A 57,671-nucleotide genomic window follows, 5' to 3' on the forward strand; every position below is an offset into this window, starting at 1 on the left:
CAGAGCACGGCGAAAACCCGGACCCGGAGACACAGTTGGCCGAACTTTTCGACGGCCTGCACGTCGATGACGATACGGCAGCCCGTGCGGCTTTCGGACGTGTCGCCCACCGGCTGGGGATCGCCGGAGGGCAGAAGCCCGCAGCATCGCACCGCGCACGCATCGTTACATGGAGCCAGCGTATCGCCGCGGTGCTCGTCATTCCGCTGCTGTGCGCCGTCTGGCTGCTCTACGCCGACCGCCAGCCCGGAGTCGAATGGCTCGAACAGCAGGTTCCCTACGGCGAAACCGCCGAACTGGCGCTTCCCGACGGCACGCTCCTGCACCTGAACTCCGGCAGCCGCATCACCTACCCGTCGGCATTTACAGGCAAAGAGCGCCGCATCTTCGTCGAAGGCGAAATATTCGCCGACGTGGCGAAAAATCCCCGCAAGCCCTTCATCATCCAATCGGGCGAAGTCGGCATCCGCGTCCTGGGGACCAAATTCAACTTCAAATCCTATACGAACACCGATTGCGTCGAGGTGTTGCTGGTAGAAGGGTCCGTCCAGTTCGACATCAACACCAAAGCGCGCAAGCAGCAGTTGGTGATGAAACCGGGCGACATGGTGCAGTACGACCGCGCCTCGGGCGACATCGACCTTACGTCGTTCCGCCCCGGCTACTTCAAGTCCTTCGCCGAAAACAGGGCCATCCACTTCTTCAACCTGCGCATGCGCGACATTGCGGCCGACCTCGAACGCCTGTTCGGCACGCAGATCGTCATTCTCGATGAAACACTTGCCCAGGCGCGCTATTTCGCCTATTTCACCAACAACGAAAATCTGGACCAGATACTATCCGCTATCAATTCCAATCATAAGATGCAAGTCCTGCGTCGCGACGGAGTCATCTACCTCTCGTCAAACTGATCCCGCTGAATTCTTCCCAAAACCAACCGAACGCAAAACCGAAACGCCTATGAATAATTAACGACAATTTCCTTCATCAGCTTCCTTTTCTGTTTCTTTTCTGTGACCCGCCCGGATGCCACCGACCCCGGCATGCCCGCACCTAAACTAGAACCTTAAATAAACCTATCATGGGAAACGACTACAATCGTCGGGGAACTCGCTTTGCGAGACTCCTCTACCTGGTTATTCTCTGTATGTTACTCAGCCCTGCGGCAGCCCTTGCGCAGGAAAAGGGAATCAACCTCGAGTTGAAGAACGTGACCGTTCAGGAGGCCGTAGCCACGCTGAACCGTACGGAAAACTACTCCATCATCATCAGTTCGGACGAAGTGGACCTCGGCAAACGCATCTCCGTTTCGGCCAAAAACGCAACCATCCGCGAAGTCCTCGACCAGGTATTCGCCGGGCAGGAGGTAACCTGCACCATCGACGGACGCCGCATCTCCGTCACCAAGAAACAACCCGCGGCTCCCGCTAAAACGGCTGCGGCCGCAAACACCCTGCACGGACGGGTGACCGATGTCAAAGGACAGCCGATCATCGCCGCGACAGTCGCTGTCGAAGGGACTTCGAAAGGCACGCTGACGGGTATAGACGGCGATTTTGAACTGAAGGATGTAAAACTCCCGGCCAAAATCAACGTCTCCTACCTGGGTTATATCTCCCAGACCGTAGAGATCAAGGCGGGAGGTGGAAACGCCCCGCTCGAAATCGTCCTGAAAGAGTCGGATAACCTGATGGACGAAGTGGTGGTCGTGGGCTACGGTACGCAGCGCAGGGCCAACCTCTCGGGCGCCGTAGCTACCATCAGCGGCAAAGACCTCAACGCCCGCCCGGTGGTTTCGGCCGCCAACGCCCTGCAGGGCGCCGACCCCTCGGTCAACATCACCTTCGGCACGGGTTCGCCCGAATCGGCTTACAGCATCAACATCCGCGGTTCGGTGTCGCTCAACACCGGGTCGCCGCTCGTGCTGGCCGACGGTGTGGAGGTGAGCCTCAGCCAGATCAATCCCAACGACATCGAATCGGTATCGGTCCTCAAGGACGCTTCGTCGTGCGCCATCTACGGCGCCAAGGCTTCGGCCGGCGTAGTACTCATCACCACCAAGGCGGGTAAGAAAGGCGAACGCGCGCGCGTCTCCTACAACGGACGCTTCGGATGGGCCAAAAACACCACCTCGACCGACTTCATCACCACCGGCTACGACCACGTACGCATCGTCAACCAGTTCATGAACGATTCGTCGGACGGCACGATGAACATTTTCCGCTACACCGAGGAGAACGGCGGACTGCAGAAACTCTACGACCGCCGCAACGACCGTACGGAGCACCCGGACCGTCCATGGGTCGAAGTGGGCGACGACGGCAAGTACTACTATTACGGCAATTTCGACTGGTACGGCTATTTCTATAACCGCGTGCGCACGCAGCAGGAGCACAACCTCTCGCTCTCGGGCGGCACGGACAAGGTGACCTATTACGCCAGCGGCCGTATCTACCAGCAGTACGGCATGTTCAACATCAACAAGGACAAGTACACCGACTACGCCTTCCGCACGAAGGTATCGGCCCAGATGACCCCGTGGCTGAAATACTCGAACAACATCAGCTTCGACACCTCCGGGTACAAATACGGCGGCCACTCGGATTACGAGGGCACGATCAACGCCCTGCAGTCGAACATCTGCGCCGCGTTCGTCCCGTTCAACCCCGACGGTACGATCGTACAGTATGTCAACCAGTTGGGCAAGAACTCCCCGATCGGCGCAGGCCGCGGCGGACAGATGAGCGCCGACCGTTCGAAGAACTCGAAGGAGAACCGCTACCTGACGCTCTCGAACCAGTTCGACATCACGATCCTCAAAAAGCTCGTCGTCACGGCGGCCTACGACTACCGCCAGCGCGACCGGCTCTACAAATACCGCAACAACACGTTCGAATATTCGCGCCAGCAGGGTGTTATGGAGACCTTCACTTCGGGTTCGGTCGAGAACTCCTACCGCGAGGTGCACTACGGGTACAAAGGCCATAACGTCAACATCTACGGCACGTATGAAAATACGTGGGGCGGCCATCATTTCAAAGCTACCGCCGGCGGCCAGTACGAGGACTACCGCTCCACGTCGCTCGACGTGAAGCAAACCGGCCTGTCGAGCGACAACATCGACTCGTTCACCGTGGCAACGGGTCCCATTACCCTCTCGCAGTCGATCTCGGCCTATCGCACGCTGGGTTTCTTCGGCCGCGTGAACTACGACTACGACGGCAAATACATCTTCGAGGCGAGCGCCCGCGGCGACGGCTCGTCGCGCTTCGAGCCGGACCACCGCTGGGGCTTCTTCCCCTCGGCTTCGGCTGCGTGGCGTATCAGCGAGGAGTCGTTCTTCGAACCCGTGCGCGACGTGATGAACAACCTCAAGCTGCGTCTCTCGGTGGGCAGCCTGGGCAACCAGCAGGTAGCCAACTACGCCTACATCGAACAGATCAGTACCGACAACCAGATGTCCTACACCTTCGACGGACTGGAGAAAGGCTATTACGCCAACGTCTCCGACCCCTTGTCGTCGGGACTGACGTGGGAGACCGTGACCACCTATGACGTGGGTCTCGACGTGGGCCTGCTGAACGGCCGCCTCAACCTCACGGGCGATTACTACATCCGCGACACGAAGGACATGCTTACCACTTCGCTCACCCTGCCCGACGTTTTCGGCGCCAAAACCCCGAAAGCCAACTGCGCCAACCTGCGCACCAAAGGCTGGGAGATCACCCTGGGCTGGCAGGACGAATTCCAGTTGGCGGGAAGCGCCTTCTCGTACAACGTTTCGGCTTCGATCGGCGACTACATCACCAAAATCACCAAATACAACAACCCCGACCGGCTGATCTCGGACCACTACGTGGGCAAGACGCTGGGTGAAATCTGGGGTTACCATGTCGACGGACTGTTCAAAACCGACCGCGAAGCGGCCGAGTACCAGGCCACGATCGACGACAAGGCGGTCAACAACCGCGTCTACCAGTGTAAGGGTCCGGCCGGCAACCGCCTGCGCGCCGGCGACGTGCGCTTTGCCGACCTCGACGGCGACAACGTCATCTCCGAAGGTTCGGGCACGGTGGACGATCCGGGCGACAAGCGCATCATAGGCAACTCGCTGCCGCGTTACAGCTACTCGTTCCGCTTGGGCTTCAACTGGATGGGCTTCGACGTGTCGGCCTTCTTCCAGGGCATCGGACGCCGCGACTGGTATCCGGCAGCCGGACAGGCATCCTACGACTTCTGGGGCCCCTATGCCTTCCCGCCCACCTCGTTCATCCACAAGGATTTCTATTCGAACTGCTGGTCGGAAGACAACCGCAACGCCTACTTCCCCCGTCCGCGTGGTTACAACGCCTATTCGGGCGGTTCGCTGGGCGAGAAAAACGACCGCTACATCCAGAATCTCGCCTACCTACGCCTGAAAAACCTCACGATCGGTTACACCGTGCCGCAGAAACTCACGCGCAAAATCGGCATCGACCGCGCCCGTGTCTACTTCTCGGGCGAGAACCTCTGCTACTGGTCGCCGCTGAAACGATACAACAAGACCATCGACCCCGAACTGGCAGGATCGTCGAGCACCAACCAAAAGGATTCGGGAACGGGCTATGCCTACCCCAGGACCCTCTCGGTAGGCGTCGACATCAACTTCTAACGCATAAAGAGAACGACAGATGAAAACACTGTACAAAATACTGGTGACGATGCTGCTGGGAGCGGCATGCGCCGGCTGCGATTTGACCCTCATCCCCGAAGATACGGTCACCCCGCAGACCTTCTTCAAGTCCGAAGTAGACCTACGCCTATGGACCAACCAGTTCTACACGATGCTCGACTCGCCCGACAGCGCCGCCGGACTCAATGCCGACGACATGGTGGACAAGAGCATGGGCGACGTGATTTCGGGAACCCGCATGGCCTCCGACGAGTCCGGCTGGACCTGGACCGCCCTGCGCAAGGTCAACTATTACCTGCAAAACTCGCACAACTGCACCGACGAGGCGGCCCGCACGAAATACGACGGTGTGGCCTACTTCTTCCGCGCCTACTTCTACTACGTGAAAGTGCGGCGTTACGGCGACGTACCCTGGTACGACAAAGTGATCGGCTCCGAGGAGGAGGACCTGCTGAAAAAGCCCCGCGAGGACCGCGGAATCATCATGGACCATGTGATGTCGGACCTCGACAACGCCATCGCCATGCTGCCGCGCGACAAGGAGGTGGCACGCGTGACCCGCTGGTCGGCGCTGGCCTTCAAGTCCCGGGCGGCGCTTTACGAAGGCACATGGCGCAAATACCGCAACCTGCCCGACGCCGAGAAATACCTCGAGCAGGCGGCCGACGCCGCAGCGACCTTCATCGCCGAGAGCGGTTATTCGATCTACAAAGAGGGCACGGAACCTTACCGCGACCTTTTCTGCAGCGACAACGCCAAGTCGTCCGAGGTCATCCTGGCCCGCCTCTACAACTTCGAAGGGCTGAACCTCGCGCATAGTCTGCAGTTCAACATCCGCAACGGCGCGCAGGGCTTCACCCGCCGCTTCATGAACCATTACCTGATGGCCGACGGCTCGCGCTTCACCGAAAAACAGGGATATGAAACGATGTTCTACACCGAAGAGACCGAAGGGCGCGATCCGCGTATGGTGCAGACCGTGCTCTGCCCGGGCTATGTAGCCAAAGGCGAAAGTTCGGCCACGCCCAACGACATGACGGCGATGACGGGCTACGAGCCGATCAAGTTCGTATCGACGGCGGCCCACAGCGGCGCTTCGAAAGGCACGTCCGACTGGGCGCTGTTCCGCACGGCGGAGGTTTACCTCAACTACGCCGAAGCCAAAGCCGAACTGGGCACGCTGACGCAGGACGACCTGACCATCTCGATCGACAAAATCCGCGACCGCATCGGAATGGACGGACTCGACATGGCGGCAGCCAACGCCGATCCCGATCCGTTCCTCCTGGCCTGCTACCCCAACGTCACCAAAAGCGCCAACACGGGCGTGATCCTCGAAATCCGCCGGGAACGCACCGTCGAAATGGTCATGGAAGGCCAGCGCATGTGGGACATGTTCCGCTGGAAAGAAGGTGCGCAGATGGTCAACGAAACGACACCCTACTACGGCATCTACTTCCCCGGCCCGGGCCTTTACGACATGGACGGCGACGGCAGGAACGATCTGGAACTCTACGCCACACAGCAGACCAGCGTACCGGCCGACGGACTGACGGTGCTGAAGATCGGATCGGACATCGTCCTTTCCGACGCGGCTAACAACCGCGGTTACGTCGTAGCCTGGAGCGCCCTGAAATACACCTGGACCGAGGAACGCGACTACCTGTGGCCGATTCCGGCCGACCAGCGCGTACTGACGGGCGGCCTGCTGACCCAGAACCCCGGATGGACCGACAGCACCAATTTCGACTGATGCTTTTTGCAACCCGATAAAACTCAATGGCAATGAAACGAACCATGATAACAACGCTTCTGGCATCGGTCCTCCTCTTCGCGGGCGGATGCAGCGATAATTTCGACGACTCCGCCCTGTGGAAAGGCGTCGACGAGATCTACAACCAACTCACCGAGCTCGAAAAGCAGACCGACGAAATAAACCGGCAGATCCAACTGCTTTCGGCAGTCGTCAACGGCGGGGTCGTCACCTCGATCACGCAGGACGCCGAAGGCAACAACGTCGTGCGGTTCAAGGGACCGGACAACGTCGAGCACAGCGTCACCGTCGCGACGAAGGACGACGTGACGACCGCACCGATCCTCGGCACGAAGGAAGAAGGCGGCGTACTCTACTGGACGACCACCGCCGGCGGCAAGACCGACTTTCTGAAAGATACCGACGGGGCGAAAATCCCCGTCGCCGGACGTACGCCCGAAGTGGCCGTCGACAAGGAGGGCTACTGGACCGTCAACGGCAAACGCCTGACCGACGCAGCGGGCAATCCGCTGAAGGCCGAAGGCAAGGAGACATCGCTCATCACGGGCGTCACGCGCGATGCGAACGGCAACGCAGTCTTCACGCTGGGCGACGGCACGACGGTATCGGCCCCGGTTTTCGACGCCTTCAATATCGTTTTCAAGGTCGGCGACACCGTTCTCGGTGACGAATACGTGGTCGAGGACACCTCGCAGCCGCTCACGATCGGCTACGAACTTACGGGCGAGAAAGCCGGCGAGACCATCCTGAAGATCATGCGCGCCGAAAAGCTCACGGCCGTGGCCGACACCGCTGCCGGAACCATCACCGTCACCTTCGGCAATGCGTTCGAGGAGGGCAGCTTCACCGTGATGCTCTGCGACACGGAGGAGAACGTCCTGATCCGCGTCGTGCGCCTCGCAGCCAAAAGCGCCAAACCCGAATACTACGGCATCAAGACCGCCGAAGACCTGCGCAAATTCGCCGAGGCCGTCAACTCCTCGCGCAGCTACGACCGTTACCGCGACGAAAGCGGCGACGTGGTGCTGCTGAGCGATGTCGACATGGCCGGCACGACGGAGTGGACGCCGATCGGCACGGCCGAGAATCCCTTTACGGGCATATTCAACGGCAAGAATTTCGCGATCAAAAACATAAGCTGGACGGCCGACGCCGCAAAATCGACCGCACACGGACTGTTCGGCGTGCTGGAAAAAGCGACCGTCAAAAACCTCACAGTAGGCAATACGGGCGACAAGATAACGGTAACAGGGACCGCCGGGGCCGGGACGGCCATAGCGGGCGTAGCGGCATTCGCCACCGAATCGGTTATCGAAAGCGTAACCAACAACGTTTCGATCTCGTTCGAGGCCGAAGACCCTGCCGGAACGCTCGTCATGCTTGCAGGCATCGCCGGGCAAATGTCCGGGACGACCATCGGCGGTACGTCCGCCGCAGTGAAATGCGCCAACAACGGCGACATCACCACGGGCCCCATCGCCAACACCGGAAACGGCGGCACAGGCATGCAGGTGGGAGGCATCTGCGCCTACATCAAGTCTGCCGAGAACAACCTCATCGGCTATTGCACCAACAACGGACGCGTGAACGCGCCTTCGGGACGCGGGGGCGGCCTGGCGGGAACCTTCGAGAAGGGAACCATCGCCAACTCGCTGAACAACGGACTCATCGAAGACGACGCTGCCGGGCAGTACGCCGGACAGAAAAACCAATACGGCATCAAGCGCATGGGCGGCCTGGTCGGCGGTTCGACTTCGACTGGCTGCGTCATCGAGAACTGCAACAACCTCGGCAACGTAATCACCCACCTGGGATGCCGCACAGGCGGTTTCTCGGGCCATAACCTCGGCACGATCCAGAACTGCAAGAACACCGGGGCCATCATCGGCAACGTGACCGTCGACGGCGCGAACTACCACGGTCCCGGCTGGGCCTGCGGCTACAACCAGAGCGCTTCGCTCATCAAAGGGTGCATCGGAAACGGCTTCGTCGGCGACTACGACACCTACAAGGACGCTCCGAAGACAGCTCCGGCGGCGATGCACGCCACAGCCGTCTGCCACAAACAGTCGAACTACAACACCGAGGAAAATACCGTGGACTGGTCGCTTCCGGCCTACTACGACTGGGAACTCAAACAGACGATCCAGCTCCATCCTGGCGTGAAATACACCTACTACGAGTTCACCAACCTGCCGCGCAAGATGCACGTGCTGGAACTCGACCTGACGAACGACGCCGTGGAGATCGCAACCTCGATTTCCAACGACCTCGTGCCCAACCCCAACGGCAACAACAACAGCAACAACGGCAAGAACATCCGCGAGACCCTCTCGGAGAACTGCACCCGCAAGCGCGCCGAAGGGCAGGAGATCATCGCCGGCATCAACACCGGGTTCTTCAATTCGCACGACGGATTCCCGCGCGGCCTGCACATCGAGGACGGCCGCCCCGATTTCGTGAATAACAAGACCGTGCGCACGTCGCTGACCAACCACCAGAACTGCTTCACCTTCTTCAAAGACCGCACGGTAAGTTGCGGCAAGAAGGTCTTCACGGGCAAGATCGAGGTCGACGGCGTCGAGTACGAATACCACTCGATCAACGACACGATCCTGCGCCGGGGCAACGTATCGCAGGAGGCCAACCTCTACACGGCGCGCTACAAGAAGACGCCGCACCCCGGTATTCCCTCGCTGACCAACACGCTGCTCAAAAAAGCGCTCTACGTCGTAGCGAAGAACACCTCGGGCAACCCCATGACGGTCAACGACGGCTGGTTCGAAGCCACCGTGACCCAGATCGCCGACGGACGCACGACGGAACTCGCCGAAGCGCCCTACCTCACGACCCTCGACCAGTGGGCCGTGCAGCTCACGGGAGCCGCCGCCGAAGCCTTCGCCGGAAAACTCTCCGTAGGCTCGACGCTCCGCATCCGCGCCGACGTGGCGGTGGACGGCGTTTCGACCCCCATCCTCGCGCAGAATTCGACGATGTACCACCTCCTGGACAACGGCGTGGATAAAAACCTCGCCTCGTCGGTTTACGATCCGATGACCTACGTGGGCGTCGACCAGCCCGGAACGAAAGTCTACTTCTTCGTCATCGACGGCCGCCAGAGTTGGGTTTCGATGGGCGTGAAGTTCTACGAAATGGTCCGCATCGCCCAGAAGTTCGGCTGCTGGAACGTAACCCGTTTCGACGGCGGAGGTTCGACGACCATGTGGCTCTACACCGACGGCGAGGGCAAGGTGGTCAACAAACCTTCCGACTCGAAAGGCGAGCGCAGTTGCATGAACTACATGCACGTGCGGATCAAAAAGTAACCCTTAAACAGAGAGAACAATGAGAAATATCCTGAACATCATAGTGCTTATGGCCGGCTTCGTCCTCCTCTGGGGGTGCGACGAATACGACGACGGGCAACTACGCAAGAACATCGACGCCATCGAGGGAGAACTCACGGCGGCCGAACAGCGCATCGCGGAACTCAACGACCAGATGAGCTCGCTCACAGCGCTCGTCAACAGCAGCTTCATCTCCTACCTCAAGCAGGACGACAAAGGCAACTACGTCGTTTGCTACCGCGACCACGGCGGCGAGACCAAGACCATTACCCTCGCCACGCAGGGCGACGTAGTGACCGCCCCGATCGTCGGGGCCGGGGAATTCACCGACGGGAAACTCTACTGGCGCACGACCGCCGACAACGGCGAAACGTACCAGTGGCTGCTCGATGGGTCGGGCGAGATGATGCCCGTAGGCGGCGTACCTCCCACGATGGGCATCGACGCCGAAGGATTCTGGACGGTCAACGGCGAGCGTTTCGTCGGCAAAGACGGCAAACCCGTACTGGCCAACGACACGAGCAACACGCTGTTCCAGTCGGTCGAGACCGACGAGGAAAGCGGCATGGTCCGTTTCACGCTCGCCGACGGCAGCACGTTCGAAATTCCGGTTTTCGAAGCGCTGAACATCAGCTTCGACGCCGCCCCCGTAACGGCCATCGCCGACCGGGCAACGCCGGCCTACATCAAATACGCCATAGCGGGCAGCGAAGCCGAGAACGCCCATATCGACTACTTCACGGCTTACAACGTAACGGTGGAGATCGACAAATACACCCGTACGATCTCCGTCCGGCTGGACGAAGGCGCCGAAGAGGGCAACACGGTGATCCTGGTTACGGCCGGGGGCAACACCGTACTTAAACCCCTCTTTTTTACCTATGGAACGGCCCAGATCGAGCCCCCGACGTGGGACCCGCAGTTCGGGACTGGAACGGAAGTCGCCCTCGAAGGCGAATTTACCGAATTCGATATCAAAGTGTCGGCCAACATCGAATACGACGTTGCAATCGCCGAGGAGTGCCAATCGTGGCTCAAACCCACCCCCACGACGCGCGCCCCGATGATTACGACGACGCATTCGTTTGTTGCCGACTATTATGAAAACGACAGCGGCGCCGACCGCAAGGGTTCGATCACCTTCTCGAACCGCCCCTACGGCGTAACCGTCACGCTCGCCGTGCGCCAGTCGCCCGTCATTCCCGACGTGCCGACCGACCCGGGTATCTCCACGGGCGCCGACCTGGTGGCCTTCGCCAAGGCGGTCAACGCAGGCGGCAGCACGAGCCGCTGGCAGAACGCCTCGGGCGAAGTGGTGCTGCTGAACGATGTCGACCTGACGGGACTCACCGAGTGGACTCCGATCGGATCGGGCAAAGCCACCGGAACGCCCTCCTACAACACGCTGGTCAACCCCTTCACGGGTGTATTCAACGGCCAGGGCTTCACGATCAAGGGTATCCAGTGGACCTTCGACGCCGAAGACGAAACGACCCACCTGCACGGCCTGTTCGGCGCGCTGAAGGGCGCCACGGTCAAGAACCTCAAACTGGGCGCCGCAGGCGACCAGATATCCGTCACGGGCGCAAGTTCCAACGTCGTGGCCGTAGGTGCGCTGGCAGGTTATGCCGAGGGTTCGACGATCTCGAACGTCACCAACAACGTTTCGGTGATCCTCACGGGCGACAATCCCGATGCGACGCTGATGATGCTCGCCGGCATCGCCGCCTGTGCGAAGTCGACGACTATCGGCGGTGAAACGAAGGACCTCGCCGTCGTCAACAACGGCGACGTGAAGACCGGCCGCATCTCCAACACGGCCAACGGCGGTACGGGCATGAACGTAGGCGGCATCTGCGCCTTCACGCTCGGCGGAGGCATCAAGCTCGACTACTGCACCAACAACGGCGCAGTGAGCGCCCCGACGGGACGCGGCGGCGGTCTGGTAGGCACGCTGGGCGGTCCGACGAGCGAAGAGAACGGCACTGCAGTCAGCAACTCGACCAACAACGGCACGGTGCAGGACGACGCCGTGGGCCAGTATGGCGGCAGCCGGGATTACTACAACAACAAGCGCATGGGCGGCCTGGTGGGCGGTACGGTGACCAACAACAACATCCGCATCGAATACTGCACCAACAACGGCAACGTCTTCTCGCAACTGGGATGCCGCACGGGCGGTTTCGTGGGCCACAACCAAGCCACGATCGTAGGCTGCGTGAACAAGGGAATCATCCTGGCCAACATCACCCTCGACGCCGGCGCTCCGCAGCACGGTCCCGGCTGGGCCTGCGGTTACAGCGCCAAGGGGCTCGTCACGCAGTGCGCCAAGGGCGGCCGCGTCGGCGAATGGGACACCTGGAAGGACAACCCGAGCGGCGCTCCCGAAGCCACGAACGACAACGCCCTGTGTTACCGCAACAGCGAATATTTCGATCCGTCGCAGAACTACTAACGCTAAACAAAGACATCCATGAAACGATTCCTATATTTCCTGCTCCTGACGGCGATCGCCTTCGCCGCAGGATGCAGCGACTACGACGATTCGCAGCTCAGCGGCCGTATCGACGGCTTCAAGGAGCGCATCGCGAAGCTCCAGGGCCGCATCGCCTCGCTCAACAGCCAACTGGCGGACCTGAGCGAACTGACCTCGGGCAACGTCATCACTGCGATGGCACAGGATTCCGAAGGCAACTACGTCATTACCTACAAGGACAACAAGAACGAAGAGAAGAGCGTCGTGCTGGCCACGACCGACCAAATGCTCAACGTTCCGCTGCTGGGCGTCGAACTCGACGCGGAGAGCGGCCTCTATTACTGGACCGTAACCGTCGACGGCGAGACCTCGCCGCTGTCCGGCAACGACGGGGAGCAGGTTCCCGTGAGCGGCCACACCCCCGTGGTGTCGGTCGACGCACAGGGCTTCTGGACGGTCAACGGCGAACGGCTGAACGACGCCTCGGGACGCCCGATCGAAGCCAACGACGGCGAAAGCTGCCTGTTCAAAAGCATCGAACGCGACGCCAACGGCAACCTGTCGCTGACGCTCGGCAACGGGGAAGTCGTAACGCTGCCCATCCAACAGGTGCTGAACCTCACGCTCTCGACGGCGATCAACACCACGGTGGTCGATATTTCAGCTCCGATGACGGTCAAATACACGCTTCACGGCGAACACGCCGCCGACGCGCTGGTCGGCATCGCGGCGGCCGAGGGTCTCGAAGCTGCGCTCGACAAGCAGGAACAGCAGATTGCAGTCACCTTCCCGGCTGGCTTCCGCGAGGGACACCTGATCGTGGTGGCCTACGACATGCTGGAGCACACGGTGCTGCGTCCGGTCTTCTTCACCAAGGCGACGAGCGACCGCATCGAAATCGGCACGGCTGCCGAACTGGTGCAGTTCGCCGCCGATGTCAACGCCGGCACGGGCGCACAACTGATGACCGCCGTGCTGACCGGCGATATCGATATGACGGACATCGCTTCGTGGACGCCGATCGGCAACGGCACGTTCGCCGCCACGACCGCCGTATCCACGCCCTCCGGGGCCGTCTTCGAAGGCACGTTCGACGGACAGGGCCATACGCTGCGCAACTTCAGGATGGCCGCAACGCTCACGGGCGACAACCAGACCTACGGCCTGTTCGGCGTACTGAAAGGCGCAACGGTCCGCAACCTCGTACTGGGCGCCGAAACAGGCGACACGGGGTCGTTCACAGTTTCGGGCAACGGCGTCACCTCGACAGGCGTCATCGCCGGGGCCAGCATCGAATCGACGATCGAAGACTGCACCAGTTACCTTCCGATGGAGTGCCTGGGCAACGGAACTTCGGGCAAACTGATGACCATGGGTCTCGTGGGCTTCGTCTACGGAGCGGGCACGAGCGAGGAGACCGTCACACAGCTCATCGGGCTGAAGAACTACGGCACGCTCAAGGCCGTGCCGGGAGCCGCCAACGCCAACGGGTTCACTTCGACGCAGGTGGGCTGTATCGCAGGACTTTCGAACACCTCGCGCACGTCGACCTTCCAAAACAAGATCACGCGCTGCGTGAACTACGGCGACATGGAGACCTCGACGGGCCGCGCCTCGGGCATCATCGCCGCGGCAAACACCTTTACGGTGGTTTCCGAATGCGACAACCACGGCGACATGCTTAATACCTATGCCGAATCGGGCGGCGGACGCCTGGGCAACATCACCTGCATCCTCGGCACGGCGTCGAAAGTCGACGGCTGTACGAACTACGGCGATGTCGTGGCCACGAACGCCAAGACCCACGCCGGAGGACTGGTCTGCCTGACCAACTCCGCCGACAGCGAGGTCCTCAACTCGGCCAACTACGGCAACGTGATCACCGACCTTGCGACCTACCGCGGAACGCTCGTGGCCAATATCAACAACGGCGCGAAACTGGACAACAACACAGCAGGCGGCGGTGTAGGATCGTACAACGGCGGAAACTACGTGATGGCCGACATCGACGAGACGAACTTCATGGACTACATCGGCCTGATCAAGACCGGCAATGAATCGAAGGTGACCAACACCAAATACGGTGGCGACATCTCCTCGGCCAAGGGCATCCGCACGGCCGACGACCTCGTGGCATTCGCCGCGGCGGTCAATGCCGGGACCTCGATTGAAGAATGGCAGAACGAGGACGGCGAGGTGTGCCTGCTGACCAACATCGACATGGCGGCGGTCACGGAGTGGACCCCGATCGGCAAGGCGGCCTTCACGTGGGGCAGCAACAAGCTCGCCCTCACGGGAACGCCCTTTGCCGGGCACTTCAACGGACAGGGCTACCGCATCCGCAACCTCAGGATGGTCGCCGCGGGCAGCGAGGAAGGACAGGCATACGGATTCTTCGGGGCGCTGGCCCCGGGGGCCGTGGTCGAGAACTTCTCGTTCGACTCGGGGTGTTCGCTGACCGTAACGGCCTCGGCGCGCTGCGCGGCGGGTCTGGTGGCCGGTGTCGTTTACGATGCTACGGTGCGCGACATCACCGGCTCGGCCCCGATGCTCTTCCAGGGCGCCGCCAGAGCAAGCGTTCCGATGTACATGGGCCTCATAGGCTTCGCCTTCGCCGAAACGGCGGGCGTCGTGATCGACAGCGTGAACAACAACGGCGAAATCACGGCGGAGAACCGGACTCCGAACCTCGAGGCCGGCGGCAACGCCTGCCATGCCGCGGGCATCGTCGCCTTCGCCACCAACGAGGCGTCGTCGCAGCAGAAGGTCATCATCTCCGACTGCATCAACTACGGCGCGATGACCTCGGCGCTGGCCCGGACTTCGGGCATCGTCGCTGCGGCCAACCGCTACACCCAACTGACCAACTGCGTCAACCACGGCGATCAACTGAACACCTTCCCCAAGCAGGGCGGAGGCCGCCAGGGTCAGATCACCTGCATCACGGGCACGGGATCGTCGATGATCGGCTGCACGAACTACGGCGACCTCACCTCGACCACCGGAGGCCGCACGGCAGGCATCGTCTCGCTGTCGAACACCGCGACGTTCGAGAACTGCGCCAACTACGGCACGATCCTCAGCGACGACGCCAACCGCGGCGTATTCTGGGCCTACAACAACGGCGCAGCAGCATGGACCAACTGCACCGCAGGCGGCAAGGTGGGCACATACAACAACGGTACGCCCGTCTTCGATTCCTATTCCGAAGCCGACCAGGCCAACTACCTGGGCAAGCAGGGCGCGACCAAATCGACGCTGACGAACATCGTCTACCAACTCGGCAACTCGGGCGGCGGCGATCCGGGCGGCGAAGCCCAACTGCGCATCCTCTTCATCGGCAACAGTTTCACCAAGGACGCCGTGGAGCACCTGCCGGGCCTGCTGAAAGCCGCAGGCATCGACAAGGTGAAAATGACGCACATGTACTACGGGGGCCGCACGGTTCCCGAGTACAACAACGGATTCGCCACCGTGAGCGACTACCGCTGCTATGAGTGCGCCCCGGGAGCCGCCGGATGGACCGAACTGATGAACAAGACGATCAAGGAGGTCGCCGCATCGGACGAGTGGGACATCGTGACCATCCAGGAGCACACGGGCAAGGTCAACGCCTGGTCGTGGACCCCGACCGAAAAGGAGGCTTTGCAGGGACTGATCAACAACGTGAAATCGACGCAGACCGGAGCCATGCCCAAATTCTGCTACATCCTGTCGCAGGCCTACGGCGACCCCGCAATCGTCAGTTATTCACAGCAGACGGTGATCGTCAACAATTTCGCCTCGTCGCAGGCCGACATGTACGCCGCAATCGTCGCACAGGGCAAAAAGGTGATGGCCGAAGTCACGTTCGACGATCTGATCGCCACCGGGACCGTCCTGCAGAACCTGCGTTCGTCGAAACTCCAGAACGCAATGGACATGACCCGCGACGGGTATCACATGGACTACGGCATCGCACGCTACGCCGCTTCGTGCGCCGTCTTCGAAAAACTGATCTCCCCGGCATTCGACGGCGTGACGCTCGACGGCAACCCGTTCCGCTACACGATTTCGAACACCACTGCGGGCAGTTACTCGACACCCGTCACCGACGCCAACGCCCCGCTCGCCCTGCAAGCGGCGCGCTACGCCCTCGCAACGCCCTATGCCGTGACTGACATGTCGGACATCGACCAGGAGAAGCCCGACAACGGCATCGAGGACACGGAATTCGACGACGACAAGAATAAAGAATAAACCCCGACCGAAATGAAAAAACTACATATCCTGCTCTTCGGCGCGGCGCTGCTCTTCAGCAGTTGCACCCGGGAGCCAGAAATCACCGAACCGGCCCCGCCGCCCGCCTCGTCGGGACTCGTCATCAAAGCCGCCTGCACCCCGGCGACCCGCACCGACATCAACGAGGGTAAAAGCACCTGGGAAGCCGGCGACCGCATTACGGTCGTCTACGACGGTGCGGCCTACGCCTACACGGCCGCCGAAACCGGCGCCACGACCACCTTCACCAGCGACGCAGGCATCGCCTCGTACGATGCGTCGAAACCGCTGACGGCCTACTACCCCGCCACGACCGCCGAAGGCATCGTCAGCGTGGAGGCCGGGCGCACAATCGCCTTCCAGGGCACGGAGCAGGCCAACACGGCCTGCGCACCGCTGGTCGGCACGCCGCTCGAAAACAATCTTTCGGAAGGGGCGCTACACGTCTCATTCCGCAACATCTTCTCGGTCATCGAACTGCGCATCGACGCCGGCGACCTGGAAAGCCCGGCACGGTCGATTACGGTGGAACCCGCCTCGGAGGAGGGATTCGAAGGTTACCTGACCTTCACCGGCACGGTCGACCCCGCAACGCTCGCCCTCACCCCGGCCCCCGACGGAACCGGCACGAAGCTGACGCTGGATTTTCCCGAGGGAGCCGACCTGACCAAGCCTCAGACGATCAAATTCCCCGTCGGACGTTTCACCTCGCCGGCGGGTCTGAAACTGACGCTTTCGACAGCCGACGGCAAAAGCTACACGAAGAACGTCTACAAATCGGGCGTACGCACCTATAACGAAACCGACGGCACGTTCGCGGCCCGCCACCTGGCCAAGGCGCTTTACGCCTTCGCACCTCCGGGAGGCATCTGGACGGCTGACGACCTCGTCGAATTCGCCGCAGCGGTCAACGCAGGCGAAACCCTCGCCCCGTGGCAGAACGACGAAGGCGTCGTGGTGCTGCTCGACGATATCGACATGACAGGCACGACGGCATGGACCCCGATCGGCGATGCGACCTTCGCACTGGCGAGCAACGCCATCTCGATCAGTTCGGGACGCCCCTTCACGGGCTTTTTCGACGGACAGGACCATGCGATCTGCAACTTCAAAATGGTGTGCGACAACGCCACGGCCAACCGTGCGTGGGGGCTGTTCGGCGCACTGGGTCCCGGAGCCGTCGTCGAGAACCTGATCTTCGACGCCTCCTGCTCGCTGGAGGTCAAGGCTTCGAAGGGTACGGACTGCGGCATCCTGGCCGGACTGGTCTACGACGCTACCGTACGCAACGTCACCAACAACGCCCCGATGTCGTTCGACGGCTCGGCAGGCAACGTCCGCATGACAATGGGCATGGTGGGCCTCGCCTTTGCCAACGAAGGGGTCAGGATCGACCGTCTGGTCAACGAAGCCGACCTCACGGGCGAAAGCGGCGGCAACACCGGCAACGGCGCAACGGGCGTGCAGATCGGCGGCATCTGCGGATTCAGCACCAACCACGCCAGTTCGGCAAATCCCGTGGTCTTCACCGACTGCGTCAACCGCGGCAACCTCTCGACCAAAGCGGCCCGCGCCTCGGGAATCGTCGCCGCGGCCAACCGCTACACCCACCTCACGGCGTGCACCAACTACGGACATAACGTCAACGCATTCGCCACATCGGGCAATGCACGTATCGGCAACATCACCTGCATCACGGGGACCGGCGCCAAGTTCACCAAGGTCGTGAACCACGGCGACGTGATCTGCCAAACGAACGGCGCGGCAGGCAGTATCGTCTGCCTCGTGAACCACGACGACAACGAGTTCGTCGGATGCGAAAACTACGGCCGCGTCATCTCCGACCGCGACAACAACAACTACAAGGGAACCTTCTTCGGGCAGTGCAACAAGGCCGCCCTGTTCCGCAACTGCATCGCGCAGGGAGACGTGGGCACGTACAACAACGGCAGCTACGTCATGGCAGGCGTCAATGCCGACAACTACATGGATTACCTCGGTGCGCACAGCGCAGCGGCGGTCAACGTCACGCGGGAGAACATCCTCTACTACCCCGCCGGATCGAACACTCCCGCCGAAGCGACTTTCAGTGCAGCCCCGGGATCGGTCGAACTCAACGCCATGGGGACCAACGCCGCCGTGGTGAGTCTCTCGGCCGCCGACTACGACTGGACCGTGAGCACGGGCGGCGACACGTGGGTAAAGGTCACCGACCTGAACGACATGCCCCTCGCGTCCGGCACGAAAAGCCCCTACGTACAGCAAATCCGCATCTCGGCCGACGTGAATCCGCAGACCGAACCGCGGCCCGCAACGGTCACCTTCACCTCCACGGACCAGACGCAGACGGCAACCGTCTCCGTCACACAGGAGGGTGCAGGTCCGGCCTTCCCCGGCCAATGGGTGCTTTCGGCCTCGACCGTCGGGCAGTACAACACCGCATGGACCTCGTCCAACATGCTCCCGGCGACCTCGGGCAGTTCGGCCTATATCTCCGTCGTACGCGGCGAAGCCAACGCCGGACGCGAGTTCACCCGCACGGTCAGCTCTTACAAACCCACCGTTTCAACGATGGTCGAGGGCGATTACTGGCTCTACACGATGCCCGTAAAGCAGTTGCCGGCAGGCACGGCGATCGAGTTCAACGCCACGATGGCGGGCGAGGCCAATTCGCCGAAATACTTCATCGTGGAGTACCTCGACGGAGGCACGTGGAAGAGCGTCGAAGAGGACCTGCTCACCGCCCCCGAAGACCCCTCGATCCGCTACACCTACAAATGCTCGGGCGTCAGCTCCGGAACCAACTACCAGCACGCCAATGTCATGCAGACGATCCGCTTTACGCAGCCCGTCACCGGAGCCGTACAGATCCGCTGCCGCGCGGTGGGACGCTACACCTGTACCGGCGGGGCGCAGAACATCGCGGCGAGCAACTCGGCGAGCCTGCTGCCGCCCTACGGATTCACGGCCTCCTACGTGCAGAACCTCGGTACGGCAGTCCCGGGAGACACGAAAAAGGTGTTATGCCTGGGCAACTCGTTCTCCTATTACAGCAATCCGGTCTGGATGCTCAAGGAGATCGCCTGGAACGAAGGCCATTACCTCAACATCAAGGGCCATTTCAAAGGTTCGCAGAATTTCGGCCAGCAACTGGGGCTTTCGTTCTCGACGGACGCCATCGACATCGGAGACTACGATTACGCCTTCATCCAGGACCAGAGCCAGAACCCCGCGACCTACGGACGCGACGGCACGGCCTCGATAGCGGCCAACTGTACGGCGCTGGCCGACCGGATCCGCGCAAAATCGGCGTCGTGCAAAGTGATCCTCGAACAGACCTGGACCTTCTCGGCCAGCAGTTACGGCGGGTTCACCGACTTCCAAACCTTCGAGAACTACAACGCCGCAGGCGCACGCGCCATGGCCCAGGCCGCCGGGACGTGGCTTTCGCCGATCGGCGTGGCGTTCAGGACCGTACGCGAAGGAACGTCGGGCATCAACCTCTACTACACCGACAACAAGCACCAGTCGGCCTACGGCGCCTACCTGAAGGCCTGCGTCAACTACCTCGTACTCTACGGCACGGCGTTCGGCAACGCGCCCGCGGACTGCGGCATCGAGCCGTCGAAAGCCGCCTACCTCCGCCAGGTCGCCGAACAGGTCGTACTGGGCCACGAAAACGAATATTTGATCCAGCGGTAAAGGAATTATTTCGTACCTTCGCATACGCAAACCGCACGATCAACCCGAAAAAACACATACCATGAAAAAACTGCTGTTACTGCTGCTCTTCGCCGGCATCCTCAACACGGGGAGCGTCTTCGGATGGGGACGCGAAGGGCACGAGACGATCGCCAAGATCGCCGAGCGCAACCTGACGAAAAAGGCCAAGAAACGCATCGAGAAGTATCTCGGAGGTCACTCGATCGTCTACTTCGCCAAATGGATGGACGAGTACCGCCACACGCCCGAGTACAAGTTCACCAACAACTGGCACACGGCGCCGGTCGACGCCTCCCTGCGCTACGAGGATTCGATGCTCACGAAGGGCGGCAACGCCATCTACGGACTGGAACTGGCCATCGAGAACCTCAAAAACTACCGCAACCTCACCGACTCGGCCGTGGAGGTCAACCTCAAGTACGTCATCCACCTGGTAGGCGACATGCACTGCCCGGCACACATCAAGTACACGACGCACAACATGAAATACGACGTGATGTTCGAAGACAAGTACCACAAGCCGCACAAATTCTACGTCCACAGCGTTTGGGACAACGAGATCATCACCACGGCGCGCATCTGGTCGGTCAGCGAATGGGCCGACGAATTGGACCGCCTCCCCAAGGCCGAAAAACAGGCCATTGCCGCGGGTACGCCCCGCGACTGGCTCCACGAGAGCGCCGTCGGATGCGAAGTGCAGTTCGAGTGGGCAAAGCCCGACCAGCAACTGGGACAGGACTTCCTGAACAAGGCCGTTCCGCTGGTCGAGCGCCAGATTCGCAATGCCGGATACCGTCTGGCCCGTGTGCTGAACTGTCTATTCGGATAAAAACTCCGGCTTCCGGACCCCGATGCCGCGCCACAGAGCGCGGCATCGCTGTTTCGGGGCGGGAAAAACGATTTGCCCGAACCGAATAAAAAGGCTATCTTTGCGACGGCCTGCGTACGACGCACACACAGGCGGAACGAATGACCATAGAGCTGATCGTCATAGGAAAAACCGACTCGAAAGAGATCGCCGCGCTGGTGGAACTGTATGCCCGGCGCGTGAATTTCTATTGCCGGTTTGCGGTCACTACCCTGCCCGACGTGCGCAACACCAAAAGCATGACCGTCAAACAGCAGCGCACGGCCGAGGGCGAAGCCATCCTGCGCCAGCTTACCGACGGCGACTACGTGACGCTGCTCGACGAGCGGGGCGAGGAGTACCGCTCGGTGGAGTTTGCGCTCTGGCTCCAAAAGCGCCTCAACAGCGGCGTGAAACGCCTCGTGCTGGTTATCGGCGGCCCTTACGGTTTCTCGGACGAGGTTTACAGGCGTGCCGACAGCAAACTGTCGCTCTCGCGCATGACCTTCTCGCACCAGATCGTGCGGGCCATTTTCGCCGAGCAGATTTACCGGGCCTTCACCATCCTCAACAACGAACCCTACCACCACGAATAGCCGATGGAACAGCGCCCCGCCATAGCCGTCCTGACCTCCAACATCCTCGTAGGCGTGGGGCTGCGCGCCATCCTCGAGAAAGCGGCCCCGGCGGCCGACGTGGAGTTGTTCGGCGATTTCCGCGATTTCACAGAGGCCAATCCGGAGCGGTTCTTCCACTATTTCGTCACGGCGCAGTTTTTCGCGGCGCACAACGCCTTTTTCCGCGCCCGGAACCACAAAACCATCGTACTCACCAACGGACAGTCGCCCGCCGGAATGCACAGCATCGACGTGCAGGCCGACGAAGAGCGTTTCGTACGCTCGCTCATGCAGTTGCAGCACAGCGTCCGCCGTCCGGAGCACGCCCTGCCCGCACAGCCGCAGGCGGCACAACCGCTCACGGAGCGCGAAACGGAGGTGCTGGCGCTCATCGCCGGCGGGCTGATCAACAAACAGATCGCCGACCGGCTCGGCATCGGGCTGACGACAGTCATCTCCCACCGCCGCAACATCATGGAGAAACTCGGCATCCGCACGGCCGCCGGGCTGGTGGTCTACGCTCTCGCGGCGGGTTACGTCGATCCCGACGGGATGTGACGCATCCTCATAAATAAGGATTGCACCGACCGAAATAAAACCGTTACTTTGTACTTTCGATAACCGCACCCGACAAATGCACTATAAATCGCTCGCCATACCCCTGCTGCTGCTGGCCTCCGCCGCCACGGCCCGTACTGCGGGCGGTAACGGCCCGGCCCCGGACACGGAGGCGGCCGACACGGTGATCGTGGTGGACAAAGTGCAGGTGACGGCCATCAAGCAGGGCCTCGTACTGCGCTCACAGCCCGTCGCAGCGTCGATCATCGGCAGCCGCGCCATCGAGCGCTGCGGCATCGGCGCGGTCAAGAACCTTTCGCAGACAGTTCCCAACTTCCACGCCCCGGATTACGGTTCGCGCATGACCTCGTCGATCTACGTGCGCGGACTCGGGGCGCGCATCGACCAGCCGGTCATCGGGCTCAACATCGACAACGTTCCCGTGCTGAACAAGGATAATTTCGACACGGAACTGGCCGATGCCGAGCGCATCGAAGTATTGCGCGGCCCCCAGTCGACGCTCTATGGACGCAACACGATGGGCGGCGTGGTCAATGTCTACACCCGCTCGCCGCTCACCTACGAAGGCGTGCGGCTCACGGCCGAATACGGCAGCGGGGATTCCTACCGTTTCCGCGCCTCGTCCTATTACAAACTCACTCCCGACCTGGGCATGGCCGTGACGGGCTATTATACCCACACGGGCGGCTTCTTCGACAACGACTACACGGGCGAAAAATGCGACTGGGAACGCCTCGGCGGCGGACGCTGGAAAATCCAGTGGCGCAACAGCAAGGGACTTCGCATCGACAACACCCTCTCGTTCTCGGTGCTCGACCAGGGCGGCTATCCCTATGCTTACGTCGGCGAAGAGATCGTACGCGACGGCAAAACCGTTATCCGCCACGGCCAGATCAGCTACAACGACCCCAGTTCATACCGTCGCACGAACATCAGCGACGGCCTCACGGTGCGCTACGACGCCGAAAAATACTCCGTTTCGTCGATCACCTCATACCAGTACTCCGACGACGAGATGCTCCTCGACCAGGACTTCACCCCCGACTCCTATTTCACCCTCCGGCAGGCACGGCGCGAACACGCCGTCACCGAAGATCTCGTTTTCCGCTCGCGGGACGGACGGCGCTACGGCTGGCTGTTCGGAGCCTTCGGGTTCTACCGCCACGGGACGATGGACGCCCCGGTCAACTTCAAACAGACGGGCATCGACGAACTGATCCTCAAGAACGCAAACGAGAACGACAAAACCTACCGCTACGCCTGGGGCCGGGCCGACGGAACGGGCAGCGGGGAGTTGTTCCTGGGCAGCGATTTCCGCATGCCCTCGGCCGGGGGAGCCCTCTACCACGAGTCGAACTACACGGCCGGACACTGGCGGTTCACCGCCGGACTGCGTTTCGACTTCGAACACGCCCGCCTCAGCTACCGCAACTACACGAGCACCTGCTACACGAAGACCCTTATCAAGGACGGGACCGTCTACGAACGGCCGGTAGAGATCGACAACCGACGCACGCTGAAACAGAATTTCTCGGAGTTCCTGCCCAAATTCTCCGTCATGTACGCCTTCGACGAGATACGCAACCTCTATATTACGGTAGCCAAGGGGTATAAATCGGGCGGATTCAACACCCAGATATTCTCCGACGTGTTGCAGCAGGAGCTGATGAACCAAATGGGCATCGGCGAGGTCTACGATGTCCGCAACGGCGTAACCTACAAACCCGAATACAGTTGGAACTACGAGGCGGGCGGACACTTCTCCTGCATGGACGGCGCCGTAAGGGGCGATTTCGCGGTATTCTACATCGACGTGCGCGACCAGCAGCTCACGGTCTTTCCCCCGGGACAGACCACGGGCCGCATGATGACCAATGCGGGCCGCACGCGCAGTCTCGGAGTCGAAGCGGCCTTACAGGTCTCGCCGTGGCGGACGCTCGACATCAACGCGGCATACGGTTACACCGATGCCCGGTTCGTCCGCTACGAAACCACCGTGAAGAACGACACAGGCGATCCCGTGCGCGTCAGCTACAAGGACAACCGCATCCCCTACGCCCCGCAGCACACCTTCTCGGCCGGTGCGGCATGGACTGTGCCCACGGGCGTTAAATGGCTCGGCGACCTGGTCCTGCAGGCCGGAGTCAGTTGCACAGGACGTATCTGGTGGAACGAGGAGAACTCCCTCTCGCAGCCGTTCTACGCCCTTGCGAACGCCTCCGTTAGGTTCGAACACAAAAACTATTCGCTCGACATCTGGGGCCGCAACCTCGGGGGAACGAACTACGACGTATTCTATTTCAAGTCGATCGGCAACGAGTTCGTCCAGCGCGGACGGCCCCGCACGTTCGGCATCACCCTGAATATAAACATCTAACAATACAAACGCATGAAAAAATTCCTCTTCCTGCTGTTGGCCGCCGCCGTTTTCACGGCCTGCGATAACGACGACGACAACTTCACGCCCGACACCGGGTCGTACGACTGCCTGCTGGTGGTAACCGACGCCTCGACGGGCGACGAGACCAACCGGGCGTCGAACGTCGTATGCAGCCTCGACGAGCAGTCTGACAAAAGCGTCTCGCTGACGATGAAAGACGTGAAATTCACCGACAATCCGCGCGAACCGGTGAAAACCATCGTCTTCCCGAAACTCGCCTGCCGCAACGACGGCGGAACGACCTACTTCGAACATGCAGGAACAATCGTTCCCGAGATCGGCGGCGCCCCCTACGAGGACTACGTGATCTCGAACTTCGAATGCCGGCTGACCAACAACGCCTCGACGTTCTACCTGACGTTCACCTGCGTCAATGCAACCTACCGACTGAATCATACCGCCGCTTTCAACGGCACAATCATTCAATAAATCAACGTTATGAAACCCGAATACAAACCTTTCGTAGACGAATTGATCGAACTCTGCATCAAAGAGGACATCGGCGACGGCGACCACACGTCGCTCTCGTGCATCCCTGCCGGAGAACACGGGCGCATGCGCCTGCTGTGCAAGCAGGAGGGCACGATCGCCGGCATCGAAATCGCACAACTCGTGTTGCAGCGTCTCGACCCGGAGATGAAATTCGAACAGATCCTCAGCGACGGCGACCGCGTGAAGCCCGGCGACGTGGCTTTCTACGTCTCGGGAAGCCTCCGGTCGCTGTTGCAGGCCGAACGCATCTTGCTGAACATCATGCAGCGCATGAGCGGCGTAGCGACCCAGACGGCCGTTTACGTCAAGCAGTTGGAAGGCCTCCACACCCGCGTCCTCGACACGCGCAAGACCACGCCCGGCATGCGCGTACTGGACAAGATGGCCGTGAAGATCGGCGGCGGCGAGAACCACCGCATGGGCCTGTTCGACATGATCCTGCTGAAGGATAACCACATCGACTTCGCAGGCGGCATCCGTCCGGCGATCACCGGCGTCAGAGAATACCTCAAAGCCAAAGGCAAGAACCTCCCGATCGAATGCGAAGTCCGCTCGCTGGAAGACATCGACGAGGTGTTCGCGGCAGGCGGCGTCGACCGCATCATGTTCGACAACTTCACGCCCGAAATGACCCGCAAAGCGGTCGAGAAGGTCGCCGGACGCTGTGAAACCGAATCGAGCGGCGGCATCACGCTGGAGACGATGCGCGACTACGCCCAGTGCGGCGTCGACTTCATCTCGGTAGGCGCACTGACGCATCAGATCAAGTCGCTCGACATGTCGCTGAAAGCCTGCGAATAAAGTAGAGTCGCACCCCGAACCAGGCCCCTCCCGAGGGAGGGGTTTGGGGTGGGATCAGGCCAGCGAACGCAGCCACAGGCCGTCACAACGACCTGCCCCGTTAAACAGACGCTCCATGAAACGAACACCGGTTCAAATAACAGCTCCCCTATCACGCCTGCTCCATACGCCCTTGGCACTGCTCGTGTGGCGCATCGTACTGCTTTATGCGGTGCTGATGCTCTGCCGTGCGGCGTTTTACATCTACAATGCCGCCGAACTCGGGCCCCTGGCCTGGAGCGAACTGGGGCAACTCCTGGCCGGATCGCTGAAATTCGACACCGCGTCAGTCGTCTACGCCGACGGTGTGTTCATCCTGCTGTCACTCATGCCCCTGCACCTGCGCGAACGGCGCTGGTACAGGGCAATGCTCTTCTGGTACTATGTAGTGGTCAACTCCCTGCTGGTCACGGCGACGAACCTGGCCGACACGGTCTATTTCCGCTACACGCAGAAGCGTTTCACGGCCGACGAAATCTTCTTTGCCGACAACGACAATTCGGCACAGTTGGTCGGGAAGTTCATGGCCGAGAACTGGTATCTCGTGCTCCTGTGGATCGCCCTCACGGCCCTGCTGGCATGGGGCTACCGTCGTAAAGTCCGCGAAGAGAGCCTCTTCAGCCGCGGCTGGGCCTACTACGCCGGCGGCACGGTCGTTTTCGCACTGGCCGCCGCCCTGAGCATCGCCGGGATGCGCGGCGGCATGACCCGCATGACCCGTCCGATCACCCTTTCCAACGCCACGCTCTACACAGCCGACAGCGGCAAGGCCAACCTCATCCTGAGCAACCCGTTCTGCATTCTGCGCACTGTAGGAAGCGCGGGGAGTGTCAAATACAAAAAATATTTCCCCCCGGAGGAATTGCCGCAGCACTTTACGCCCGTGCACCAGCCTGCCGACAGCGCGGCTGTCGACCTCTCGGGCCGCAACGTGATGGTCTTCATCATGGAGAGCATGTCGGCCGAACACTCGGCCTATCTCTGCCCGGAAGTCTATGCCGACCGCGCGGTGAAAGGCTTCACGCCGTTTCTCGATTCGCTGATGCAGAACGGACTGGTGTTCAAGCAAATGTATGCAAACGGCACACGCTCGATCCAGGCCATGCCTTCGGTGCTGGGAAGCATCCCGTCGTTCCGCACCCCTTTCGTGCTGATGCCGCAGTCGTTGGGCGAAAGCCGTCAACTGCCTGCGATGCTTGCGGACAAAGGCTATTCGACGGCCTTCTTCTGCGGCTCGGAACGCGGTTCGATGGGCTTCGGAGCCTATGCCCGTTCGGCGGGCGTCGAGCGGCTCGTGAGCCGCGAGGACTACGAGGCCAGGCACGGCACAGGCGATTTCGACGGCTACTGGGGTATCTGGGACGAAGAGTTCCTGCAATTCACCGGGGAAGAGCTGGCGGAAACCCCCGAACCGTTCTTCGCAGCGCTGTTCACCCTCTCGTCGCACCATCCGTTCGTCGTGCCCGAAAAATACGCCTCGACGCTGCCCGACGGCTACACCCGAATCCACAAAGGGGTGGCCTACGACGACCAGGCGTTCCGCCTCTTCTTCGAGCGCTTCGGCGGCGAAGAGTGGTTCCGCCGCACGGTTTTCGTCTTCGTGGCCGACCACGTATCGAGCGAGAAGTTCGCCGAAGAGACGCGCTCCTACCCCGGCAACATGCACATCATCGGTTTCATCTACACCCCCGACGGAGCCCTCCGGGGAGAAGTCGAGGAGGTCACGCAGCAACTCGACATCATGCCCACCGTACTGGGTCTCACGGGCAACCGCAAGCCCTATTTCGCCTTCGGCCGCGACGTATTGAACGAGCCGGAGCGCCCCCGGTGGTCGGTGTCGTACGACGGACAGTTCCGCGCCCTCACGGGGGATGCGGTCCTGCGTTTCGACGACGCGGGCAGCACCGTCACGCCGCGCCTTGCCGGAAATCCCGCGCCTGCGGAAGCGTCGCTGCTGTCCGATTTCCAGGCCCTTGTCCAGCAGTATTACACCCATATCGAACGCAAGAGTTACACCCCCAATGATTGAATTCAAACCCGTGCGCCTCGAAGACCGGGCGGTCATCGAGCGCTATACCATGCCTTCGGGCATCTGTAACTGCGACCTCGCCTTTGCCAACATGTACTGCTGGCAGGCCGTGTTCCACAGCGCGTGGGCCGAGATCGGCGGATTCCTCGTGATCCGCTTCCAGATCGACGGCGGCGAGCGTATCGGCTACATGCAGCCTGTCGGCGAGGGCAATTTCGGCCCGATCATCCCCGTCCTGCGCGAGGATGCGCATGCCCACGGACAAAGACTGCGGATCATCGGCCTGACGGACGAAGGGCGCGACACGATCCGCCGGGTCCACCCCTGCCACTTCGCATTCGAGTCGGACCGTGCGCTGGAAGACTATGTCTACAACGCCGACGACCTGCGCAACCTCACCGGGCGCCGTTACCAGCCCAAACGCAACCACATCAACCGCTTCACGGCCGAATACCCCGACTACCGCTACGAAGAGCTCACACCCGAACGTTTCGGGGAGTGCATGGCCCTCGAACGCGAGTGGCGCAGGGGCCACGACGGCCACACGTCGGAGTTGTGCGCCGAACAGCGCGCCATGCAGCGGGCCTTCGAGCATTTCGACGAACTGGGCCTGATCGGCGGATGTATCTACGTCGGCGACCGGCTTGCGGCCTTCACCTACGGTTCGGCTGTCAACGACCATACTTTCGACACCCATGTCGAAAAAGCCGACACGGAGTTCGACGGCGCCTTCACGATCATCAACAAACTCTTCGCCCAGCACCTTCCCGAGCGTTTCACGCTGATCAACCGCGAAGAGGACCTCGGGCTGGACGGACTGCGGCAGGCCAAACTCTCCTACCACCCCGCTTTCCTGCAGCATAAATTCGCGGCAATCTGCATGCACCCCGACGAAATCGCCTGCAAGGAGTTGTGGACGAAGGCTTTCGGCGACGACGAACAGTTTGCCGATTCGTTCATCATGCGCTACTATTCGCGCAATAGGATGCTGACGGCCGAGGTCGAAGGACACATGGCGGCGATGCTCCACCTCCTGCCGTTCCAGACGGAACTGGGCCGCACGACCTATATTTACGGCGTAGCGACGGACCCCGCATTCCAGTGCCGCGGGCTGGCCTCGCAACTGATGCGCGAGGCGATGGAACGGATCGCGGAGCAAGGCGACGACGCGGCGCTGCTGATCCCGACGCCCGACAAGGAGTGGCTGCGGGATTTCTACGGCCGATTCGGATTCGAAGGCGACATTCCGGCGGAGTTCGTCTCCCCGGACCGCTTCGATTTCGGTACGGGCGACACGGCGACCGACCGGGCGATGGTCTGGCGGCGAAACCCGGAAGGACTGCTGCCGGAAAAACTGACTGCCGTCTACGACAAACAATAACACAAAAGAGCCGGACTTTTCAGAAAGTCCGGCTCTTTTTACGACCGCACATCACTTCACCCGGCGGCCTCCGACGAAAACAGCCCTGACGGTTATGTCGTCGTCAAAAAGGATGACATCCGCATCCTTCCCCGCTTCGAGCGTTCCTTTCCGGTCCGAAATGCCCATGATACGGGCCGGGGTTTCGGAGGCCATGCGCACGGCATCCTCCAGCGGAACACCCGCTTCCCGGACCATCGTCCGAATCAGCCGGTCGGCCGTGGCAATGCTTCCCGCCAGCGCGCTCCGGTCCGCCAATTTGCACACCCCGTCCTCGACGATCACCCGCGGATCGAAAGGTTTCCCGCCCTCGGGCATCGCTCCCGCGGCCATCGAATCGGTCACCAGCGCAACCCGTTCCGCACCCTTGAATTTGTAGGCCATACGCAGCAAGGCCGGAGGAACATGGATTCCGTCGGCAATCACCTCCACGGTCATTTCGTCCGTCAGATAGATGCCTTCGACTGTCCCTTCGCGTTTGTATTCGCCCTCACGGTGAACCCCGGTCATGGCGTTGTAGAAATGCGTGGCATGTGTAAATCCCGCCGCACAGGCGGCTTTCACCTCCCCATAATCCGCCGTCGTATGGGCCAGCGCGACCAGCACGCCCCGCGAAACGGCACAGCGGGCGAAATCGTACGCCCCGGGGAGTTCGGAAGCAGCGCTCCAGCGTTTGATGCACGGCGCGGCGTCCAACATGGCTTCATATTCGGCCGGATCGGGATTCGAAATATATTCCGGTGGTTGTCCGCCCTTCATCGCCGGATTCAGGTAATTGCCTTCGAGGTGAAGCCCCAGCACCGCAGCCCCGTTGCCGGGATGCCGCTGCACCTGCCCGCAGGCGCGCACCGCCCGGCGGAATGTATCGGGCGAAAAGACTGCCAAGGTGGCATACAGCGCCGTCGTTCCATATTGGGCATGCGCCTCAGCCACCGTCCGGAACGCTTCGGGCGTAGCCTCCAGAAAGTCGGCCCCGCCACCGCCGTGCACGTGCAGATCGATGCAGCCCGGTGCAACGCAGAGCCCCTGCGCATCGACAGGTTCGGTCCCTGCGGCAACGCCGCCGTCAGGGCATACCGCGGCAATACGCCCTGCACGGATCACCAGCGAAGCCCCCGCAAGCCAGCCCGCAGGGGTCAGCACGCGGCCGTTTACAATCGTATATGCGTTATCATCCATGCCGTTACGAATAAAAAACCGGGACTGTCGCCCCGGTTATCCTTTATCGGCGCATCCGCCGGAGAAAACATTCGATCGTATTCTCCATCAGGCAGCAGATCGTCATCGGCCCGACGCCTCCCGGAACCGGAGTGATGACCGAGGCTTTGGGTTCGATGGCGGCAAAATCGACATCGCCGCACAGTTTGCCCGTCTCCGGATCGCGGTTGACACCCACGTCGATCACCACGGCGCCGTCCGACACCATGTCCGCCGTGACGAACTTCGGCCGGCCGATAGCCACCACCAGAATCTCCGCCCCGCGCGTCACCTCGCCGAGGTTGCGCGTACGGCTGTGGGCCATCGTCACCGTGGCGTTCGCATCGAGCAGCAGTTTCGACACGGGAAGCCCTACGATGTTGCTCCGGCCGATCACCACGGCGCGCTTGCCTGCGATCTCCACGCCTGCCGCCCGCAGCATCTTGAGGATACCCTTCGGCGTACAGGGGAGCGTGCAGGGTTGCTTCTGCCACAACGCAGCGACGTTCAGGGGATGAAAACCGTCGACATCCTTCGACTTGTCGATGGCTGCGATCACCTTGTCCTCGTCGATATGCTTCGGCAGGGGCAACTGTACCAGGATGCCGTCGACATCGTCGTCGAGGTTCAGTGCGGCGATGATGTCCAGCAATTCGGACTCGGCGATCGACTCCGGCTTGCGGATCGTCGTATTCCGGATACCCACCTCGGCCGAAGCCTTGGCTTTGCCGGTCACATAGCTCACGCTGCCGGGATCTTCGCCCACGAGGATTACCACCAGATGCGGCACACGGCCGTATTTACCTTCGAATGTGGCCACTTCGGCCGCCATTTCGAGTTTTAGTTTCGCTGAAAGTTCTTTTCCGCTGATTACCATAGATTTCGTTTTACTTTTTCAATGCCCAATGTCCGATGTCCGTGCGGTGGAAGAGGTTGTCGCAGTCGATGCGCGCAACGTCGGCCAACGCATTTTCCCGCGCCTCGGCCAGGTCGCGCCCCTTGCCCACCACGAACAGCACGCGGCCTCCGGCAGTCAGCACACGGTCGCCGTCGGCCTTGGTTCCCATGTGATAAACAGCGCCTTCGGTCCGGTCGAGCCCTTTGATCTCGTGTCCTTTTTCATAGTCGCCGGGATAGCCCTTCGAGGCAAGCACAATGCCCAGCGTGGCAAAATCGTGCCACTCCAACTGCGTATCGCGGCCCTCGGCAACGGCGCAGAAAATGTCGACGATGTCGCTTTTCAGGCGCGGCAGCACCACCTCAGTCTCGGGATCGCCGAAACGGGCGTTGAACTCGATGACTTCGATGCCCCGCGCAGTCTTCATCAGACCGCCGTACAACACCCCTTCGAAAGGACATCCTTCGGCTATCATCGCCTCGGCAACGGGCCGCATGACCTTCTCCATGGCATAGCGCTCGTCCTCCGCCGTAATGAAAGGCAGGGGCGAATAAGCGCCCATACCGCCCGTATTGGGGCCTTCGTCGCCGTCGTAGGCACGCTTGTGGTCCTGTGCCAGCACCATCGGCCAGACGCGGCTGCCCGAAACGAAGCACATGAACGAAAACTCGGGGCCTTCGAGATAATCTTCGACGACGACCTTGCCTTCGCCGAACTTATCGTCGAGCAGCATATCTTTCAGGGCCTTTTCGGCTTCCTCCATCGTTTCGGCAATCACCACGCCTTTGCCGGCGGCCAGTCCGTCGTATTTGAGCACCGCAGGCAGGGGACGGCCCCCGACGTAGGCCAGCGCTTCGGCATAATCGGTGAACGCGCGGAATCCCGCCGTCGGAATATTGTATTTGGCCATCAGGCACTTGGCAAACTCCTTCGACGACTCGATGCGCGCCGCGGCTTTCGTGGGACCGAAAATCCGCAGTCCTGCGGTTTTGAAACAGTCGACGACTCCCGCCGCCAGCGCCACTTCGGGGCCTACGACCGTGAGGCCGATACCGTTCTCCGCGGCAAAATCGCGCAGGCGCTCCACCTCGGTCTCCCGGACAGGCACACACTCGGCCTGCCGTGCGATACCCGCATTCCCGGGTGCACAGTAGATTTTTTCGACCTGCGGCGAGCGCGACAGGGCGTCGACAATAGCGTGTTCGCGGCCGCCGCCGCCTATTACCAAAACTTTCATAAACAAAATTCCTTTTTTTATCGCAGAGCAAGCCCCGCAGATTCCGGCACTTTTTTCCGCAAAAAGTGCCACAAAAACTCTCCGAGAATACCTCCGCCTCCTCGGGACGGCCTAACGCTGGCTCCGGGCGACTATTCGCGGGTTTGCAAGCAAACCGTCCCCTCCGCTCGCGCTTTTAGTTCATCCCTCGCTCAACGGCTCCGGTATTCGGTCGGAATTTCAGCAGGACAGAGAATAGTAACGCCATAAGCGTTACTATTCGATTCCATCGCCTAATGCTTGAAATGGCGTTCGCCCGTGAATACCATGGCGATACCTTTTTCATCGGCCTTTTTGATCGAGTCTTCGTCACGAACCGATCCACCGGGCTGCACGATTGCCGTCACGCCGTATTCGGCAGCCAGCGTCACGCAGTCGTCGAAGGGGAAGAACCCGTCCGACGCCAGAACGAGACCCTCGGTGACGCCAGCGGCATGGGCCTGCTTCAAAGCGATCTCGGCCGAACCGATGCGGTTCATCTGCCCGGCGCCGACGCCCAGCGTCCGGCCGTCCTTCACCGCCACGATGGCGTTCGACTTCACGTGTTTAACGATGTGCCAGCCGAAATTGAGATCCTCCATCTGCTCGGGAGCGGGCTTGGCCTTCGTGACGCACAGATCGGCCGTAACGGACTTCGTAGCCACGTCGAGGTCCTGCACCAAGAGGCCGCCGTTGACGCTCACATACTGTTTGGGGTCGACAGCACCCTTGTCCATGCAGACTTCGAGCAGGCGCAGGTTCTTCTTCGCCGAGAGCACTTCGAGCGCGCCTTCGTCGAATTTCGGAGCCATGATGATTTCGAGGAAGATCGGCTTCATCAGCTCGGCGGCCTCGCGTGTCACCGTGCAGTTCGTAGCCACGATACCGCCGAAGATCGAGACCTTATCGGCCTCGTAGGCCTTGGTCCACGCCTCGACAACGTCCTTGCCCACGGCGGCGCCGCAGGGATTCATGTGTTTGAGGCCCACGCAGAACGGTTTGTCGAACTCGCGCACGATGCACAGCGCAGCATTGGCATCCTGGATATTATTATACGACAACTCTTTGCCGTTCAACTGCTTGGCGAAAGCCAGCGAATAGGGGACCTCTTTTTCCTCGCGGTAGAACTTGGCCCCCTGGTGGGGATTCTCGCCGTAGCGCAGCGACTGCACGAGGTCGAATTCGAGGAACAGTTTTTCGTTCAGCCCGGCCTGTGCGCGCATGTAAGTCGCGATCATCGAATCGTATTCGGCGGTATGCGTATAAGCCTTGGCCGAAAGCCGGAGACGCGTAGCTTTTTCGGTATTGCCGCCGGCTTTGATCTCGCCGAGGATCTGCGCATAATCCGCGGGATCGCACACGACCGTCACGTCCGCCCAGTTCTTGGCGGCTGAACGCAGCATCGAAGGTCCGCCGATGTCGATGTTCTCGATAGCATCCTCCATCTTCACATCGGGCTTCGCGATCGTCTGGCGGAACGGATAGAGGTTCACGCAGACCATGTCGATAAATTCGATCTTGTTCTCTTTCAGAGCCTTCAGGTGTTCGGGGTCGTCGCGGCGGGCCAGCAGGCCCCCGTGCACATTGGGATGCAGGGTCTTCACACGGCCGTCACAGATTTCGGGGAATCCCGTAACGTCGCTGATATTGATCACCTCGACACCGCTGTCCGAAAGCAGTTTCATCGTACCGCCCGTGGCGATCACCTCCCAGCCCAGGGCGCGCAGCCCTTTGGCGAACTCCACGACACCGGTTTTGTCACTTACACTAATTAAAGCGCGCATATGCTAATACCTATTTCTGTTTTAATAATTTGTCAATCGTTTCAATATAAAGCGGATACTCCACCGCATGAATCATCGGCTCCAGTTCTTCGATGTCATTGCCCTCGTAGGGAAAAGCCCGCTGGGAGATGATACGCCCGCCGTCCAGTTCGGCATCCACATAGTGGATCGTCACGCCGAAAACCTTGACGCCGTATTCCAGCGCCTGCTCGATGGCGTGCGCCCCGCGGAAAGCCGGCAGCAGCGAGGGATGGATGTTGATGATCCGCCCTCCGTAAGCCCCCAGCAGTACGTCGCCCGCGATACGCATATATCCCGCCAGGCAGACCAGTTCCACGCCCGCGGCATCGAGCCGCGCGACGATCTCCCGTTCGTAATCGGCTTTCGAAGCATACTGCTTCGGAGCGAAAACAAACGCCTCGACCCCGTGCCCGGCAGCCCTTTCGACCACCTTCGCGCCGGGTTTGTCACAGACCATCAGCACGACCTCGGCATTGAGCACGCCCTGCTCGCAGGCCGTGACGATAGCTTCGAAATTCGTACCGCTGCCGCTGGCGAAGACTGCTAACCGATGCATCGGTCAGCGGATTACAACACCCTCGGTGTCCGTTACACGTCCGATGACCGTAGCCTTCTCGCCCTGTGCCGTGAGGATGTCGATGGCCTTCTGCGCCTCCTTTTCATCGAGGGCGATGACCATACCGATACCCATGTTGAAGATGTTGAACATCTCGCGGTGGGCCACCTTGCCGTACTTTTCCAGGAAGTGGAACACGGGCAATATCTCCCACGAACCCTCCTCGATTTCGAGGCCCTGGCCGTCGTGCAGGATGCGGGGGATGTTTTCGTCGAAACCGCCGCCCGTGATGTGGCTGATGCCGTGTACGTCGCAGTTGCGAACCACTTCCAGCACCTGCTTCACGTAGATTTTGGTCGGCGTCAACAGCACTTCGCCCAACAGTTTGTTCGACAATTCGGGATAGGACTCGCGCAGATTCAGGCAGTTGTCCGCAACGATCTTGCGCACGAGGCTGAAACCGTTGGAATGCACACCGCTCGACGCGATACCCACCAGTACGTCGCCCGCCTTGACCTTCGATCCGTCGATCAACTGCGATTTCTCCACGACGCCGACCGTAAATCCGGCGATGTCGTATTCGCCTTCGGCATACATGCCCGGCATCTCGGCGGTCTCGCCGCCCACCAGTGCACAGCCGGCCTGGCGGCAGCCGTCGGCGACACCCGCAACGATGGCTTCGATCTTCTGGGGTTCGTTGCGCCCCACAGCCACATAGTCGAGGAACACCAGCGGTTCCGCGCCCTGCGCCAGCACGTCGTTGACGCACATGGCCACGGCGTCGATACCGATCGTGTCGTGCTTGTCCATCTCGAAGGCCAGCTTGAGTTTGGTTCCCACGCCGTCGGTTCCGCTCACGAGGATCGGTTCCTTCACCCGAAGGGCCGAGAGGTCGAACATTCCGCCGAAAGCGCCGATATTGCCCATTACGCCCAGACGCGAGGTCGACGCAACGTGTTTTTTGATGCGCCGCACCACTTCGTATCCGGCTTCGAGGTTCACGCCGGCTTTTTCATAACTTTGAGCCATAGTAATTTATGGTTTAAGGTTTTCTAACATTTAACGTCTTTGTTGGCCTCGTCGGGCGACTGGTACAGCATCGTGGGATAAACTCCCGTGAAGCAAGCCATGCAAAGCTCCTTGCGGTTGCCCGCCTCGAGCAGCGACTCCGGCGAAAGGAACACCAGCGAATCGGCGCCGATCTCCTCGCACACGCCCCTGAGGTCCTTGCGCGCCGAAATCAGTTCTTCCCGCGTCGAGGTATCCACTCCGTAAAAGCAGGGATTGGTCATCGGAGGGCTGGCGATGCGCACATGCACCTCGGTAGCTCCCGCCTCCTTGAGCATCGTGACGATACGCCGCGAAGTCGTGCCGCGCACGATCGAGTCGTCGACCAGCACCACGCGCTTGCCCCGAACGATCGAACGTACGGCCGAGAGTTTCATCCGCACACCCTTTTCGCGCAGTTCCTGCGAGGGCTGGATGAAGGTGCGACCGATGTATTTGTTCTTGATCAGTCCCATTTCATAAGGCAGTCCGCTCGCCTCGGCGTAACCCATCGCGGCGCTGAGGCTCGAATCGGGAACACCGACCACGATGTCCGCCTCGGCGGGCGCCTCCTTGTAGAGCAGGCGTCCCGACTCCTTGCGGTAGGCATGGACGTTGCAGCCGTCGATGTCGCTGTCCGGGCGTGCGAAATAGATGTACTCCATCGAGCACATCTGGCAGCGCTTGTACATCGAGTAGTCGCGGCTGCGGATGCCCTGTTTGTCGATCGTGACGATCTCGCCCGGCTCGACATCGCGCACGAACTCCGCACCCAGCACATCGAATGCACAGGTCTCGCTCGAAACGACATAACCGTCGCCCAGCTTTCCGATCGACAACGGACGCAGTCCGTATTTGTCGCGGCAGGCATAGATGCGGTTGGCCGTCATGATCAGGAAGGCAAAAGCGCCCTCGAGCATGTTCAGCGCGTCGATGATCGCGAAGATGCGCGGCCGGTCATGGTAGCGCGTCTCCTTTTTGATCAGGTGGGCCAGGATCTCGCTGTCGGAGGTCGACTGGAACAGGCTGCCCTTGTTTTCGAGGTGGCGGCGCAGCAAGGCCGAATTGACGATGTTGCCGTTATGCGCCAGCGCGAAATCGCCTGTATTGTGACGGAAAAGGAAAGGCTGCACATTCTCGATGCCGCCGCCCCCGGCCGTGGTATAACGCACATGCCCGATAGCCATGGAACCCTTCAGCGTGGCGAGTTTCGCCTCGTCGAAAACTTCAGTCACCAGTCCGCCGCCCTTGATGCGGCGGAACGTGCCGTCGTCGTCCACCGAGACGATACCGGCCCCCTCCTGTCCGCGGTGCTGCAACGCATGCAGCCCGTAGTAGGTCAGCGACGCGGCGCCCGGCACTCCATAGATGCCGAACACCCCGCACTCCTCGTGCAACTCGCGGTCGCTAATCACTTCCATCATATTATTCGACGATTTTCTTCAGGCGTGCCAGAATCTCCTCGTAAGCCTCGCGGACCTTGCCCAGGTCGCGGCGGAAACGGTCCTTGTCGAGTTTTTCGTTGGTCGTAGCGTCCCACAGGCGGCAGGTGTCGGGCGACACCTCGTCGGCCAGCACGATTTCGCCATCCGAGGTTCTGCCGAACTCGATCTTGAAGTCCACGAGCTTGATGTTCATCTTCAGGAACATCTCCTTGAGCACCTCGTTGATTTTGGCCGTCATGGCGTACATTTCGTTGAGTTCCTCGTAAGTCGCGGCGCCGAGCGCCACGGCGTGGTGGTCGTTGATCAGCGGATCGCCCAGTTCGTCCTTCTTGTAGCAGATGTCGAAGATGACGTTCGAAGGCTGCGTACCCTCCTCGATGCCGAGGCGCTGGGCCATCGAACCGGCGATTACGTTGCGTACGATAACCTCCAGCGGAATGATCTCGACACGGCGGCAGATCTGGTCGCGGTCGTTGATGGTCTCGATATAGTGGGTCTTCACGCCGGCCTTCTGCAGCTCTTTGAAGATCAAGGTCGAAATAGCGTTGTTCAGCACTCCCTTGTTCTCGATCGTAGCCTTCTTGATGTTGTTGAAAGCCGTAGCCGCATCCTTATAGTGAATGATGATCTTATCGGGATCGTCCGTGCGGAAAACCTGTTTTGCCTTGCCCTCATAGAGCATTTCGAGCTGTTTCATGTTGTTTGGGTGTTTTTAATTATTTGATTTATTGCCTTATTTCAGATTGAAGTCGACGACGATCGGACGATGGTCCGAAGGATGCCAGAAGTTCGAAAGATTGCCCGGATCGCGGACCGGAGTCGTATAGCCGTCCGTCACGACATCGGCATGCGTCACCAGTTCATAGAGCGCAGGCGTGCAGTAGACGAAGTCGATGCGCGATTTCCCGCCGGTCGTCGTCTTGAACTCGCCCGGGTATTTCTCGGCGATCACATCGACGTAGGGCGTGTTTTGAAGGATATAGTCGTGGACCAGAAAACGCGTGTCGTCCGCCGGGTACTTGTAGAACCAGTTGTCGCGCGACGAACGCGAATTGAAGTCGCCCATCATCATCCAAAGCTGCTCCTTAGCATCGGGAACCGTGCCGATCGTATGGTTGCAGATGTATTCCAACTCCATACGGCGGTATTTGTCGCCGCCGTGCTCCGCTTTGCTCGCGTCGCGGTCCTTTGCCTCGAAAGCATAAGCCTGGGGCCACGTGTGAAGCGTCACGATATTGATCGTCTTGCCGTTTTTCGCGATACGGGCCCAGCCGCAGCCGTGCGAAACAACGCTGTCGGGTCGGGAACCGATAATGCGGGCCACGTTTTCGATCGGGTATTTCGATGTGATGACCTGCGGGAAATTATCCCGGTGACCGCCTTTATACCAGTACTTGTGTCCGTAGCGGGCGGCCAGTTCTCCCCAGTTATCCGTCAAATAACGATCTTCGGGCGCCATTTTCTCGGCCGAACCCGTTTTATAGTTCGATTGCGCTTCGCACCACACGCAAACATCCGGAGCCTGGGAATTAACCCATTCCACGAATTTATCGTAGTTATCGCCCTGGCCCGACCACATCCCGTTCTGGATGTTCCAGTACAAAAGACGAAGGTTGTCATCGGTCTGGGCGCTGCTGCGCCCCGGAAGTAAGATCGCAGTGAAGAGCAATGCTGCCCACAAGGTAAATAAGGAGGTTTTCATCAGCGTAGTAGTTTGGTTTATTACTTTTTGCGGAAATAGGCCACGGCGTTCGCAAACAGCGATTGCTGCTTGTTGCCGGCGATATTTTTGAAAAGGTTCTCCTCGTAGCGCTCCGTGTGGCCCATCTTACCCAGAATCTGACCGTTCTGCGAGATGATGCCCTCGATGGCATACAACGAGCCGTTGGGGTTATACGGAGCCTCGGCGGCAGGCTTTCCTTCAGCATCGGCATACTGGAAAGCGACCTGTCCGTTGGCAAAGAGTTCCCTGGCGAGCGTTTCGCTCACGACGAACTTGCCTTCGCCGTGGCTGACGGCGATCGAATGCAACTCGCCGAGTTCAAAGCCCGCGAGCCACGGGGAAGCGGTCGTCGCAACGCGCGTCGTGACGATCTGCGAAATGTGGCGGTTGATGTCGTTGCGGAACAGCGTCGGCGAATCCTTGGTGACCATGCCCAGTCGGCCGTAGGGCAAAAGGCCCGATTTGACCAGCGCCTGGAAACCGTTGCAGATGCCCAGAATCAGACCGCCGCGGTCGATCAACGCGTGTATTTCTTCGCGAATATCTTTGTTGTTCAGTACGTTGACAATAAACTTCGCACTTCCGTCGGGTTCGTCGCCTGCGGAGAAACCGCCGCTCAGCACGAAGATATGCGCCTGGCGGATATGCTCCTTCATCTCGGCGATCGAACGCAGGATGTCGTCGCCTGCGATGTTGCACAACACGCTCATCCGCACCTCGGCTCCCGCCTTGCGGAATGCCTTGGCCGTATCGTAATCGCAGTTCGTGCCGGGGAACACCGGAATATAGACCACCGGGGTTTCGACTGCCGCACCGGGATAGGTGAAACTCTTCGGCGCCGGCTGCGAGGTCATTACCTCCGTCAACCGCAGGTCTTTGTCCGGGTAAACAGCCGCAAACTTCTCGGTATTGGCCTTATAGAGCTCGTCGAGCGGCATCCGGACACCATTGACCGTCAGCGCCTCCTCGGCCACCGTAAAGCCCAACTGCTCGGCATGGGGATATTCGAGCGTACCCTCGCACTCGACGAGAATCGAGCCGTAGGCATATTCGTAGAGTTTCTTTTCATCGAAGGTCACCTCCGCACCGATGCCGTTGCCGAAAGCCATCTTCGCAAGGCCCTCGGCGATGCCGCCGAAGCCCACGGACCAGGCCGAAAGGATTTTCCCGGACTCGATCTGTTCGCTGACGAACGAAAAGTTCTGCTTGAGCTGCGCCGTGTCGGGCATGTAGTTCTCGTGCGGGGTATGCCGTACGAGGTAGATGCGGTGTCCGGCCCCTTTCAGGTCGGTCGAAATGACCGTCGGAGCGGCGACCGTCGTGATGCCGAAAGCCATCAGCATCGGCGGAACGTTGATGTCCTGGAACGTTCCGGACATCGAGTCCTTGCCGCCGATCGAAGGCAGGCCCAGTTCGACCTGCATCTTCAGCGCGCCGAGCAGCGCACTGAGGGGCTTGCCCCACGACTCGGGGTTCTTGGTCATGCGTTCGAAATACTCCTGGTAGGAGTAGCGCATCCTGTCATAACGGGCGCCCGCCGCCACGACCTTGGCCGCGGCTTCCACGACGGCATAGGCCGCACCGTGGTAGGGGCTCCACGAAGCTACATAGGGGTTGTAGCCGAAAGCCATGACGCTGGCCGTCTCGGTATAACCGTCGGTCGGGAGTTTCTGCACCGAGACCTGCGTCTCGCTGCGCTGCCTGCGGCCGCCGAAGGGCATCAGCACCGTGGAACGGCCGATCGTCGAGTCGAACATTTCGATCAGCCCCCGCTGCGAGACGACGTTGTTGTCTTTCAGGTTATTCGCAAAGCGCTCGGCAAGCGTCTCCCCCGCCACTTCGCGGACAAAAGGATTGCGGTTCTCCACCTCGCCGATCTTGGCTTCGGCATAGTGTTTGGCGCCGGCGCTGTCGATAAACTCGCGGCTCAGGTCCACGACCTTCCGCTCGCCGTTGAACATCCGCATGCGCGCCGTATCCGTCACATCGGCCACGTGCACCGCCTCGATATTCTCCTCGCGGCAGTAGTTCATAAACTCCTCGGCATCCTTCGCCTCGACGACCACCGACATGCGCTCCTGCGACTCGCTGATGGCGAGTTCCGTGGAGTTCAGGCCGCTGTACTTGGTCTTCACGCGGTCGAGGTAGATGTCCAGTCCGTCGGCCAGCTCGCCGATGGCGACGCTGACGCCGCCGGCCCCGAAGTCGTTGGACTTCTTAACCAGGCGCGTTACCTCGGGACGGCGGAACAGCCGTTCGAGTTTGCGCTCCTCGGGGGCGTTGCCCTTCTGAACCTCGCTGCCGCAGGTTTCGAGCGACTTCACGTCGTGCTCCTTCGACGAACCCGTAGCTCCGCCGATGCCGTCGCGGCCCGTACGGCCGCCGAACATGATGATCTTGTCGCCGGGAGCAGGCCGCTCGCGGCGAACGTTTTCGGCCTTCACGGCTCCGACCACCGCGCCGACTTCGAGGCGTTTGGCCACATAGTCGTCGTGGTAAATCTCGCGCACGTGGGTCGTGGCCAGTCCGATCTGGTTGCCGTAGCTCGAATAACCCGCCGCGGCTTTTTTCGAAATGACACTCTGCGGCAGTTTTCCGGAGAGCGTGTCGCTGACTTTCTGGTAGATATTGCCGGCTCCCGTAACGCGCATCGCCTGGTAGACATAGCTGCGGCCCGACAGCGGGTCGCGGATAGCGCCACCCAGGCAGGTCGAGGCTCCGCCGAAGGGTTCGATCTCGGTCGGGTGGTTGTGGGTTTCGTTCTTGAATTGCAGCAGCCACTTTTCGGTCTTTCCGTCGACATCGATGTCGATATAGACCGAGCAGGCATTGTTCTCCTCGGAGACCTCCAAATCGTCCAACAGGCCCTTCTTGCGCAGGTAACGGGCTCCGATCGTCGCCATATCCATCAGGCAGAGGCTCTTGTGCTCGCGCCCCAGTTCGCGGCGGATGCGCAGGTACAGCGCCAGCGAGTCCTCGATCTCGTCCTTGGCGAACGACTCCTCGACGGTGATGCCTTCGAGTTCGGTCGTAAAGGTCGTATGGCGGCAATGGTCGCTCCAATAGGTATCGAGGATGCGCAGTTCCGTTTCGTAGGGATCGCGGCCCTCGGCGCGGAAATACTTCACCACCTCGCGCAGGTCGTCGGCGTTCATCGCCAGCCCCTGAGCCTTGCAGTAGGATTCGAATTCCGAATCGGCCATCTCCCGGAAACCCTCGAGCACCTCGACGGGTTTCACCTCGGCCTGCTCCAGGTCGGTCAGCACCGAAAGGTTCTTCTCGCGCGACTCAACGGCATTGATGTAGTAATGTTTGATTTTGGCCAGATCCCCGTCGGTCACCTTGTCGTCGAAAACGAGCAGTTTCGAGGAACGGATGTTGACCTGGGCTTCGGGGTCGATCAGCCGCACGCAGTCCGCTGCCGAAGCGGCACGCTGGTCGAACTGGCCGGGCAGGTATTCCACGGCGATATACTTGCGGCCCGTGAGGTCGCAGGCGTCGGTCACGGAGTCGGTCACCACCTCGCCGAAGACCGTATAACGGCTCTTCTCCAGCAGTTCCGCACTGAAGCCGAACAGGTCGTAAACACAGAGCAGGCGCACCTCGCCCAGTTCGAGATTCAGGTTTGCATTCAGCTCGCGGCGCAGGCTCTCGGCCTCGACACGGAAGCGGGGCAGTTTTTCTACAAAAATACGATAGTTGGTCGTGTTCATTTTATTTTGTTTGCACTTATTTTACAAATCTTTCGGCCCATTCCTCAGCGTAATTCCCGGCATCCATACCGACAAAAGTAATATGCCCCATCTTGCGCTTGGGACGACTTTCGGTCTTGCCGTAGAGATGGACATATACACCCGGCAGGTTCTCCGCAGCCACCTTTTTAGCTGCTTCGAGGTCTTGGCCCAGAATGTTTTTCATCACCGTGGGAGCCACCAGCCGCGGCTCCTGCAAGGGCTCCCCGACAAGGTAGCGGACCAGTTCACGAAACTGGTTCGTGGTCGAGCCCTCGATGGTGTAGTGGCCCGAATTATGCGGACGCGGAGCCATCTCGTTGAAATAAATCGCATCGCCCCGGATGAAATACTCGATGGCCAGGATGCCCTCATAACCGCAGTCGCGCATGAAACGTTCGCTTTCGGCCTTCATCCGCGCCAGCACCTGCGGATCGGCCCCGGAGGGAACGATACAGAGGTCGAGGATTCCGTCGCGGTGGATGTTGCGCCCCACGGGGAAACTCACGACTTTCCGACCGTCGGAAACCATCACGATGCTGGCTTCGGAATCGAACGGCACGAACTCCTCCAGGATGCAGGGAACCGCAAGCAGGGGCAGCGCCCGGGCAATGTCGGCTTCGGTCTTCAAGACCATCTGTCCGTGCCCGTCGTAACCCAGCGTACGGGTTTTCAACACAGCGGGAAGCCCCAGCCGCTTCACGGCTTCGCGCAGCGACGCTTCGTCGCCGACAGCCTCGAAACCGGGCGTGCGCAGCCCGTGGTCGCGGGCGTTCGACTTTTCGCGCAAGCGGTCCTGCGAATCGTAAAGGGGTTTATACCCCTGCGGGATATTGTATTTTTCGCACAGCGGAATCAGAATATCCCCCGGTACATTTTCGAATTCATAGGTCACGGCGTCGCTGCGGCGGCAAAGTTCTTCGAGCGCCGCGGCATCGTCGTAGGCCGCAACGATATGTTCGTCGCAGACGTTGAATGCCGGAGCGTCGGCCGCAGGATCGAGGCACACGGTGCGCACACCCAATTCCCGGGCCTGTTCGGCGATCATCAAGCCCAACTGGCCGCCGCCTATGATACCGATGGTCTTCATTGATTCAGAGCTATGTTGTTCATTCTTCATCTTCTTTTTGCTTTCGACCGCTGTCATTCGCGGCGTGCCGCCGCGTTTACAAGTCCGACCCCACCCCAAGCCCCTCCCTCGGGAGGGGCTTATCGCATGCGGTCGGAACTACCCAGCTATATTTCAGCCTTCAGCACATCCGCGGTTTGTTTCGAGCGGAAGGCGTCGAGTTTCGCAGCCAGTTCCGCATCCTGCAAAGCGAGGATCGACACGGCGATCAGCGCGGCGTTCTTCGCGCCGTTGATAGCCGTCGTAGCCACGGGAACGCCCGCGGGCATCTGCACGATCGAGAGCAGCGAGTCCAGCCCGTTCAGGGCACGCGACTTCACGGGAACACCCACGACGGGCAGCGGGGTCATTGAAGCCACCATGCCCGGCAGGTGCGCCGCGCCGCCGGCCCCGGCGATGATCACGCCGATACCACGGCCCTTGGCCGTCTTGGCATATTCGCACAGCAGATCGGGCGTGCGATGGGCGCTGACTACCCGTTTTTCGAAATCCACACCGAACGTTTCGAGCATGGCGACAGCCTCGGCCATCACCTCGTAATCGCTCACAGAGCCCATAATCACGCCGACCTTCATCGTTTATATATTGGTTTTAAGTTAATAATCTAAAAAAGCAAACCGCCACGACATCGCATGTCATGGCGGTCTGGTATCTATCCGAGCAGCCCACGAGCAGGTATCTGCTGCTCCCGGGACTGTGCACGTCGCATCTGTTGCTGACACATCCACGAATAGAAGGCAGCGGCCTGGCCCTGCTGTTTCTTTCGTTCGCGTTGGTCGATATTGCAGCCTGAAATCATCGGAATTAACCTAACAGTTGTAAAAACAACGTTACAAAAGTAGTGCTTTTCGGCATACTTTCAAAATTCCGGGACACATTCTATCGACAATTTATCGACATTCCGAAAGCTCCTGCATCCGAACGTCCCGGATCATCCTAAACGGCTGCCGGCACGACAGGTTCTGAATTCCAGAACGGTCGTCCTCCGGCATATCACCGCCGCGGGGCTCCGCTTATTTCTCCGCGGCCGCGCCGCCGTCGGGATAGGTAAACGGAATGAAGCGCGTCATCAAAAAGGCCGGAATCGTGGCGAACATCACCAGGACGAAGAACCATTTATAAGTCAGCGCATCGCTCAGATACCCGGAAACAGCACCCGTAAGCATCACCGAAAGGTTCATGATGCCCGAAGCAAACGCATAATGCGCCATCTGATGCCTGCCGGGCGCTACCTGCTGCATCATGAAGAGCGTCAGTCCCACGAATCCGAAGCCGTAGCCGAAGTACTCCACGACAATACCCCCGCCCACAAGCCACATGTTCGACGGCTGGAACGACGCCAGCAGGGCGTAAACCGCAAACGGGAGATTGAAAACGCAGCATAATGTAAAAAGAGTCCGTTTCAGCCCCCGGTGCGCAATATAGTAACCCGCAAGCAGGGAGCCCAGCAAAAAGGCCCCGGCGCCGAAAGAGCCGTAATAGAGACCGATCTGCTGATTGGTAAGCCCCAATCCTCCCGCCGACGTGTCGGCTTTCAGGAACAGCGGGACAATCTTCATGACAAAACCTTCGCCCAAACGGTACAGGATAATAAAAGCGATGTAATACCAAATATGCCGCTTGGTGAAAAAAGCCGCTATAACCTCCTTCAACTCCCGCAAGCCCTCTCCGAGCGTATGCTTTTCCGCCGCCGCACCGCCCGAAGGCAATGCGCGGAGATGGTAGATTCCCAATAGGACCAGCACGACGCAAAGGATTGCCAACACGACCGACCACGCCTGCACATAGGCTCCGAATCCGCCTCCGTCCGTTGCGCCGAACCGGTTAAAGAGCCAGCCGGCCAGCCAAACCAGGCCGCCCGTAGCGACCAATTTCGCCAGGTTGTAAAATGCCCCCTGCCAGCCGATATACTTTGCCTGATCCGAGGCGCTGAGTTCCGACATGTAGACACCGTCGGCCGCAATGTCGTGCGTGGCTCCGCTGAAAGCGACGACGGCGAACACGGCGACAGCAATGGCAAAATAATGGGGAAGGTGGAGCGCCAGTACGGCAACTCCGAATAGAACGCCGCTCAGCAACTGCGTCGCTACGACAAAGAATTTCTTCGTTCGATAAAGTTCCAGAAACGGACTCCATAGGAACTTGATCGTCCAGGGCCACATGATCAGGGAGGTCCAGAACGCAATCTGCGCGTCCGGAATTTCGAGGTCTTTGAACATGACGGCCGAAACCATGTTCAGCACGACGAACGGAAGGCCCATCGCAAAATACAGCGTCGGAACCCACGAGAGCGGAGCGTGTCGAGAATAATGGGGAGATTGCATAGATTATATACAAGATAAGTAAACAGAATGCTGCAAAACGCCTTTCAACATACAAGGCAAAGTCCCTGGCCGCAACGGAAAACCAGATCGATTCGAGGCTGCAAATGTAACCAAAACCGGCTGATTTACAAAATTACAGGGAGAAAAGTCCGGCTTTTATTCGCAGGAACAGCGATCGTACAATATGTAATACGGCCCGCCTGTATTATCCGAACGCCGGTTTTCCGCATTTTAAAGACACACCGTTTTATACGCAACCGAAGAACTATTTCGCGGCAAATTGTTCAAATTTCACTTTTATTGTTACCTTTGTCTAGAAACCACTGTTGCAGTTTCATAGCCGACAAAAGCATCCGAGAAATTGAATAATTCGGTAAATACAATATTATCAGTAATTTCCAACCCAGCTTTTCATCGGGGGGGGGAATTTTCATAGCAGGCGAATCCCCAATCGGATTCGTCGGTATTTTCGCGTATCGGGCAGACGTGACTTCAAATGGCAGGCGACAAAACAGACATCATCTCCTCCACGGAATTCGGAAAACTTTTTTTCGAGTTCAAGCCCCGTTTTATCGCCCTGGCATACCGCTACGTCCGCGATAGGGAAACCGCCGAAGACCTGGTGTCGGACAGTTTCATGACCTTTTGGGAAATGCACAAAAACCTGCCGGCGGACATCAATGTGCCGGCTTATATCCTCACCTCGGTCAAAAACCGCTGCTTAAATCATCTCAACGCTCAAATCCGCCACCGCAGGGCTGAACAGGACATGCATTCGACGCTGACGCGCCGATTGCATGCCGACGTGCGCTCGCTGTCAGCCTGCGATCCGGACCTGCTCTTCTCCGAAGAGATTCGCGCCATCATGAAACAGGCAGTCCGCAAAATGCCCAAAATGACCCGCAACGTATTCTTGTTAAGCCGGATCAAGAATATGACATACAGCGAAATAGCCGCCGAACTGGGAATCTCCGTCAGCCATGTCAATTTCGAAATCCGCCGGGCGCTCAATCTGATGCGCTCCGAGTTGAAAGATTATCTCCCGGCCGTACTGATCACCCTGCTGCTCTCGTCCAGGTGGTAAAAAAGCACCCCGCAAGGCCGCCCGGAGTTCATTTCAATCTTTTTTCAAAAAAACTGCATTTTTTACTACTTACCCCGTCCGCGTGTTTGTTATTACTATATAACACGAACACATGGACGATCTTTTATTGCAGAAATACCTGAGAAACGAGACCTCGGAGGAGGAACTCGTCGAAGTGCTCGACTGGTTGGATGCGTCAGTGGAAAATCAGCAGCATCTCGATCATCTCGACTATATTTCCAACCTCAACATCCTGGCCGGAGAGACACAGCCCCGTGTGCGCAGACGCACCGTTTCGCTCTGGAAAAGAGCGGCGCAATGGAGTGCCGGAGCGGCCGCCATGCTGCTCGTGTGTGCCGGGTTGAGCCACTATCTGGCCGACAAGGTAATCGAACACCGTGCCCAGAACATGATGGCCATTACCGCACCCAACGGACAAAGCATGTCCGTCACCCTGAGCGACGGAACGACCGTATGGCTCAATTCGGGCGCCAAACTGGAATATCCTTCGATTTTTTCCAGAAAGACACGCCGGGTCAAAATCTCGGGCGAAGCCATGTTCGAGGTGGAACACGACGCCGGCCGGCCGTTCGTCGTGGAAACATTTGCCTGTGATGCCGAGGTGCTGGGCACGAAATTCAACATCCTCGCCGATGCCCGGACCTCCAGTTTCTCGGCGGCGCTGCTCGAAGGACGGCTGAAAATCTCAAACCGCCGGATAGGCGGCGAATCCTTCATTCTTTCCCCCAACGAGCAGATCGACCTGATCGACGGACATCTCAAACTCAACCGGATAACCGATCCGGATGATTTCCGCTGGGTCGACGGACTGATGAACCTGAACACGCTGTCGTTCGGGGAAGTAATCCGCAAATTCGAGAACTATTACGGAGTCCGGATCACGATCGACAATCCCGAGGAAATCCCCGAACTCAAATACCACGGCAAAATCCGCGTGTCGGACGGTGTGGATCATGCGCTGAAGCTACTCCAGATAACCAATAACTTCATCTATACGCGCAACGACGAAACGAATACGATACACATAAAAATAATTAAAATCTAAAACGACCCTATGGACTAAAACGACCTCTGCCTCAAGACACTTTTATTCTGCACCGCCGAACGCTCGCGGACACAACCTCATCCGCAGACGGGAGATAAACAGTGATTCGATTGCTAACCTATTGATCTTTAATCAGCAAACTTATGAAAAATTTAAGTATTAGGCAGATAAAATGCCTGATTACTCTAATTCTTGCCGTGTTCCTGTGCAGTGCGCCCGCCGTGGCCCAAACACAGAAAATCACGGTAAAGCTCGACATGACGAATGTTCCGATGAAGACCGTCATGAACGAAATCGAAAAGCAGACCAAGTACCTCTTCCTTTATACGGACGAAATCGACACGGAACGCATCGTTTCGATCAAGGTCGATTCCAAGCCTCTCAACGAAGCACTGCCGCTGTTGTTCAAGGACACGGATATCACCTATGAGATTACGGTTCCGAACATCGTGTTGTCGAAGCGCATCGTCGCTGCAAAGCCGTCGGCCATCTCGGGTGTGGTGAAGGATTCCGGCGGTCTGGGCATTATCGGAGCCACCGTCCTGATCAAGGGCACGACCGTCGGCACGACCACAGGCATCGACGGAGACTTCGCCCTGACGGTTCCCGCCTCGGTCGACAATCCCGAGCTGACGGTCAGTTTCATCGGCTACGAAACCCGAGTCGTGCCCATCGGCTCGCGTACGACTTTCGACATTACGCTGTCCAACTCGTCCATCGAGGTCGAGCAGGTCGTCGTTACGGCCCTGGGAATCAAACGCTCCGAAAAAGCGCTTTCATACAACGTCCAGCAGGTGAATTCCGATGCCATCACGGCCAACAAGGACGCCAACTTCATCAACTCGCTCAACGGCAAGGTCGCAGGTGTGAACATCAACGCTTCGTCGGCCGGCGTCGGCGGCGCCTCGAAGGTCATCATGCGCGGAATGAAGTCCATCTCGCAAACCTCGAACGCGCTTTACGTGATCGACGGCGTGCCGATGTTCACCAAAGCCCAGGAGGGCGGCACGGAGTTCAGTTCGCAGGGTACGACCGATCCCATTGCAGACATCAACCCCGAAGACATCGAGTCGATTTCCGTACTGACGGGCGCTGCAGCAGCCGCACTGTACGGTTCGGACGCAGCCAACGGCGCCATTGTCGTGACGACCAAAAAGGGACAGGCGGGACAGCTCTCCGTCACCGTGACGAGCGGCATCGAGATCATGACTCCGTTCGTCCTTCCCGAGTTTCAGAACCGTTACGGTACGGGCAACCTCCGCGTGCCGGACGGAGCTGAGCATCTGAGTTGGGGCAAAGCGCTCAACAGCGCCAACAAAATGGGTTACGATCCTCGTCACGACTACTTCCGCACCAGCACGGCCAACAACGAGAGTTTTTCGCTTTCCGCAGGTACGGAACGCAATCAGACCTACTTTTCAGCCGCGGCAATCAACTCCCGCGGCATCGTCCCCAATAACAGCTACGACCGCTACAACTTCACCTTCCGCAACACGACCTCTTTCCTGAACGAAAAGATGAGACTGGACGTAGGAGCCAGCTACGTCCTGCAGGAAGACTGCAACATGATCAACCAGGGAACCTACAACAACCCCATCGTGGGCGCCTATCTCTTCCCCCGCGGCAACGACTGGGAGGAGATCAAGATGTACGAACGATACAATCCCGTAGACAAAATCTCCACGCAATACTGGCCCATCGGCGCTGCCGGAATGACCATGCAGAACCCCTACTGGGTCAACTACCGCAACCTGCGCGAAAACCGCAAGGACCGCTACATGCTCAATGCAGCGCTCTCCTACGACATCCTCGACTGGCTGAACGTCTCGGGGCGTATCCGTGTCGACAACTCGCACAATACTTACACCGAGAAAGCCTACGCCTCGACGAATACACAGCTGACCGAATTGTCGGAGAACGGTCTTTTCGGAATCACGAAGAGCATGGACCGCCAAGTTTACGGCGACGCCCTGCTCAACATCAACAAAACGTTCGGCGACGACTGGTCGTTACAGGCCAACGTCGGCGCTTCGTTCTCGGACATGAAGAACGAAGCCATGAAGATCCGCGGTCCCATCTCCGACGGCAAATCAGGCGAGAAGGCCGGTCTGGCCAACGTATTCAACATCCAGAACCTCAGCAATTCGACCCGGACCACCCGGTCGCAGACAGGCTGGCGCGAACAGACCCAGTCGATTTTCGCATCGGCCGAAATCGGTTATAAGGGAACCTATTACCTGACACTGACCGGCCGCAACGACTGGCCTTCGCAGTTGGCGGGTCCGCATTCGAATGCCAAATCGTTCTTCTATCCGTCGGTCGGTGCTTCGGTCGTGCTATCGCAGATTATCGGCAACATGCCCGAAAACCTCTCCTACATCAAACTTCGCGGCTCGTTCGCTTCGGTAGGCGTATCGTTTGCGCGTTACATCGCCAATCCGCTTTACGGATGGGACGAAAGCGGTCTGGGATGGAACCTCCAAACGCAGTACCCGGCTTTCCACCTCCAGCCCGAGCGTACCAAATCGTTCGAAGTAGGTCTTACGATGCGTTTTCTCAAACACTTCAACCTCGATCTGACCTACTACAATTCGCGCACGCAGAACCAGACCTTCGACCCGCAAATTCCGGGCGGCTCGGGTTACTCCTCGATCATCATTCAGTCAGGTAACGTCCGCAACCGCGGTATCGAGCTGGCATTGGGTTACAAGAACACCTGGAGGGACTTCACGTGGGATACGAACTACACGTTCTCGACCAATAAGAACAAAATCACCTCGCTGGCCAACAACTGTATCAACCCGGCGACCGGCGAACAGTTCAGCATCGACCTGCTCGACATGGGCGGCCTGGGCGACGCCCGGTTCCTGCTGATGGAAGGCGGTACGCTGGGCGACCTCTATTCGCTCGTCGACCTGAAATACGACAACAACAACGCCATCTACGTCGACGAGGAGGGCAATATCCCCACCCAGTCGATCGAGGATGTGAAAAAGTTCATCAAACTGGGTTCCGTGCTGCCCGACGCCAACATGTCGTGGCGAAACGACTTCCGCTGGAAAAACCTGAATTTCGGATTCATGGTGTCTGCACGTCTGGGCGGCGTCGTCTTCTCCCGCACACAAGCCACACTCGACTACTTCGGCGTGTCGGAAGCTACCGCCGCAGCCCGTGACAGGGGAGGGGTTATGATCAACGGCCGCGACATGGTAGACGCCAATCTCTGGTACTCGGCAATAGCCGGAGGCAACTCCCTGCCCCAGTTCTACACCTACTCGGCGACCAACGTACGCTTGCAGGAGGCTTCGATCGGCTACACGATCCCCCGCAAATGGCTGCGCAACGTCTGCGAAATCACCGTCTCCGTCGTAGGCCGCAACCTCTGGATGATCTACAACAAAGCGCCGTTCGACCCCGAGTCGATCGCTACGACCGGCAACTACTATCAGGGAGTCGACTACTTCATGATGCCGTCGCTGCGGAACGTAGGATTCAACCTCAGACTCAAATTCTAAAGTTGCAACCGTTATGAAAAACACAATTATAAAATCGGTATTCGCCCTGGCCCTTGCATGCAGTGGGGCATCGTGCACCGGCAATTACCTCGAAATAAACAGCAACCCCTACGAGGTCACCGAGGACGAAATGCAGCGAAAAGGCTACGCTGTCAGATCCTACCTCAACTCCATCTTCGGAACGATCATTTCGCCCGACGTAAATACGACGCAGTTCACCGACGCCCTGCTGGGCGGAACGCAGGGCGGTTACTTCGCCGACTCGCAGAACGGTTGGAAGACGACCATCTCCAATTACAACCCCACGAACGACTGGACGCGCGTATTCATGTACAGCGACCGGATTATCCCGGTGCTTTACACCAATCTGATGAAGCTGAACGGCATCTCCGAAGACCCGATCGTGCTCTCCATCGCCAAAATCGCGAAAGTCTGCGCCATGAACCGCGTAACGGACGCTTACGGTCCGATTCCCTACTCGGAAATCGGAATCAGCGGAAAGATTCAGGTTCCCTACGATACGCAGGCCGACGTTTACCGGCAGATGTTCGACGAACTGGACGAAGCGATCGAGATGCTGACGGCACACAGCAGCGAGGCCATCACGGCTTCGATCGACCCAGTTTACGAAGGCAGCGCGGAAAAGTGGTGCAAATTCGCCAACTCGATGAAACTGCGCCTGGCGATGCGCGTCGTCTACACCGATTTCACCAGTTCGAAAGGTAAAACGCCCCGGCAGTTGGCCGAGGAAGCAGTAAGCAACAAGGTCGGCGTTTTCACTTCGAACAGCGACATCGCCAAACTGCCCTCGGTCGCCTTCGGCAAGGACGGCAACCCGTTGCGGGCCGCCTGTCTGTATAACCAGCCGGAAGGCTCGAATACGGGCGGCGACACCCACGCGGCGGCCGATATCATCTGCTACATGAACGGCTACAACGACCCCCGCCGCGACAAGTACTTCATCAAGTCCGAATGGGAGGACATCGACTATGTGGGCATACGCCGCGGCATCGAGATTCCTTCGCTGAACACGATCGGGCGTAAATATTCGGGCGTAAAGTTCGAGAATGACGCCGAGACTCCGCTCTATTGGATGAACGCTGCCGAAGTCGCATTCCTGAAAGCCGAGGCCAAAGCCGTCTTCGACATGAATATGGGCCCCGGAACGGCCAAGGACTTCTACGAGGAGGGGATTCGCCTCTCGTTCGAGCAATGGGGCGTCACGGGCCTTGCCGAATACATCGCCGGCACGACGCTTCCGCAAACTTACATCGACCCCAACGGCGGCACGAACAGCGACAAGAACAACAGCCTCTCCCAGCTCGGCGTCGCCTGGGACAACAACGCTTCGAAAGCCCAGATGCAGGAGCGCATCATCACCCAGAAGTGGATCGCCAACTGGCAGCTCGGCAACGAGGCATGGGCCGACTACCGCCGCACAGGCTTCCCGCGTCTGCTTCCCGCCACGGCGAACAAGAGCAGCGTCGTCGATTCAAAACTCGGCGCCCGCCGTATGCCCTATCCCACGGAGGAGAGGACCAGCAACGCGGAAAACTACGCCAAGGCCGTGGAACTGCTGGGCGGCAGCGACAACATGGCAACCCGCATCTGGTGGGACTGCAACCCCGACGTCAAATAACCGCTCACGCAGTTTAAAACGCATAAAATGAAATTCGACATGAAAAACATACTCATTCCGGCTCTTGCTGCAACGGCCCTTCTGGCCTCCTGCAGTGAGTGGACCGAAGCCGAAAACAAGGACTACCTGCCCCAGATACGGCAGGACGACCCGACCTACCTGGCCTCGCTCCGGGCTTTCAAGGCCGACGAAAGCGGACACAAGGTGGTGATGATGACTGTTCAGGGAACCTCCGCAGCGCCGAACCGGCAGAACCAGCATCCGACGGCCATGCCCGACAGCGTCGACTACCTCCTGATGACCGATGTCGACGACCTGCATCCGGAGATTGTAGCCGAGATCGCCGAAGTCCGCTCGACGAAAGGGACGCATTCGCTCAACGTCGTGGACTACGCAACGATCCAGAACGCCTGGAACGCCCTGAAAGAGGCCGCCGCCGACACGGAACACGAGAGCGACTACACCGAAGAGAAATTCCCGGCCTATTGCAAAGCGCAGACCGAAACGCAGCTCTCGAACTGCAACCGGTACGGCTTCGACGGCATCGTGGTCTCCTACACGACCTCTCCCGGAGATGAGATCGCGAACGGGCAGGCAACCTTCATGGCCTGCGTCAAGACGTGGCGCCAGAGCAATCCGGACATGCTGCTGTTCACGCGTACCGCCTATATCCCCAACCTGTTGATCCCGGAATTGCTGCCCGACAGCAAATTCATCATCCTCGTCGCCGACGCGAGCCGGAAGACCGCTTCAGACCTGACGCTATGGGCCAGAAACCACCTGCGCGACACCAAGGACAAACTCGGAGAGGAGAAGTTCAGCGAATTCTCCGACCGTTTCGTCATGGAAGCGTCCGTTCCGTCGCTCGAAACCGGCGAACAGACCGGCGCAACGGTGCAGGTTGCGGCGGCATGGGTCGCAGATCCGACGAAAGACACGAAAGTCGACTACGACAAGGTGGGTCTCTGCGTCCTGGATGCCCCGAACGACTACTTCAACAACCTGACGAATTACAAAAATATCCGCGAGGCCATCGGCATTCTGAACCCCGAAAACGACAACGACAATGAAAACGATCATGAATAAATCAGGATTTACCTGGTTCATCCTCCTAGCTCTGGCCTTTACCGGTTGCCAGGGCGACCAGGAGGGCAAGCATCACTTCGACAACAAAGTATTCATTTCGGCCGCAAGCTATACCCCCGAGGTACGCGTCATGCGTGATGCGCTCGACGTAACCAAAGAGCAGACCTGCGAGATCACCGTCGCCATGGCGCAGCCCGTAGCCAAAGACATCGCTGTTTCGTTCGCCGAGGCTCCCGAACTGCTCGACCGCTACCGGACGTTCTACGACGATCCAACGGCCCGGCTGCTTCCTTCGGACGGAGGATATTACGATTTCTCGCAGATTTCCGCCGTCATTAAGACGGGGCTGGTCCAGAGCGAACCGCTCGCCTTTACATTCAAGAACCTCGACAAACTGCCTATCGAAAACAAGGAACGTTACGTGCTTCCGATGACGATCGTTTCGGCCGACGGCATGGATGTGCTCGAAAGCGCCAGAACTGCCTATTTCGTCTTTATGAAAGCGGCCCTGGTCAACATCGTGGTCGACATGAACGAAAACTGCGCATGGCCCAACTGGACAAGCGAAACCGAAGCGGTCAAGGACATGGAAAAGTTTTCGTTCGAAGCGCTCGTTTACGGCAACTCGTTCAAAAAGGAGGTTTCGACGATCATGGGCATCGAGGATGTTTTTCTGCTGCGCGTGGGTGACGCCGACATCCCCATGAACCAGGTGCAGGTCGCGTTCTGTACCAAGGACGAAGGTTCGACCTACCGGGGTTATATCACTTCTCCCTCGCTCAAGCTGCAACTCTACCGCTGGTATCATATCGCCGTCACGTTCGACAAGGGAGAGGTATGCGTCTATCTCGACGGCAAGCTGAAGGCTTCCGGACAGACTGTGACCGACCGGAAGGACGAGGCTGGCAACCCCTATGTAATCGACCGGATCAACTTTGCGGTCCCCCACTCCGATGAAAGCAACAACCAGCCCCGCTGCTTCTGGATCGGCTACTCCTACGACGACAAGCGCAGCTTCGACGGCATGATGGGCGAAATCCGTATCTGGAACAAGGCGCTCACGGCGGAGGAGATCAACGCCAAAGATCACTTCTACAAGATCGACCCCGCATCTCAGGGTCTGGTTTCCTACTGGAAATTCAACGACAACAACACCAAGGACAAGGTCATCAGGGACTATTCGGGGAACGGATTCCACCTGGAAACGAAGAACAACGCCAACTGGCAGAACGTATCGGTTCCCAAAGAGGATTAATCAAATACGACAACGTAAATACTATTCACTAACCTTTTAATTACCAGAACATGAAAAAAAGATCATTTTTGATGTTTCTTGCAGGAGCGCTCGCCTTCTCCGGGGCATTCGTCTCCTGTAACGATTCGGACGACACGGACGGTGTGAACAAACTGGAAGTTACGCCCTCGACCGACATTTCGTTCAAGGCCGGCGCAAACGAAGACATAGTCCTGACCGTCGTCACCGATGCCGAAAAATGGAGCGTCGAGAAAACCGACTGGATCACCGTCAAGCAGAACGGCAACAAACTGACGGTGAACGCCGAGGCAAATACGACGGAATCGGCGCGTCCGGGACGTATCACGATTTCGGCCGGAAACGCAGAGCCCGTTAAAATCAACGTGCTGCAGGAAGCCGCCGAAGTCGGTGAAATCGTACTGAGCGTAACGCCGTCGGAGGCTATCGCTTTCGAAGCCAAAGACAACCAGCCCGTCGTGCTGACCGTTACCACCAACGCCTCCGAATGGACGTACACCTATCCGGAGGAGTGGATGACCGCCTCGAAAGAGGGCGACAAGCTGACGGTTAACGCCAAAGATAACACAGGCGAGGCTCATATGGGTCAAATCGTCGTTACCGCCGAGCAGAAGACGGTGAAGATCGCCGTAACACAGAAGGCCGCTTCGACCGATCCCGGGCCGAGCGCCAAGATCACCGGTTCGCTGAAGACAGAAGATGCGCTGTCACATATGTTCCCCTTCAAGGAGCCCGAAGCCGTCAAGAAGACCCTCACGTTCGAGTTGGAGAAGGCTGCCGAGGCCGAAACCCAGGTAAAAATCAATCTCGACGAGGCTTATGTCGCCGAGTACAACTATCTCAACGGAACCAAGTTCGTCGCGTTCCCCAAAGCGAACGTCGCCATCGCCGACAACGGCATTCTGACGATCGCCGCAGGCGCTACAAGCGGCTCGATCGAAGTTACGCTCTCACCGAGCTCGGACCTCTCCATCACGGATGCTTACATGGCTCCCCTGCAAGCCGTGGCCCAGTCGAACAACGTAACCGTGAAAACCGACGCCTCGCGTGTGAACTTCACCATCAAGCAGCAAGGCTCGAAAACGGTCAAGAATTTCCTCTATTTCGAGGTAAACGACACCAATCCACTCAACGCGCTGGAATATGTGCTGGAGGACGGCCAGTTGTTCTTCGATGCCGTTGTACTCTTCTCAGGCAACATCCACTGGGATACGCAGAGCGGCAAACCGTACATGCACTACAACGACAACGTAACGGCACTGCTTAAGGATAAGGATCTCTATATCCAGCCGCTGCGCGACCGAGGCATCAAGGTACTGATGGGCGTCCTGGGCGACCACGACGGCAGCGGTCCGGCCAACCTGACAGAAAAGGGCGCCGAA

General features: G+C 59.4%; 36 protein-coding genes (2 of these 36 only partly in view). 23 read left to right on the forward strand and 13 right to left on the reverse strand.

All coding sequences use genetic code 11. The features are described from left to right. From I2E69_RS02450 to I2E69_RS02520, 15 genes are all read left to right on the forward strand, one after another. A protein-coding gene (locus I2E69_RS02450; protein ID WP_195458556.1) for a FecR family protein crosses the window boundary here: on the forward strand, positions 1-911 show its 3' portion. It extends 73 nt beyond the left edge of the window; only the last 911 of its 984 coding nucleotides appear in the window; its start codon lies beyond the left edge, outside the window; it ends in the stop codon at positions 909-911. Between the two features lie 236 nt (positions 912-1,147). Further along, positions 1,148-4,651 (forward strand): TonB-dependent receptor, encoded by a 3,504-nt coding sequence (locus tag I2E69_RS02455; RefSeq protein WP_229095363.1) that lies wholly within the window; start codon positions 1,148-1,150, stop codon positions 4,649-4,651. Between the two features lie 19 nt (positions 4,652-4,670). Further along, positions 4,671-6,425, forward strand: coding sequence for a RagB/SusD family nutrient uptake outer membrane protein (locus I2E69_RS02460; protein WP_195458557.1), 1,755 nt, complete (start codon positions 4,671-4,673; stop codon positions 6,423-6,425). Between the two features lie 32 nt (positions 6,426-6,457). Beyond that, positions 6,458-9,772 (forward strand): PL29 family lyase N-terminal domain-containing protein, encoded by a 3,315-nt coding sequence (locus I2E69_RS02465; RefSeq protein ID WP_195458558.1) that lies wholly within the window; start codon positions 6,458-6,460, stop codon positions 9,770-9,772. Between the two features lie 19 nt (positions 9,773-9,791). Further along, on the forward strand, positions 9,792-12,248 hold the full coding sequence (locus I2E69_RS02470; RefSeq protein WP_229095333.1) for a PL29 family lyase N-terminal domain-containing protein: 2,457 nt from the start codon (positions 9,792-9,794) through the stop codon (positions 12,246-12,248). Between the two features lie 18 nt (positions 12,249-12,266). Next, positions 12,267-16,508, forward strand: a complete 4,242-nt coding sequence (locus I2E69_RS02475) for a DUF4886 domain-containing protein (RefSeq protein ID WP_229095335.1) — start codon at positions 12,267-12,269, stop codon at positions 16,506-16,508. Between the two features lie 12 nt (positions 16,509-16,520). Beyond that, the gene (locus I2E69_RS02480) at positions 16,521-20,231 is read left to right on the forward strand and encodes a BACON domain-containing protein (RefSeq protein ID WP_195458559.1); all 3,711 of its coding nucleotides are present in this window, start codon (positions 16,521-16,523) and stop codon (positions 20,229-20,231) included. Positions 20,232-20,292: 61 nt separating this feature from the next. Continuing rightward, positions 20,293-21,081 (forward strand): S1/P1 nuclease, encoded by a 789-nt coding sequence (locus tag I2E69_RS02485; RefSeq protein ID WP_195458560.1) that lies wholly within the window; start codon positions 20,293-20,295, stop codon positions 21,079-21,081. Positions 21,082-21,221: 140 nt separating this feature from the next. Next, complete coding sequence (gene rlmH / locus I2E69_RS02490) at positions 21,222-21,695, forward strand: 23S rRNA (pseudouridine(1915)-N(3))-methyltransferase RlmH (RefSeq protein WP_195458561.1); 474 nt, start codon at positions 21,222-21,224, stop codon at positions 21,693-21,695. A 3-nt stretch (positions 21,696-21,698) separates the two neighbouring features. Beyond that, positions 21,699-22,274, forward strand: coding sequence for a helix-turn-helix transcriptional regulator (locus I2E69_RS02495; protein ID WP_195458562.1), 576 nt, complete (start codon positions 21,699-21,701; stop codon positions 22,272-22,274). 76 nt (positions 22,275-22,350) lie between these two features. Continuing rightward, on the forward strand, positions 22,351-24,672 hold the full coding sequence (locus I2E69_RS02500; protein WP_195458563.1) for a TonB-dependent receptor: 2,322 nt from the start codon (positions 22,351-22,353) through the stop codon (positions 24,670-24,672). Positions 24,673-24,684: 12 nt separating this feature from the next. After that, positions 24,685-25,164, forward strand: coding sequence for a hypothetical protein (locus tag I2E69_RS02505; protein WP_195458564.1), 480 nt, complete (start codon positions 24,685-24,687; stop codon positions 25,162-25,164). Positions 25,165-25,173: 9 nt separating this feature from the next. Further along, on the forward strand, positions 25,174-26,028 hold the full coding sequence (nadC, locus tag I2E69_RS02510; protein ID WP_195458565.1) for a carboxylating nicotinate-nucleotide diphosphorylase: 855 nt from the start codon (positions 25,174-25,176) through the stop codon (positions 26,026-26,028). 115 nt (positions 26,029-26,143) lie between these two features. After that, positions 26,144-28,096 (forward strand): LTA synthase family protein, encoded by a 1,953-nt coding sequence (locus I2E69_RS02515; RefSeq protein ID WP_195458566.1) that lies wholly within the window; start codon positions 26,144-26,146, stop codon positions 28,094-28,096. Further along, the gene (locus tag I2E69_RS02520; protein ID WP_195458567.1) at positions 28,089-29,477 is read left to right on the forward strand and encodes a GNAT family N-acetyltransferase; all 1,389 of its coding nucleotides are present in this window, start codon (positions 28,089-28,091) and stop codon (positions 29,475-29,477) included. The genes I2E69_RS02515 and I2E69_RS02520 overlap by 8 nt, the downstream gene beginning before the upstream one ends. A 51-nt stretch (positions 29,478-29,528) precedes the next feature. Here I2E69_RS02520 and nagA read toward each other — a convergent pair whose 3' ends face one another. From nagA to purE, 12 genes are all read right to left on the reverse strand, one after another. Continuing rightward, positions 29,529-30,695, reverse strand: coding sequence for an N-acetylglucosamine-6-phosphate deacetylase (nagA, locus tag I2E69_RS02525; protein ID WP_195458568.1), 1,167 nt, complete (start codon positions 30,693-30,695; stop codon positions 29,529-29,531). Positions 30,696-30,738: 43 nt separating this feature from the next. Next, the gene (folD, locus tag I2E69_RS02530) at positions 30,739-31,590 is read right to left on the reverse strand and encodes a bifunctional methylenetetrahydrofolate dehydrogenase/methenyltetrahydrofolate cyclohydrolase FolD (protein ID WP_195458569.1); all 852 of its coding nucleotides are present in this window, start codon (positions 31,588-31,590) and stop codon (positions 30,739-30,741) included. 10 nt (positions 31,591-31,600) lie between these two features. Continuing rightward, positions 31,601-32,848, reverse strand: coding sequence for a phosphoribosylamine--glycine ligase (gene purD / locus I2E69_RS02535; RefSeq protein WP_195458570.1), 1,248 nt, complete (start codon positions 32,846-32,848; stop codon positions 31,601-31,603). Positions 32,849-33,120: 272 nt separating this feature from the next. After that, a complete protein-coding gene (gene purH, locus I2E69_RS02540; RefSeq protein ID WP_195458571.1) occupies positions 33,121-34,650 on the reverse strand; it encodes a bifunctional phosphoribosylaminoimidazolecarboxamide formyltransferase/IMP cyclohydrolase in 1,530 nt (509 codons plus the stop codon). Between the two features lie 10 nt (positions 34,651-34,660). Then, the gene (purN, locus tag I2E69_RS02545; RefSeq protein ID WP_195458572.1) at positions 34,661-35,227 is read right to left on the reverse strand and encodes a phosphoribosylglycinamide formyltransferase; all 567 of its coding nucleotides are present in this window, start codon (positions 35,225-35,227) and stop codon (positions 34,661-34,663) included. Positions 35,228-35,230: 3 nt separating this feature from the next. Beyond that, positions 35,231-36,256, reverse strand: a complete 1,026-nt coding sequence (purM, locus tag I2E69_RS02550) for a phosphoribosylformylglycinamidine cyclo-ligase (protein ID WP_195458573.1) — start codon at positions 36,254-36,256, stop codon at positions 35,231-35,233. Positions 36,257-36,279: 23 nt separating this feature from the next. Continuing rightward, positions 36,280-37,698, reverse strand: a complete 1,419-nt coding sequence (gene purF / locus I2E69_RS02555) for an amidophosphoribosyltransferase (RefSeq protein ID WP_195458574.1) — start codon at positions 37,696-37,698, stop codon at positions 36,280-36,282. Position 37,699: 1 nt separating this feature from the next. Beyond that, positions 37,700-38,416, reverse strand: a complete 717-nt coding sequence (gene purC, locus I2E69_RS02560) for a phosphoribosylaminoimidazolesuccinocarboxamide synthase (RefSeq protein WP_195458575.1) — start codon at positions 38,414-38,416, stop codon at positions 37,700-37,702. Between the two features lie 36 nt (positions 38,417-38,452). Continuing rightward, positions 38,453-39,421, reverse strand: coding sequence for an endonuclease/exonuclease/phosphatase family protein (locus I2E69_RS02565; RefSeq protein WP_195458576.1), 969 nt, complete (start codon positions 39,419-39,421; stop codon positions 38,453-38,455). A 20-nt stretch (positions 39,422-39,441) separates the two neighbouring features. Further along, complete coding sequence (locus I2E69_RS02570) at positions 39,442-43,155, reverse strand: phosphoribosylformylglycinamidine synthase (RefSeq protein ID WP_195458577.1); 3,714 nt, start codon at positions 43,153-43,155, stop codon at positions 39,442-39,444. Between the two features lie 16 nt (positions 43,156-43,171). Next, on the reverse strand, positions 43,172-44,293 hold the full coding sequence (purK, locus tag I2E69_RS02575) for a 5-(carboxyamino)imidazole ribonucleotide synthase (RefSeq protein WP_195458578.1): 1,122 nt from the start codon (positions 44,291-44,293) through the stop codon (positions 43,172-43,174). 116 nt (positions 44,294-44,409) lie between these two features. Continuing rightward, entirely contained in the window at positions 44,410-44,877 is a 468-nt protein-coding gene (gene purE, locus I2E69_RS02580) for a 5-(carboxyamino)imidazole ribonucleotide mutase (protein WP_195458579.1), read from the reverse strand. 62 nt (positions 44,878-44,939) lie between these two features. On the opposite strand from purE, the gene I2E69_RS02585 reads away from it, so the two are divergent. Next, entirely contained in the window at positions 44,940-45,095 is a 156-nt protein-coding gene (locus I2E69_RS02585; RefSeq protein ID WP_195458580.1) for a hypothetical protein, read from the forward strand. 220 nt (positions 45,096-45,315) lie between these two features. Here the strand turns inward: I2E69_RS02585 and I2E69_RS02590 are convergent, their stop codons facing one another. Further along, a complete protein-coding gene (locus tag I2E69_RS02590; RefSeq protein WP_229095338.1) occupies positions 45,316-46,626 on the reverse strand; it encodes an MFS transporter in 1,311 nt (436 codons plus the stop codon). A 496-nt stretch (positions 46,627-47,122) separates the two neighbouring features. Here I2E69_RS02590 and I2E69_RS02595 point away from each other — a divergent pair, with 496 nt between their 5' ends. The 7 genes from I2E69_RS02595 to I2E69_RS02625 form a co-directional block, all read left to right on the forward strand. Further along, positions 47,123-47,710: an RNA polymerase sigma-70 factor gene (locus I2E69_RS02595; protein ID WP_195458581.1), complete on the forward strand. Its 588-nt coding sequence runs from the start codon at positions 47,123-47,125 to the stop codon at positions 47,708-47,710. 112 nt (positions 47,711-47,822) lie between these two features. Continuing rightward, positions 47,823-48,776 carry a FecR family protein gene (locus tag I2E69_RS02600; RefSeq protein WP_195458582.1) on the forward strand — a complete coding sequence of 318 codons (954 nt, stop codon included), beginning with the start codon at positions 47,823-47,825 and terminating at the stop codon, positions 48,774-48,776. Positions 48,777-48,919: 143 nt separating this feature from the next. Continuing rightward, positions 48,920-52,291: a SusC/RagA family TonB-linked outer membrane protein gene (locus I2E69_RS02605; RefSeq protein WP_195458583.1), complete on the forward strand. Its 3,372-nt coding sequence runs from the start codon at positions 48,920-48,922 to the stop codon at positions 52,289-52,291. 13 nt (positions 52,292-52,304) lie between these two features. Continuing rightward, positions 52,305-53,930: a SusD/RagB family nutrient-binding outer membrane lipoprotein gene (locus tag I2E69_RS02610; RefSeq protein WP_195458584.1), complete on the forward strand. Its 1,626-nt coding sequence runs from the start codon at positions 52,305-52,307 to the stop codon at positions 53,928-53,930. A gap of 39 nt (positions 53,931-53,969) precedes the next feature. Continuing rightward, positions 53,970-55,016, forward strand: a complete 1,047-nt coding sequence (locus I2E69_RS02615) for a glycoside hydrolase family 18 (protein WP_195458585.1) — start codon at positions 53,970-53,972, stop codon at positions 55,014-55,016. Beyond that, positions 54,997-56,271, forward strand: coding sequence for a DUF1735 and LamG domain-containing protein (locus tag I2E69_RS02620; protein WP_195458586.1), 1,275 nt, complete (start codon positions 54,997-54,999; stop codon positions 56,269-56,271). The genes I2E69_RS02615 and I2E69_RS02620 overlap by 20 nt, the downstream gene beginning before the upstream one ends. Positions 56,272-56,342: 71 nt before the next feature. After that, positions 56,343-57,671, forward strand: the 5' portion of a protein-coding gene (locus tag I2E69_RS02625) for a BACON domain-containing protein (protein ID WP_229095364.1). The gene runs 585 nt beyond the window's last position; only the first 1,329 of its 1,914 coding nucleotides appear in the window; the start codon lies at positions 56,343-56,345; its stop codon lies off the right edge, out of view.

Source organism: Alistipes sp. D31t1_170403_E11 (genome assembly GCF_015553985.1).
GTDB classification, from domain to species: Bacteria; Bacteroidota; Bacteroidia; order Bacteroidales; family Rikenellaceae; genus Alistipes; species Alistipes montrealensis.

What these genes read in the sequence shown, in the direction of transcription:
- I2E69_RS02455 (WP_229095363.1), top strand. Translation starts at nt 1,148, where the DNA reads ATGTTACTCAGCCCTGCGGCAGCCCTTGCGCAGGAAAAGGGAATCAAC.
- I2E69_RS02460 (WP_195458557.1), top strand. Translation starts at nt 4,671, where the DNA reads ATGAAAACACTGTACAAAATACTGGTGACGATGCTGCTGGGAGCGGCA.
- I2E69_RS02465 (WP_195458558.1), top strand. Translation starts at nt 6,458, where the DNA reads ATGAAACGAACCATGATAACAACGCTTCTGGCATCGGTCCTCCTCTTC.
- I2E69_RS02470 (WP_229095333.1), top strand. Translation starts at nt 9,792, where the DNA reads ATGAGAAATATCCTGAACATCATAGTGCTTATGGCCGGCTTCGTCCTC.
- I2E69_RS02475 (WP_229095335.1), top strand. Translation starts at nt 12,267, where the DNA reads ATGAAACGATTCCTATATTTCCTGCTCCTGACGGCGATCGCCTTCGCC.
- I2E69_RS02480 (WP_195458559.1), top strand. Translation starts at nt 16,521, where the DNA reads ATGAAAAAACTACATATCCTGCTCTTCGGCGCGGCGCTGCTCTTCAGC.
- I2E69_RS02485 (WP_195458560.1), top strand. Translation starts at nt 20,293, where the DNA reads ATGAAAAAACTGCTGTTACTGCTGCTCTTCGCCGGCATCCTCAACACG.
- rlmH (WP_195458561.1), top strand. Translation starts at nt 21,222, where the DNA reads ATGACCATAGAGCTGATCGTCATAGGAAAAACCGACTCGAAAGAGATC.
- I2E69_RS02495 (WP_195458562.1), top strand. Translation starts at nt 21,699, where the DNA reads ATGGAACAGCGCCCCGCCATAGCCGTCCTGACCTCCAACATCCTCGTA.
- I2E69_RS02500 (WP_195458563.1), top strand. Translation starts at nt 22,351, where the DNA reads ATGCACTATAAATCGCTCGCCATACCCCTGCTGCTGCTGGCCTCCGCC.
- I2E69_RS02505 (WP_195458564.1), top strand. Translation starts at nt 24,685, where the DNA reads ATGAAAAAATTCCTCTTCCTGCTGTTGGCCGCCGCCGTTTTCACGGCC.
- nadC (WP_195458565.1), top strand. Translation starts at nt 25,174, where the DNA reads ATGAAACCCGAATACAAACCTTTCGTAGACGAATTGATCGAACTCTGC.
- I2E69_RS02515 (WP_195458566.1), top strand. Translation starts at nt 26,144, where the DNA reads ATGAAACGAACACCGGTTCAAATAACAGCTCCCCTATCACGCCTGCTC.
- I2E69_RS02520 (WP_195458567.1), top strand. Translation starts at nt 28,089, where the DNA reads ATGATTGAATTCAAACCCGTGCGCCTCGAAGACCGGGCGGTCATCGAG.
- nagA (WP_195458568.1), bottom strand. Translation starts at nt 30,695, where the DNA reads ATGGATGATAACGCATATACGATTGTAAACGGCCGCGTGCTGACCCCT.
- folD (WP_195458569.1), bottom strand. Translation starts at nt 31,590, where the DNA reads ATGGTAATCAGCGGAAAAGAACTTTCAGCGAAACTAAAACTCGAAATG.
- purD (WP_195458570.1), bottom strand. Translation starts at nt 32,848, where the DNA reads ATGAAAGTTTTGGTAATAGGCGGCGGCGGCCGCGAACACGCTATTGTC.
- purH (WP_195458571.1), bottom strand. Translation starts at nt 34,650, where the DNA reads ATGCGCGCTTTAATTAGTGTAAGTGACAAAACCGGTGTCGTGGAGTTC.
- purN (WP_195458572.1), bottom strand. Translation starts at nt 35,227, where the DNA reads ATGCATCGGTTAGCAGTCTTCGCCAGCGGCAGCGGTACGAATTTCGAA.
- purM (WP_195458573.1), bottom strand. Translation starts at nt 36,256, where the DNA reads ATGGCTCAAAGTTATGAAAAAGCCGGCGTGAACCTCGAAGCCGGATAC.
- purF (WP_195458574.1), bottom strand. Translation starts at nt 37,698, where the DNA reads ATGATGGAAGTGATTAGCGACCGCGAGTTGCACGAGGAGTGCGGGGTG.
- purC (WP_195458575.1), bottom strand. Translation starts at nt 38,416, where the DNA reads ATGAAACAGCTCGAAATGCTCTATGAGGGCAAGGCAAAACAGGTTTTC.
- I2E69_RS02565 (WP_195458576.1), bottom strand. Translation starts at nt 39,421, where the DNA reads ATGAAAACCTCCTTATTTACCTTGTGGGCAGCATTGCTCTTCACTGCG.
- I2E69_RS02570 (WP_195458577.1), bottom strand. Translation starts at nt 43,155, where the DNA reads ATGAACACGACCAACTATCGTATTTTTGTAGAAAAACTGCCCCGCTTC.
- purK (WP_195458578.1), bottom strand. Translation starts at nt 44,293, where the DNA reads ATGAAGAATGAACAACATAGCTCTGAATCAATGAAGACCATCGGTATC.
- purE (WP_195458579.1), bottom strand. Translation starts at nt 44,877, where the DNA reads ATGAAGGTCGGCGTGATTATGGGCTCTGTGAGCGATTACGAGGTGATG.
- I2E69_RS02585 (WP_195458580.1), top strand. Translation starts at nt 44,940, where the DNA reads ATGGCGGTCTGGTATCTATCCGAGCAGCCCACGAGCAGGTATCTGCTG.
- I2E69_RS02590 (WP_229095338.1), bottom strand. Translation starts at nt 46,626, where the DNA reads ATGCAATCTCCCCATTATTCTCGACACGCTCCGCTCTCGTGGGTTCCG.
- I2E69_RS02595 (WP_195458581.1), top strand. Translation starts at nt 47,123, where the DNA reads ATGGCAGGCGACAAAACAGACATCATCTCCTCCACGGAATTCGGAAAA.
- I2E69_RS02600 (WP_195458582.1), top strand. Translation starts at nt 47,823, where the DNA reads ATGGACGATCTTTTATTGCAGAAATACCTGAGAAACGAGACCTCGGAG.
- I2E69_RS02605 (WP_195458583.1), top strand. Translation starts at nt 48,920, where the DNA reads ATGAAAAATTTAAGTATTAGGCAGATAAAATGCCTGATTACTCTAATT.
- I2E69_RS02610 (WP_195458584.1), top strand. Translation starts at nt 52,305, where the DNA reads ATGAAAAACACAATTATAAAATCGGTATTCGCCCTGGCCCTTGCATGC.
- I2E69_RS02615 (WP_195458585.1), top strand. Translation starts at nt 53,970, where the DNA reads ATGAAAAACATACTCATTCCGGCTCTTGCTGCAACGGCCCTTCTGGCC.
- I2E69_RS02620 (WP_195458586.1), top strand. Translation starts at nt 54,997, where the DNA reads ATGAAAACGATCATGAATAAATCAGGATTTACCTGGTTCATCCTCCTA.